The sequence below is a fragment of the Bradyrhizobium sp. Bra78 genome (assembly GCF_024519855.1).
Classification (GTDB): Bacteria; Pseudomonadota; Alphaproteobacteria; order Rhizobiales; family Xanthobacteraceae; genus Bradyrhizobium; species Bradyrhizobium japonicum_G.
The window spans coordinates 55247-109655 of record NZ_JALJRE010000013.1; the positions used below are offsets into that span (position 1 = coordinate 55247).

Genomic DNA, 54409 nt, shown 5'->3' on the forward strand with positions numbered 1-54409 from the left:
AAGGTCCAGGATCCGGCCGCGGCCATGGAGGCGCAGCAGGGAGCAATCCGCACCGTCGCGCTCCTGCTCGTCGCCATCGCCTCGGTCTCGCTGCTGGTCGGCGGCATCAGCATCATGAATGTCATGATCGTGTCGGTCACCGAGCGCACCCGCGAAATCGGCATCCGCCGCGCGCTTGGCGGGCGGATGCGCGACATCCGCCTCCAGTTTCTCTGCGAGGCGCTCGTCCTCTGCCTTCTCGGCGGCATCATCGGCGTCGCCGGTGGCGTCACGCTCTCGATGACGGTCGCACGCATGGCCGGCTGGATCACCTCGATCGACGGCGAAGCGATTGGCCTCGCCCTGGTCTTCTCGATCGCGACCGGCCTCACCTTCGGTTTCTATCCCGCGCACAAGGCGTCCAAGCTCAGTCCGATCGAGGCACTGAAGACGGAGTGAGAACATGCTGGGGTGTTCGCATCAACCAAAAGGCCACGGAGGAGCTAGTCATGAGCCCGGATCCAAAAGATTCGATCACACCAACTCCACGCGAGCGCGAGCTGATGATGCTGATCGCGCGGGGGATGCAGAACAAGAACATCGCCTACGAGCTCAAGATCTCGGAAAACACGGTGCGGGCCCATATCGGCAACATCATGCGCAAGTACCGCCTCCATAACCGGACCCAGATCGCGATCATTTTTGCGCTGCAGGCAGCGCCGCCATCGCTGTGGCTCGATCCGGGCAGCGCAGAAGGCTACCCGCCGGCGGCGAAACCTGCGCAGGTGCTCGCACAAAATCCCCGGGTGCTGACGGCGCCGGAGTGACGGCCGGCTCATCCCACCCTCCCTGTCCCTCTTGCATGCCTCGCCGCTCTTGTAACAAAACTGTCATGCAGCAAAACTAAACGATGGCGGGGGGCCGCGGTCGGCCGCCAAGCCGCCTCATCGCAGGCAGGGAGAAATTTGATGCGCCGCTCACTGGTGTTGCTGTCCGCCGGACTGACAGTGCTGTCCACCGGACTTTCAAGTGGACCTGCCTCCGCCCAGAACAACACGCCCCGTAACCTGATCCTGTTCATCCCCGACGGCCTGCGCGCGCTGAAGGTCACGCCCGAGACCGCACCGGCAATGGCCGAGGTCCGCGACAAGGGCGTCAATTTCAAGAACCCGCACTCGCTCTTCCCGACCTTCACCATGGCCAACGGCTCGGCTATGTCGACCGGCCATTATCTCGGCGATACCGGCGTGTTCTCCAACACGATCTGGACGAATTACACCTCCGTGCCTGCCGGCGACACCGTAGTACCCTTCATCGAGAACGATGCCGTGCTCGGCGACATCGACGAGCATTTCAAGGGCGACTATCTCAACGAAGAGACCATTCTGAAGATGGCCCGCGACAAGGGCCTCAGCACGGCGGCGATCGGCAAGGTCGGTCCGACCTACCAGTTCGACCACACGGACAAGCCCGAAAAGGCCGGCCTGCATTCGGTCGTGTTCGACGATTCCACCGGCGGCAAGAACGGTGTGGCGCTGTCGGACGAGGTGAAGGACGCGCTGACCAAGGCGGGCCTGCCCCTCGCCACCCCGCCGCGCGGCGACAACAGCAAGGCCGGCGACGCCAAGACGCCCGGCACCACAGTGGCCAACGTCGCGCAGCAGGCCTATTTCGCCGACGTCGCCGCCAAGGTGGTGCTGCCGATGTTCAAGGCGCGCAACAAGCCGTTCGTGCTGGTGTTCTGGTCGCGCGACCCTGATGGCAGCCAGCACAACACCGGCGACAGCCTCAACCAGATCAAGCCCGGCATCAACGGCCCGACCTCGATGGCCGGCATCAGGAACGCCGACAACAACCTCGCCCAGATCCGCAAGGCGCTGGACGAGCTCGGGCTCGCCGCCAACACCAACATCATGGTCCAGGCCGACCATGGCTTTTCGACCATCTCCAAGGAAAGCAAGACCAGCCCCTCGGCCAAGCTCAGCTACGACGACACGCCGAAGGACTTCTTGCCGATGGGCTTCCTGGCGCTCGACCTCGCCAAGGCGCTCGAGCTGCCGCTGTTCGACCCCAACGACAAGAACGCAAAGATCGAGGGCAACAAGCATCCGAAGGCCGGCAACGGCGTGCTCGGAAAGGATCCGACCAAGCCCGACCTCGTCGTTGCCACCAATGGCGGCTCCGACCTGATCTATCTGCCGAACAAGGACAAGAAGCTCGCGGCAAAGACCGTCAAGGCGCTGCTCGAGCAGGACTACGTCTCCGGCCTGTTCGTCGACGATTCGCTCGGCCGCATCCCCGGCACGCTGCCGCTGTCGAGCATCAATCTGCGCGGCAAGTCGGCGACGCCGACACCCGCGATCGTTGTCAACTTCCGCTCCTATGCCAGCGATTGCGGCGAGGCGCCGACCAACTGCTCGGTGCAGGTCGCCGACACCGTCTTGCGACAGGGCCAGGGCATGCATGGCAGCTTCAGCCGCGGCGACACCATGAACTTCATGGCCGCCATCGGCCCGGACTTCAAAGCCGGCTATGTCAGCGCGATCCCGGTCAGTAATGCCGATGTCGGCATGACGGCCGCCCGGCTGATGGGGCTGCGCGCCTCGGAGAAGGGAGACCTGGTCGGCCGCGTGATATCGGAGGCCATGCCCAACGGCACCGTGCCGAAAGCCTATGCCGGCACGATGAAATCCAAGCCCGCCGAGGGCGGCCTGACCACCGTGCTGAATTTCCAGCGCGTCGGCAGCCAGCGCTATTTCGACGCCGCCGGCTTCCCGGGCCGCACACTCGGGCTCGAGGCGGATGCCGGCAAACAAAAAACGGCGGGGAAATAACCCCGCCGCTCAAAATGCTCCTCGCGAGAGGCGCAGAATCTCACATGCCGATGTCGAACACGTTCGGCAATTGGCCCGCCAAAGGCAGCGCGGTGGCGCCGAGGAAGGTCGCCACCATCGCCATCAGGCGACGGTTGTTCTGGCGCTTGCCGCGCATCTGGCCGGCGATCCACTCCAGCATCTCGCTGTTGACCTTGGAGGCGTAGGTCGGCGCCCAGCTCTCGATGTCGGCCGACAGCGCGACGCTGCGCGGCGGCACCTTCAGCCCCGAGGCGCTTGCGGCGTAGTGAGCGACGGCCTTGGCGAGCAGGTCGTCGAACCGGCCGCCATCGGAGCGCTCGGTTGCGGCTTCATTGATCTCGAACAGCGCTTCGGCTTCGGCGCGGCTGATCGGCTGGTCGTTGACGGCCGTGGCGGTCAGGATACGCGTGCACCAGGCGGTGTCATCGGCATCGAGCGAGCGGGAAAAGTGGACCCGCCCCCTGGTGGTCGGGCCTTCGCCCGTGATCACACCATCGCGCACGATGGTCAGGGCATGGGCCGCGGTATCGCGGCAGGACGGTTCGAGGGACGGCGACTCAACGGACTTCGGCACTGCGGCAGACATAGTTCACTTCCAGATTTCTTCTGATCGACCAGCATTTTCATGCGGACGTAAAGGGGTGGTTAACGATTCGATACGGGGATCGCGACTTTTCTCAATGGTTGCCAATTGGTCGCTGTCAGGTCCGCTTTGGTTTTATCGAACGTCGGGCGAGCGTGATGCGGGTCATAAAAGGCTTTATCGGGGCAATCGAGACCGTGCGGCTCCGGTGGAGGTGTTTCGCCGCAGGCGCCGCTGTAACAGAAAGGTGCTAGGAAATGGGCCCTTCAGGGAATGAATTCACATTTTACTTGAAGCGGTTCACTTGAGCGCGACGACCCCCTATACTGCCCGTGACGAAAAAGGTTAATTCCCAAGTAAATTCAATGCGATGAGGTAGAACCATGACACTTCCGATTGGCGCCACCGCGCCCGACTTCGAAGCCGAAACCACCGAGGGGAAGATCAAGTTCCACGACTGGATCGGCAACAGCTGGGCCCTGCTGTTCTCGCACCCCAAGGACTTCACGCCGGTTTGTACGACCGAGCTCGGCGCTCTCGCCAAGCTGAAGCCGGAATTCGACAAGCGCGGAGTCAAGCTGATGGGCCTCTCGGTCGACCCAGTCGACCGCCATTCCAAATGGTCCGAAGACATCAAGGAGACGCAAGGCGCGGCTCCGAACTATCCGATGATCGGCGACACCGACTTCAACGTCTCGAAGCTGTACGGCATGCTGCCGGCTTCGACCTCGGGCGATCCCCTCACCCGCACGCCGGCCGACAACCAGACCGTCCGCAACGTCTTCATCATCGGACCGGACAAGAAAATCAAGCTGGTGCTGGTCTACCCGATGACGACCGGCCGGAATTTTCAGGAGATCCTGCGCGTCATCGACTCGCTCCAGCTCACCGCCAAGCATCGCGTCGCGACGCCGGCCGACTGGTCGCAGGGTGACGACGTCATCATCGCGGGCTCGGTCTCCAACGACGAGGCCAAGACGATCTACCCGCAGGGCTGGAAGGAACCCAAGCCCTACATCCGGATCGTGCCGCAGCCGAAATAACCCACGATCATTTCGGGGCGGTGCATCGGCATCGCCCCGATAAGCTTACGCCGCGTGCACGCGCTCGAGGAAACCCTCGACCTCGGCCTTCAGGTGCAGGCTCTCGCCCGACAGTGCCTGGGCGGAGGCAAACATCCGGCTGGAAGTCTCGCCCGTCTCGTTCGCGCCCTCGGCGGCGTGACGGACGTTGACGGCGACATCGGCGGTGCCCGATACGGCCGCACGAACGCTGGCCACGATGTTGTGGGTCGCGCTCTTCTGCTGTTCCACCGCAGCCGAGATCGAGCCGGCGATGCCGCTGATGCGCTCGATGGTCTGGCTGATCGCCCTGATGGCGGCGACAGACTCCTCGGTCGCAAGCTGCATGCTGGCGATCTGGTTCGAGATCTCGTCGGTCGCCTTGGCGGTCTGGCCGGCGAGCGTCTTGACCTCCTGTGCCACCACCGCAAAACCGCGGCCCGCATCGCCCGCGCGCGCGGCCTCGATGGTGGCGTTCAGCGCCAGGAGATTGGTCTGCTCGGCGATCGAGGTGATCAGCTTGACGACGTCGCCGATGCGCGCCCCGGCCTCGGAAAGCTGCGCGATACGCTGATCGGTCGCCTCGGCCTGCCGCACCGCCTCGGCGGAAATCTCGTTCGATTCCTGCACCCGGCGGGTGATCTCGGAGATGGATTGAGACAGCTCGTCGGAGGCCGACGCCGCTGAACGCACGTGCCCGGAGGCAGTTTCGGAAGCTCCGGCCGACCGCGCCGACAGATCGGCGGTGGAGCGTGCGGTGTCGGTGAGTTGCCGCGCCGTCCGTTCGAATTCGCCTGACGATGTCAGCACCTTGTCGAGGATGCCGCCGACGCTGCCGCGGAACTGCTCGACGAAATTGCGCAGGTCGGATTTGCGCTGCTCGATTGCTGCAGCCGAAGCCGCCGCGTGCTCGCTGCGCAAGCGCGACCGCTCCAGCGAATTGCTCTTGAACACCGCGACCGTGCGCGCGATCTCGCCGATCTCGTCGGCGCGATCCTCGCAATCAATCGTGACGTCGCTCTGGCCTTCGGCGAGCGCCGTCAGCGACCGCGTGACCGAGATGAGCGGCTTGGTGACACGGCGGACGACCAGCAAGGTGAGGATCAGCACCAGCAGCGCGGCGAGCCCGGCGGCGATCGCCATGCTCTCGATCGCCTGGGTCAGCATGCTCTCGAACTGGGCCATCGGGATGCCGACGTAGAGAATGCCGACGACCTTGCCGGTCGCATCTGCGACCGGGAAATAGGCGGTCATGAAGGATTTGCCGAACAGCGTGGCCGGGCCCTTGTAGGCCTCCCCACGGCGCAGGACGGCTTGCGCCGGATGGTCGGCGGCAAGCTGGGTGCCGACGGCGCGGTCGCCGTTTTCCTTCTTCACGTTGGTCGAACGGCGGACGAACTGCCCGCTCGCATCGTCATAAACGAACAGGGTGGCGTTGCCTCCGACATAGGACACCGCGCGATCGACGATGGCGTGATCCCTGAACTCGGGCATCTTGGCAATCTCGGCGCGCGCGACCGCGCCATCCCGCATCGTGATCTTGGCGTCGGGAACGACCTCGGCAAAGGCCAGCGCCAGCGTGCGCAAACTCACCTCGATGTCGCGGAGCGCACGATCGTTGACAGCGGAGGTGAGCGACCAATAGCCGGCGCCGACCACGAGCGCTGTATTCACAGCGATCAGCAACGCGGCGCATAGGACCGCTTTGGTGCCAAGCTTGAATTGCGGCAAGAACTTCGCCGTCGGACGGTTTGACATGAATGGAACTACCCCTGGAATTCCTGCATATTGATGCAATCGGCTTACGGCCGCATTAACGACGGTTCACACCGCCCCGCGCGGAATGCTTTCCAGATTGTAAACGAGGTCGCCCCTGACCACCCCAAGCCCGCCGCCCATCATCGTCTGGTTCCGCGATGATCTCCGCCTGTCCGACCACCCCGCCCTCCACGCCGCCGCCAACACCGGCGCGCCGGTCATTTGCCTTTGTGTGCTGGATGACGCCGCCGGTCGCGCACCGGGCGGCGCGGCACGCTGGTGGCTGGCGCAGTCGCTGCGGGCACTTGGCGCCGATATCGGCGCGCGCGGCGGATCGCTGATCCTGCGCAAGGGGCCGGCGGCCAGGGTGATCATGGAGGTGGTCCGCGAGAGCGGAGCCGGCGCCGTCTACTGGAACGGGATCGCGCAGAGGCCGCATCAGGCCATCGAGAAACAGCTCGAAGCGACGCTGGCAAAGCTCGGCCTGGACTCGCAAAGTTTCCCCGGCGACTTGCTCGTCCCGCCCGCGGCGATCCGCAACAATGAAGGCCGCGGCCTTCGCGTATTCACGCCGTTCTGGCGGCGCGTGCTGTCGCTCGGCGACCCGCCAAAACCCCTGCCGGCACCGAAGGCGCTTCGCGCGGTGCCCAAGCTCGCCAGCGACGCACTGGAGAGCTGGAAGCTCGAGCCGACCGAGCCCGACTGGTCCGGCGGCCTGCGCGAGACCTGGACCCCGGGCGAAGCCTCCGCCCGCGCCCGCCTGCGCGACTTCCTCAAGCGCACCGCAGTCGGCTATATCGGCGATCGCGACCGCCCGGATCGCGAAGGCACCTCGAGCCTGTCGCCGCATCTGAGGTTCGGCGAGCTCAGCCCGCGCCAAGTCTGGCACGCCGCGCGCTTCGCCGCCGCGGAAAATCCTGCCATCGGATCCGGCGTCGACAAGTTCCTGAGCGAGCTCGGCTGGCGCGAATTCTGCCGCCACCTGCTTCACGATCACCCCGACCTTGCGACCGAAAACCTGCAATCGAACTTCGACGGCTTCCCATGGAAAGGCGACAAGAAGGCGCTCGCGGCCTGGCAGCGCGGGCGCACCGGCTATCCCATCGTCGACGCCGGCCTGCGCCAGCTCTGGCACACCGGGGTGATGCACAACCGGGTTCGGATGGTGGTCGCCTCGTTGCTGGTCAAGCACCTCCTGATCGACTGGCGCGACGGCGAGAGCTGGTTCTGGGACACGCTTGTCGATGCGGATGCCGGCAGCAATCCCGCCAACTGGCAGTGGGTCGCCGGCTGCGGCGCGGATTCTGCACCCTATTTCCGCGTCTTCAACCCAACGCTCCAGGGCGAGAAGTTCGACCCTGACGGAACCTACGTTCGGCGCTGGGTGCCGGAGCTGAAAGACGTTCCGGCCAAGCTGATCCACCAGCCCTGGCAGGCAACGCCGATCGAGCTGGCAAGCGTCGGCGTCACGCTCGGCAAGACCTATCCGCAACCGATCGTCGATCATGCCAAGGGACGCGAGCGCGCGCTCGCCGCCTACGCAAAGATCCGCAAAGGTTGAGCGTTGCTTTGACACAATTTTGAAACCCGCTATCGTCGTCGCTCCATACAAACCGTGGGGGACGATATGGACGACGAGAAGCCGATCACCGAACAGGCGATGGAGACGATCACCACCGCCGTGGAAGCGACCAAGGAAGCCGCAGTCACCGCCGTCAAGAAGGTCAGGAAAGCCGCCAAGAAGGTCGCGAAGAAAGTAGTGCCGAAGAAGGCCGCCAAGAATACGTCGAAGAAGGCGGCAAAGAAGTCGTCGAAGAAAGCGGCCAAGAAAACCGCGAGGAAAACCACGAAGAAGGCCGCCAAGAAGGCTCCGAAGAAGGCTCCAAAGAAAGCCGCCAAGAAGAAAAAGGCCAAGAAGGCCAAGCGCTGATCCCGGCCCAGGGTTAGGCCAAGGAAAGGTCGAGGATAGGTCAAGGATAGACCAGAGCAAGCCTCCGGGTGCGGGCGCGCCCGGAGGCTTTGCGGCAAAGCGCCCTGCCCTCGCCGCCCCGATGCGCGCCTGCCCGGATGGCGGGCGTCTTGGGGATCGCAAAATTCGCTGCGACTGCTTGGGCGCGGCACGTCGGGGATGTGTTCCAGCGCTCCGGCCTTTCGGCCTAAAAGCGCCGATTGACCACGAACACCGCCGCCGCGCACATCGCCATGCCGGCAATCGCGAGCGCATCGAGCTTCTCGCCGAACAGAAGATAGGCCATCAGCGCCGTGACGGCTGGTACCAGGTAGAACAGGCTCGCAACCGAGGTCGCCGCGGCATGCCGGATCAGCCAGTACAATAGCCCGATCGATCCGATCGAGAGCGCGACGGCGAGCCAGGCGAGCGCGAGCACGAACTCCCGGGTCCAGTGCACTACGCGATCCTCGAACAGGAAGGCGCCGATCGCGAAGAAGATCGTGACGGACACGTACTGCACGAGATTGCCGGCGCGCCAGTCGATGTGGTTGCAGTAGCGGCGCTGATAGTGCGTGCCGAGCGTGATGCTGATCAGCGCGACAACCGAGGCAAGCCATCCGAGCCCGGCTTCGCCGGTCATGGGACGGCCGTGCAGGATCAGCATCACGCCGCCGAGGCCAAGCACGAGACCCGCCCATTGCACCGGCGTCACCTTCTCGCCGAGCCAGCGGTTGGCGATGGTCGAGGTCAGGATCGGCTGAAGGCCTGGAATCAGCGCGGAGAGCCCGGCCGGAATCGAGTGCGCGATCGCAATTGCGGTGCCGCCGAGATAGAAGCCATGGACGAGGATGCCGGCAACCGCGCTGTGCGCGATTCCGATCCGGTCCGGCCATTTCGGACGCGCGATCGCTGCGATGATCGCCATCAGACCGACCACGATCGCCATGCGGATGGCGAGATAGGTCAAGGGATCGGCGTTGTTGATGACGTATTTGGTGCCGATGAATCCGGTGCTCCAGAGCAGGACGAACAGGATCGGCGCGGCGCGGGCGGTCAGTGCTTCTTGATTATGGTTCATTACCGCCCTCATTGCCCCATGGGCGGTCTATGCGGCAATGCGAATTTCGGCGAATCTCGTCCGGATGATGCTGCGCTGCGACGCACGGGGACGGCTCAGCCGCTCACCATTCTTCCGGACAGGGGTCGATGATCTTCCAGAGATCGACACCGTTCTTGATCTTCTTCATGTCGGTGGTGAGCCCGCCATTGCGGCGGATCCAGTCCTTCACCGTGTCGGGGTAGTAGGACATCAGATCGGAGGTGCCTTCGGCGCTGGTGACCTTGATGCCGAAGGTGAAGGCCTTGTCGTAGTAGGCCTGGTGGAAGCCAAGGCTGGCGCGCGGCGTGACGCAGATCTTGTTCATCGGCACGATGCCGAGCACCAGTGTACAGGCCGAGTTGCAGATGCCGTCGATGATGACGCGCTCGCCCTTCTCGCGGACGTGCTTGTACTTGGCCTTGTACTCATCGACATAGCCGCCGTGGTCGCGGGTGATGTGCAGCACGGCGCGCGCCGGCGTGGCGGCAGCGAGGCAGAGCAACAGCAGGCTCAGAAGCGTGATGCGCATGGCGAGGTGACGACGAAAGCCTTCAGGAATGGGACCGGCCTCGAAGGACCCCCAAAGGGCCGGCGACAGGATTCTTAGCTGAATTCTCTTTGGTCATACTTGTGTGGGGAATTCGTTAAGCATCCCGAAAAGGCCAAAAATGGGCAGCCTGAACCGCTTGTCCGGCAATTCTGTCACACCCACCCGGGAATCTGCGGGACCGGCCTCGATTTCCGGGCGTCCGACGGGTGTTCTGGCCGGCCGAAATGGCTATAAACAGCTGACCTATTCGCGCGGGTTCCGGAGAATCGAGATGAGCAAGTTGACGCTTGTAGCCGCAGTTGCTGCCCTTTCGGCCGCAATCCTTGCCCCTGGCCTCGCGGAGGCGCGCGGACATCACCGGTACCACCGCTACTACGCGAACCCGCTGCCCTACCCGATCAGCTATCTGCACAATTACGGGCCCGGCATCACCCCGGGGACCTTTGCCTTTTACGACGGCCCATCGACCAACCATTGCTACCAGAGCGCGGCCGCCTATGTCGGCCAGGACCGCCGCCGGCACCCCTGCTACTGAGGAACGCTGGCGCATCCTCTGCGGGTGCCGCTATTTGGCGGCGCCCGACAGCAGCAATTGCTTCTCGATCTCGTGGACCGGCAGCTTGACGAGGTCCTTGCCGACCTCCCTCTGGAGCGCTTTGCGCACGACATCCGAATAATCGGCGCGAATCATCCCGAGCGCACGCGGCGAGGCCACCATGGTCAGGGCCGATGTCTCGCCCGAACTGACGGCGGCGTCGAGCCGGCCGGCCAGGCCCCGCAGGAAGGCGCGCTCGGCCTCATCGTGCCAATCCGTCTGCTCCACCGAGCTGCGCGCCCCGCCGGCCGCGCCATGCAGCCTGCCCGGCGCGTCGGTCCCTTGCGCGCTGGTCGAGGGATTGGGCTGCTCGTGCACCTCCCTGGTGTGGAGATTCGGAAACATCTCGTCGCCGAGGTTCTCCAATATGAGCGCCTTGCGTCCGTCGCACACGACCAGCCAGTCACCGTTGTCCAGTCTCATCTTGTCCATTGCCCAGCTCCAAGCAGTCTCGCGACCACTGCCCTTCGAATTCCTCGAAGGACTGGCCGCGACGACAAGCCTAGGAAGGAAGCCGCACCGATGAATTGCGCGGGATCAAGGATGCCGGTGAACCCAGGCACGGCGTTGGTCAGGGACCCGAACCTGGGATAGGCTGGCGGAGCCCAAAGGTCAGGCCTGCGGCGGACTGGCTGAAGATTTGTTCATCAGCATTACATTTCGGTTCCGCCACAATTTGATCAGAACAACTTCGATATCCTGTATTGCGTAAGCGGAGGAAGACATCATGAAGCTTAAGATTGGCCTCGTCGCCGCGTCCCTTTTCGGTGCCATCCTGGCATCACCGGCGGCGTTCGCCATGCCCATCGCGCCTGCTCCTGCGACCCCGCAGGTCTCGAACGTCGAGCAGGTTCGCATGGTCTGTGACGCCTGGGGACGCTGTTTCTGGCGCCCGAACTACTATGGATACTACGCGCCGCAGCCGTATTACGGCCCCAGGTATTATGCGCCGCGCTATTATGCCCCGCGTTACTATGGACCGCGCTATCGCCGCTGGTGATCTCTAAGGGGGCCTCCGGGCCCCTTCGTTTTTGCGCGATCGTGGATTGCGCGATCGCGGCCGGTCTGGAGTCATTCCAAAACTGATCCAGATCAAAGATAAACCCCGCCACGCCGTCATTCTGCGGTGATGGCCGATTTGATCGTTTTTCGATGCCCCCAGACGGGCATGAATGTGCAGACGCATCTCGAGAAGCAGCAGAGGCAGGAGGGACGGAGCGTTGCTTCCTTCGCCTGTCCCGCCTGCACGCGGCTGCATTTCATCGACCTCGCCACCGGCCAGCCGATGAGCCGGGACCATTGACCACGACATCGATCCGAGGCCTTGATGGCATGATGTCCGCAATACTACGGCCCTGAATCCGGTTTACTGGGGGGCGATGTTTCGCCATTGATGGCGATGTACTGACGTTCATTTGATTGTCACATTGCAGAAGCCGGCTAGACGCATGTTGTTCAACGCCCTCGCCCCTTCCTCCGCGCTTCAACTGATCGGCTTTGCCGACGTCGATGCGTTTCGGCCGATCGAGTCGATGGAGGATGCGAGAAGCATTCCGCTCGACGTCCCGAACTTCGCGGCGGCCCGCGCCGTGGTCTCCCTGCCGGCATGCCGCATCATCATGATGCGCTCGTTCGCGCGCATCCTCGACACCGCCTATCGCATGCCCGGCGGGATGGTGATCCTGCCCATGACGGACGACCTTCGGGTCAATTCCAAGGGAATGGATCTCGACGCGCGCTTCTTCGTTGCGCTTCGCGGCAACGATGAAGGCCATTTCGTCGAGCCTCAGACCAATCATCATGCGATGATCGTCTTCTCGCCCCATCTGAGGGACCGGGGCTGGTTCGATCAGGCCGACGACCTGAGGGCCTGCGTCGCGAACAGGCCCGCCCTGCTCCATACACGGCAACTCCTGCTCGACATACTGCGAACCGCATCGGTGCAGCCGCTTTTGTTCGAAGCCACCGAGGTCGCCGCCCATCTGCAGGAAGGCCTGCTGCTCGCGCTCGACGATCTGTTCCGAATCGATCCGCTCTCGGACCGGAGCGCCTCGGTCCAAGGCGAACGGTCGGCCAAGCTCGTGCAGCGGATCGACGATTACGTCGCAACTCATCCGACTGCTTCGATCTACACAGCCGATCTCGCCGACGAGTTTGGCGTCTCGATCCGGACGCTCGGCGGCGCAGTCAGCAAGGTGCGCGGCATGAGCCTGCACCAATACATTCGCCTGAAAAAATTGTGGGCGACCCGGGCTCGCCTCCTCAAAGGCGGCACCACCGTCGCCACATGCGCGCGCGCTCAGGGTTTCCATCATCTCGGCGAGTTTGCCGCAGCCTACCGCGCGACATTCCGCGAAACGCCCTCGGACACGCTGGCACGGGGCCGGCAAGCCAGTCCAGAGGCAGGCTGACTGCGCGGACCGTTGCGGCGGTTAAGCGATACCAGCATCGCTTCGGAACATATCCGGAACTGGCGCGCTCGGAAGGATTCGAACCTCCGACCCTCGGAATCGAAATCCGATGCTCTATCCAGCTGAGCTACGAGCGCCCTGGCCCAGGCAGTGGGCCACAACCGAGATGCACCGGACCGCAGCTGGCGGACCAGCCGGCCGGATGACGTTCGGACGGGTTCGAATTAGCAGAGAGGCCGGCCAATAAAAAGCCCTTCCCGCCTCGATCGAGGCACCAAAGGCTCTCTCACCAGGTGGTGTCGAAAAGGCCAAAATGCGGCTGCTGTGCCACCAGCATCATCGGCCGTCCCGGCTGCGGCGCCGGATGGGTCCTGGCGACCTTGCGCTTGGACTGAACGGGTGCCTGAGGCAGCTGGGTCTGCGCCTGAACCTGCGGCTGAACCTGCGCCTTGGCTTCGGTCTTCTTGACCGCGGCGGTATCGGCTTTCCCAGCGGGTGTGAATTGGGCGAACGTTTCGCGGACCCGCGCCTTCGCCGACATCTCGGCCAAGGCCGGCGACACGCCGCTGTCCTGCGCCGTGGGCACGGGAGCTGCGACAGCGGCGACCTTCAATGCAGGCGCGGTTATCGTCGGCTGGCTGGTGTCGAGCACGACGCGGTCCGGCAGGTGCCGATCGGACCTGATCCGGATCAGCGGCTGTTCGTTGCTTGCGGTTGCGACAGCCTGCGTCACAGGCGAAGCCGGCAGAACATAGTTCGCCGCGAACAGCACTGCGAGCAAAGCTCCACCGACAAAGACGAAATACCGAAAGATGGGCATTGACCGCACTCCGCCCCCCGCATCCCCGCGTGGGCACTTCGCCTCAACAGGCGATTACTCAATTGGTTCCCGGCCCAGCCATTCGGTTCAAATGGCAACGCCAAAGTTTTTGGCCAGGACTTTGGGAGGTTTGGGAAGAGTAACTTTTCCGCTACCGGAGTGCCGCCTTCACGCCCGGCGTGCCGCAACCAGCGAACACTTCGCCTGATCGGCATTCACGTTGACGAAGCCGACCGGAATGCGCGCAAAAGTCTTGCGGCTCTTCATGCTGACCGGGTCCGCAAGCACGCGGCTGCGGTCGGTGAGATGACTGCCGTCGCGCCGCGCAAAAGCGCAGACGATCTCGAGATCCTTTACGGCATAGTCATTGTCGTTTCGCAGCGTGAACGTCACCAGCGCTTTCGAACCAAGCCCGCCGCGGCGCCAGGTCTGCGATGAAATCCTGAGGCGACCGAGTTCTGCCTTTGCCGGAGCCTGAGCTTCGGACACCGGCGACACCGCAGCTGCCGCATTGCCCGAAGGGGTCGGCTCGACAGCCGCCACGCCAGACGCCGCCGGCTCGGCACCATTGCCCCTGGACAGCGGCAGCAGCATCCAGACGCCGCAGCCGACGATGATGGCCGCCAGCAGCCACAGCAGGCTTCGGCCGAACGAGACGCTCGCGATCGTCACGGTCCGTGCCAGCCGCTCGCCGCTTTCGGCAAAACGTCCCAACCGGATCCGGTCAAACCTGACGTTCATGGGTATGTCACCGATGATGGCCGTAGCGCCTTCAACGACGGACTGGACCACTGCTTACCTCAATCCGGAAGACGAACTAAGGTTCCCGCGCAGTTGCGAATCGGCATGGGCGGTGGCGGTCTCCGGCCGGGGCCGCTAACATGCGCTGCAACATCGAAAGACCCGTCGGGAGAACATGAAATGCCAGTCGTCACTTGGGATCACGTCCATCTGCGCAGCCCCGATCCGGAGGCCACGGCGGCCTGGCTGCGGGACATCCTCGGTGGCGAGATCGTACACGCACCGGGACGGATCGATGTAAGTCTTGGCGGCGCGAAAATCTTCATCGCGCCGCTCGAGGGCGACAACGCGGTGAGCCCGCCGCCGCCGCACCCGCATCAGGGGCTCGACCATTTCGGTCTGACGGTGAAGGACATCGACGCCGTCGCGGCCGAGATCAAGGCAAAGGGCGTGACCTTCACGCGCGAACCGACCACGATCCGCCCCGGCGTGCGCATCTGCTTCATCCGCGGTCCCGAGGGCATCTCCATCGAGCTGCTCGAGCGCGACAAGAAGTATACCTGACACGGCGCGCCGCATCGGCTTCAGCCAGACCAGGCGAAGCCGCCTGGCCTGCCTAAGTCATGCTCCCGGGCATGAAGCATCGGATCGCGACGCCCATGTAGCCGTAGATCGGCCAGACCATGGTGCGCCCCACCCGGTTCGGCTCGGAGATCACGGCCTCCTCGGGGACGTCGACCCAGACGAGTTCCTGCAGCTGGCCTTCGCGCACGAAGCCGTAGCGCGGGACGCGGACCCGGTAATGCCCGTCCTTGCTGTCCCAGTCGGCGTCCGACAGCGCCGAGCCGTCGGCATCGGAACAGCAAGGCCCCTTGCCGCTTCGCAGGCCGTCGAACCAGGCCTTCAGGTCGGCATTGGTGTTGACGAACTGGCCGCGGTCGCGCGCGTGCCCGAATGGGGCAGCGAGTGCGATCAGAGCCAGAGCACAAGCGAGGCTCGCCACGCTTCGCCAGCGTGCCGTGTCGCCGTTCCGTCGCTGCTGTGTTTCGCAAATCGTGGGACGCACACTGTACTGACGCGGCTCATCGCCGCCGGAATCGATCCAGTTGCTCACGTTTGTCTTGCTCCAGCACCCCGCGGCCAGTGCAACAATGGTTATGCATTTCGCGGGCCAACTTGATTCGCAACGGCTGGCCTCGCGTCATGATCAGACCGTCATGAGGTCGTCACACGCAAGTCGGGACAACTACGGCTCGCAGCGGCCGGCTGCCGCGGCGGCCGGCAAACTGCCGCGTTGCGCGAGGGGACGCGCTTTGGCATAAAAGCCCTACCGGTTACGCCATTGGGCGATGGCGGCCGGCCTCGGGACGTTATGAAGAACGGCCTCTATTCGATTCACGTGAGCCTGCTCGATGGTCGGGCCGGCAAGGGCAGCGGCGTGATTCTTTTTCGCGACGGCAAGATCCTTGGCGGCGATGCCTACCTTTATTATACGGGCAGCTACGTGGTGAAGGACGACCACACCTTCAAAGGTGAGGTGCTGGTGCAACGGCACACCTCGCCGCGGGGCGATGACAATCCTCTGTTCGGTGGCCCGGCCCCGGTCGGCATCGGCGTCAGCGGCACCTACACGGACACCCGCGCAGAGATGACGGGCACAGCGCTCGTCGGCAAGGCGAGCCTGATTTTCAGCGCCACCCTGCACAAGCTCGCAGAAGCCGACTAACCAGGCGCGAACTATTCCGCGGCCTGCTCGAGCGGCGCCACGCGCGGCAGGATGATCTGGATGCGCGTACCGCTGCCCGGTTCGGAATCGAGGTCGAGCCGTCCGCCGAGCCGGTTGGTGACGATGCTGTAGACGATGTGCAGCCCGAGACCGGTGCCGCCCTGGTCGCGCCGCGTCGTGAAGAACGGATCGAAGGCGCGGCGGCGAACGTCGAGCGACATGCCGCAACCATTGTCGGAGAAGATGATCTCGACATTGTCCTTGCCCGACTCGCGCACCTGGATGTCGATGCTCCCCGGTCGGCCGTCCGGGAAGGCGTGCGCCACCGAATTGAGAAACAGATTGGTCAGCACCTGGCCGTACGGCCCGGGATAGCTGTTCATGGTCAGATCCGGCTGGCACTCGACATTGAGCGTCAGATTGTGCTTGCGCAGGCCCGGCCGCAAGCTCATCACCACCTGCTCGGTGAGGTCGCCGAGATCGAAGCTGCGCTGGTCGGAATAGTTGCGGTCGGCGGCGACCTGCTTGAACGACTGGATCAACTCGGCGGCGCGATTGAGGTTGGAGACGAGCTGCGAGGACGCGTCGCGGCTGGTGTTGAGGAAGTCGTTGAGCGCGGAGCGCCGGAGCTCGCCGCGCTCGACCTCGGCGGTGAACATCGCGGCCTTGCGCTCCAGCGCGGAGGCGACCGTGAGGCTGATGCCGACGGGATTGTTGACCTCATGCGCGACGCCGGCCACGAGCCGCCCGAGCGCGGCGAGCTTCTCCGCCTCGATCAGCGAAGCCTGGGTCTCGCGCAGATTGCGTAGCGCGGTCTCGGCGGATTCCTTGGCTTTGCGCATCTCCTGTTCGCCGCGCTTGCGCTCGCCGATGTCGAGCGCCACGGTGACGATCCGCTCGATCTCACCCTCGGCATCGAGCAGCGGCAGCTTGTTGACCAGCCATTGCCGCATGTTGCCGGAGGAATCCTTGTACTCCTCCTCGTAGAAGCCGAGTCCCCTGCGCAGATCCAGCACGCGCTTGTCGTTCTCGTCGGTCTTGGCCGCGCCGTAGCGCGACATCAGGTCGGCGGTGGTGCGGCCGAGCGCGTCACCGGGCTCAATGCCGAAGATGCCGGCCATGTAGCGGTTCATCAGCACGTAGCGCAGATCGCGGTCCTTGACGTTGATTACCGCCGGCACGGTGTCGATGACCTGCTGGAGCAGGCGCCGGCCTTCGGCGATGGCGTCTTCCGCCCGCTTCTGGTCGGTGATGTCGCGCAGCGTGCCCTCGTAGCGGACGATGGTGCCCGCCTCGTCCCGGACGCCGGTGGCGCTGTCGGACAGCCACAGGATGTTGCCGCTGCGCTGGCGCACCTGGTACTCGAATTCGCGCACCATGCCGTCGCGCGCCATCAGCCGCTGATACTCGACGCGTGCCTCGGGGTGGACGTAGATGGTGTGGGCGATATCGTTGATGCTTTCGATCAGGTCCTGCGGGCTGTCGTAGCCCATCATCCGCGCCAGCGCAGGATTGGCGTTGAGGAGGTCGCCGGCCGGCGTCGTCACATAGATGCCGTCGACCGAACCCTCGAACAGTTTCCGGTAGCTCTCTTCGGCGAGGCGCTGTTCGGTCAGCGCGCGCACCGCCGCCTCGCGCGCGGTGTCCGCTTCCTCCAGCGCGCGGCGGAACACTTCGGCTGCGCGCGCGATATCGCCGATCTCGTTGTCGAGATCGGCCGACGGGATCGACGTGTCTTTCTCGCCAGCCGCGAGCGCGCGAATCGATCTTGCGATCTTGGCAAGCGGCCGGACGGTCCGCCGCACCACAAAGGCTGCGGCGACCATGCCGATCAGCACGCCGATGGTGCCGAGCACGATGCTCTGCCACCGCGCCTCCGTCAGGGTGCGGGCAAAGTCGCGCGACAGCACATGGCCGCGCCGGGCCGAGACCTCGCGCAGCAATTCGGTGACGCGGCCGATCAACCGGCCTTCGGTTCCCAGCACCTCGCGGTCGATGTCGGCGATCTGACGTTCACGCACGGCGACCGCGATAATCGCCTCGGCGTAATCGTTGACGGCCGATCTCAGCCTGGTATCCGCGATGCCCATTGCCCGCATGCTCTGCGCCGCCTGCTCGGCCGCAGACGGGTTGCGCGCGAGCAGTCCGAGGGCGATCCGGCTCTGCGCCTCGGACAGGCGGGATGCCAGCTCGCGGTCCGCGGTGCCGGAGACGGCCACGTCGAACTGGTCACGAAGCGGCGGCAGACCAGCGAGCAGCTGGGCGCGGCGGTCGATCAGGGTCGAGATCCGCTCCAGGCCGCTGCGATAGGTCGCAAGCCGCTCGGTGACCCCGTCGATCATGTCCTGCTGCTCGGGCGCGAGCTCGATGCGGGTCTTCTTGAGGATGTCGCTGAGCGTCGAGGCCGCCTCGCCCACCTGCTTGAACTGGACGCCCGCACCGGGATCGGTGACGAAGTCGCGCGCGGCAAGGCGCAGCTCGTTCATGCGGCGGTCGATGTCCTCGGCGAGATCGCCGACGCTCTGGAGCCGCTGCAGCTCGGCGAAGGTGGTGTCGATGTGCCGGATCGCGATCACGCTCGCGGCCGAGGTGACGATGATCACGGCCAGCACCAGAAGGAAGCTGCCGAAGGTGAGCTGGCCGATGGAGAGCGAGAATGTTCGCTTTTTCTCAGGGGTCGGCGTCAATTCGGCGGACATTGGTGATTTGAGGACCGGGCTGCTGGGCCGCCCAATATACGACGTATTGCGCCCCCGGGGGAACATGCCTCTGGCCGCCGAATATCCTTAATATCGGGAGCCTGCCGCCCCTCCGGATTATGACGCTTCGACGCTGGCCGGCCGCCGGGCCGGAATGGTCATGGCGGCGACGCCGAGAACGACGCAGGCAAGCCCCAGCCAGGCGGTCCGGCTCAGGGTCTCGCCGAGGAAGGCGACGCTGATGGCAACCCCGATCGGCACGCGCAGGTAGGCCTGCGCGGTGGTGCCGACCGAGCCCAGGGTCTGGATCAGGCGGAAGTAGATCGCGAAGGCCGCGGCCGTCGAGAAGGTCGCCAGCGCGAGCAGCGCCAGTACGGAACTCAGCGAGGGCGACAGCGTCCAGGGCTGCTCGACGATCAGCGAGGCCGGGATCAGCGCCGCCGCGCCCGCCTGCAGCGAGCCCGCCGCGGGCGCCATGGGATCGAGGGCCTTGAAGCTGCGGCCGAAGATTGCGGCACAGGCGTAGCAGATCGTGGCAGCGACGATTGCCGCCTCGGCGAGCAGGCCGCTGCCGAGGTCATGAAAGGCATCGACGCCGACGATCAGCAGGATGCCGGCCATGCCGGCGACCACGCCGAACAGCTTTCGCGGCGTCGTCGTCTCGTGGCGGGTGACCACCGCCGTGAGCAGGAAGGTGAAGATCGGGCCGGCCGAATTGAGGATGGTGGCGAGCGCGGCATCGACATGACGTTCGCCCCAGGCGATCAGCGTCCAGGGGATGACGCTGTTGAGCACGGCCTGGAACGCGAAGCGCTGCCAGGTCGCACGGTCCGTCGGCATCCTGATGCCCCGCGCCCACATGACGACGAGCAGCAGGAGGCCCGCAATGGTGGTGCGCGCCGCAATCAGCGTGATCGGCGGAATGGTGGCGACGCCGAGCTTGATGAAGGTATAGGAGCCGCCCCAGAGCGTTGCGAGCACGACCAGCAGCGCGAGCTCGACGGCGATGTTGGTGTCCTGCCGATTGTCCATGTCGCGCTCCGTCCCGTTGTCACGAACGGAACCTAGCGCGCCTGCGGTCGTCAATACTTCGCTTTGTGTCGAAGTGTCCTAGCCGACCGCCCCGACCTCGAACACCTCGCCGTCATAGCCGGCTTCGCGGGGGATGCGGAGCTGGCGGCCGGTTTCGGTCTTGGTCATGACCGGCATCACCGTGACGATTGACATGCCGCGCGCATGCTCCAGCGCGGCGCCCACGCTGCCCTGCTTGGCGAGCCGGATCAAATTGCGCGTGGTCGGGAACGGCAGCTTGAAGCGGCCGCTTTCCCCGCCCTCCAGCGCCTCGCGCGGCGACACCCAGATCGAGTCCGTCGACTCCCTGCCATCATGGGCGCCGAGCTGATCGGGCGGCGCCGCGGCAAGAAAGAACCAGGTGTCGAAACGCTTCGGCATGCCCTCCGGCGTGATCCAGTGCGCGTAGGGCACGAGCGTGTCGAGCGCGAGCCGGAGGCCGTTGTCGGCGAGGATATCGAGGAAGCTGATCTTGTGCTCGTTGAGCGCGACGCGATGCGCATCGGCGATCTCGCCGGCGCGCCTGGCATCGATCGGCGCTCCCGAGTCCTTCGACCGCGCCAGCAGGATGCCGCTCTCCTCGAAGGTCTCGCGGATCGCGGCGATCCGGAAGCCCCGGTCGGATTCGCTGAGCCCCTCGCCGCCCGAATAGAGGTCGGACCGGGCGACAATCTCCTGGTCGCCGGCGTCGACGCTGCCGCCGGGAAACACCAGGGCGCCCGAGTTGAACTCGATCTGATGATGGCGAACCATCATGAAGACCTCGACCTCCTTCCCGCCGTCACGCAGCAGAAGGATCGTCGACGCCGGGCGTGATGCTGATGTCTCGGCCATCCACCTAACCTGCGGCGCTGGATTGCGGGCCAAGATTGGCCCGCTTGTCGAACCGGGCGACGCGGGACAGCAGATACTCGACCTCCGCCTTCGCCGCCGCCGTGATGGTCGCGCCCGGCTTGCGCTGCGCGCTCGAGGCGATGATGCCGCGCTTCTGGAGCACGTATTTGCGCACGGCGAGGCCCGCGCCCGGCTGCTGCTCGTAGCGGATCAGCGGCAGATGCGCGTCGAACAGGTCATGCGCGGCGTCGCGCTTGCCGGCCTTGGAGAGGTTCACGACATCGATCAGCAACTCGGGGAAAGCATAACCGGTCATGGCACCGTCGGCGCCGCGCTCCATCTCGAAATCGAGGAACGTGCCGCCGTTGCCGCAGAGGATCGAGAGCGGACGGAGCGAGCCGTCCTTCTGGAAGCCGCGCAGGGTCGTGATCTTCTCGAGGCCCGGCCAATCCTCGTGCTTGAGCATCACGCAATTCGGATTGTCCATGACGATCTTGCGGATCACGGCAGGGGTGAACACCACCTGCAAGGTCAGCGGATAATCCTGGAGCACCCAGGGCACGTCGGGCCCGATGGCCTCGGCCGCCTGCTTGAAATAGCCGACGATCTGGTCGTCGGTGCGCAAGCTCGGCGGCGGCGCGATCATCACGCCGGCCGCGCCCGCATCCATCGAGGCCTTCGCCAGCGAGCGCATGGTGGCAAAGCCCGGCGCGGAGACGCCGACGATCACCTGCATCTTCTTGGCGCGCTTGACGAAACGCACCGCGACCTGCTCGGCCTCTGCGGCGTCCAGCTTAGGCGCCTCGCCAAGGATGCCCAGCACCGTGACGCCATCACAGCCGACCTCCTCGTAGAAATCGGTCAGGCGGTCGATCGAGCGCTCGTCGATCCGGCCGTCATCGTGGAACGGCGTCGGCGCGATTGCGAAGGTGCCCTTGGCGTCGGCGGTCAGTTTCATCTAGTTCCTCATCTCTCTCTATTCGTCATTCCGGGATGGCCCGAAGGGACAGGCCCGGAATCCATAACCACACGCCGGGGTTATGGATTCCGGGCTCGCGACTTCGTCGCGCCCCGGAATGACAGTGTGGCTAAAACCGCCGCGCTCCCATCTTGATCTGCTCCTCGGAGAAGAAGATCTCCCCGGCATGATCGGCGATGTCCTGGGCCTTCCAGCCCGTGTGCGGCGGTTTCCAGCCTTCCATTTCCATCATCCGCATTTCGCGCACGCCGCGGGGCCCGGATACGCCCAGCACCTTGCCGGTCTGGTCGCCCGACAAGTCGCTGACCATGTATAGCACGGCCGGCGCGATGCCGTCCGGCCCAAGCGCCGCACCGGGGTTCTCCTTATAGCGGGGCAGGTCTGCGGTCATGCGGGTCAGCGCGCCCGGGGCCAGCGTCCAGATCCGGATGTTGTACTTGCGGCCCTCGATCGCCAGCACGTTGGACAGGCCCCAGATGCCGCCCTTGGCCGCGCCGTAATTGGTCTGGCCGAAATTGCCGATCAGGCCTGAGGTCGAGGAGGTGTTGACGATGACGCCGCCGCCGTTTTCCCGCATCCAGCGAAACACCGGCATGGTGCAACAAAAGGTGCCCTTCAGATGCACCTTGATGACCTTGTCCCAGTCGGACTCGGTCGCCTTGGCAAAGGTCTGGTCGCGCAGGATGCCGGCATTGTTGACGAGGATGTCGGCGCGGCCGAAATGCTTGATGGCGTCGTCGAACACCGACTGGCCGCCCTCCATGGTGGAGATGTCGGCGCCGTTGGCGACGGCCTTGCCGCCCTCGGCCGTGATGGCGTCCACCACGAGCTGCGCCATCGACTTGTCGGCGCCGGAGCCGTCACGAGGCCCGCCGAGGTCATTGACGACGACCGAGGCCCCTTCCCGCGCGAACAACTTTGCGTAGGCCTCACCGAGCCCCCCGCCCGCGCCGGTGATCAGCGCAACCTTGCCGTCGAGTAGTCCCATGGTGGCTTCTCCCTGGTTATTTTTGTTCTCTCGTGTCCGGGACGCGATGCAGCGTGAAACGCTGCGTCCGGGGCACGAGACCTTCCTAACCCAGCACCGTCTTGCCGTTCTTGATCACGGTGACGCCGCGCGACTTCACCTTGGCTTCGAACGAGATCGTGTTGCCGTCCTTCCAGAGATCCATGGTCACGGTCTCGCCGGGATAGACCGGCGAGGAGAACCGCGCGACGTGCTGCCGGAAGGCGGAGGCGTCGTAGTCGGCATAGGTCTGGAGCACGCCGCGGCAGGTGATGCCGTAGGTGCACATGCCGTGCAGGATCGGACGCGGGAAGCCGGCCTTCTTCGCAAACTCCGGATCGCTGTGGAGCGGGTTGCGGTCGCCGCAGAGCCGGTACACCAGCGCCTGGTCGGGACGCGTGACGATATCGACGGTCTTGTCGGGCGAGCGCGATGGGATCTTGTGCGGATCGGGCTGGGTCAGGTTCGGCCCGCCAAAACCGCCGTCGCCGCGGGCGAAGCGCGAGGCGACCAGCGTTGCCAGCTTCTCGCCCTTCTCGTTCTTCAGCACCGTCTGATGAGCGATGACCACACCCTTGTCCTTGCCCTTGTCGTACACCTCGACGACAGAGGAGTCGGCGGTGATGTGTGCGGCGACCGGGAGCGGCTGATGGAAAGTGATGTCGCGCTCACCGTCGACCACCATCACGCGGTTGAGGTTCATTTCGCCGGGCCCCGAGCCCCAGGCCGCGACGGAGGCGAAGGTCGGAACCACCTTGAGCGGCCGCGGCGTCAGCGTACCCTCGTTGACGAAGGCGAGCTCGTTCTCGTCCATGGGATCGGCGCCGAGGCCGATGCCGTAAGCGTAGAGCATCACTTCACGGTCGCCATAGGCGTATTTCTGGCCGAGGTTTTTGAGGGCTTTGAGCTCTTCGTATCTGGCGGACATTTTTCTGATTTCCTCCCGAATGTCTTCGACACCGCCAGTTAGAGTGCCCTCTCCCCTTGTGGGAGAGGGCAGCGAGGACAGTGCGACAAATTCAATTGGGTGAGGGGTTGTCTCCACACAAATAGTCTTTCCGCGGAGAGATACCCCTCATCCGGCGCTTCGCGCCACCTTCCCCCACAAGGGGGAAGGAAGAAAGCAATCAGGCCGGCGTGAAGAACGGCAATGGAGCGCCATCCGTCGGCTTGAACACCACCTTCACCTTCTGGCCGATCTTGAGCTTCTCGAGATCGCAGTCGACGATGTTGGTCTGCACCGACGGCCCTTCCTTCAGCGTGACGTAGCCGATCGCGTAAGGGCCGGTCGGCGACTTCCGCATCAGGCTCCAGGTGTAGATCGTGCCCTCGCCCGAGGCTTCCTCCCACACCGTCTTGTCGGAGTAGCAGAACGGGCAGATCGAGCGCGGGAAGTAATGGGCTTCGCCGCAGGCGGTGCAGCGCTTGATCATGAACTTGCCCTGTTTCGCGGCGTCCCAGAACGCGGCGGTTTCGGGGTTCGTCACGGGAGCCGGATATTTCTTTGCATCTACCATCACACGCGCTCCAGAATGGCAGTCGAGGCAGCGTGGCGAACACCCAAGAGGCCGCCGGTGCCGTGGGCGATGGCGAGATCGCAGTTCTTGACCTGCACCTTCGGATGCGCCTCGCCGCGCAGCTGCCGCACGGCCTCGAGGATCTTGGTCATGCCGCCGCGGTTGACGGGATGGTTGCTGCAGAGGCCGCCGCCATCGGTGTTGAACGGCAGCTTGCCGACACCCGAGATCAGATTGCCGTCGGCGACGAACTTGCCGCCCTCGCCCTTCCTACAGAAGCCGAGGTCTTCGAGCTGCATCAGTACGGTGATGGTGAAGCTGTCGTAGATCGAGGCGTATTTGATGTCCTTCGGCGTGATGCCGGCTTCCTCGAACGCGCGCGGACCGGACCAGATGCCGGCGGAATATGTGAGATCGAGATCCTTGCCGCCGCGCGGGCCCTTCATCGCCTCGCCATGGCCGATCAGCTTGACCAACGGCTTCTTCAGGCTCTTGGCGATCTCTGGCGTGGTCACGATCAGCGCGCCGCCGCCGTCGGAGACGACGCAGCAATCCATGCGATGCAGGGGATCGGAGATCATCGGCGAGTTCAGGACGTCCTCGACGGTGACGACGTCCTTGAGCATCGCATGCGGATTGTATTGCGCGTGATGCGAGGCCGCGACCTTGATCCAGGCGAGCTGCTCGCTGGTGGTGCCGTAGTCGTGCATATGACGCATGGCACACATGCCGTAGGCATTGTGCGTGGTCGCGCCATAAGCGGACTCGAAATCGGCTTCCGCGCCGGCCGCGCGCGGCGGCATCGCGCCGGTGCGCGGCTTGCCGGCCAGCGTGATCAGCGCGATCGAGCACTTGCCCGCTGCGATCGCTTCGGCGGCATGGCCGAGATGGATGATGTAGGAACAGCCGCCGGTCTCGGTGGAATCGACATGGCGGAGCTTTTTGGTGTTCAGGCCGAGATAGTCGACCATCGGCCAGGCGCCGCCGGGAGCGTCGCCCGCGCAGAAATAGCCGTCGACATCGTCCTTGGAGAGCCCGGCGTCCTCGATCGCGCCTTTGGCGACCTCGGCGTGAAGCTGGGCGGTGGATTTGTCCGGCGCATGCCGGGTCGGGTGTTCGTAGATCCCGGCAATGTAGGCCTTGCCCTTGATGGTCAAAACTTCAGGTCTCCGCTGGCGTTTCTTCTTGCTCCGTTTTTCTGAACCCCCACTGCAGCATTGGCAAGCGCGGAAATATTCCGTCGGGCGAGAGGGGGAGCGGTTTGGCGCAAGTGGCGACGGTCATGGAGCGCCCGCCTGCCTCCGCAGTCATTGCGAGCGGAGCGAAGCAATCCAGGAATCTTTCCGCGGATGCATTTCTGGATTGCTTCGCTCCGCTCGCAATGACGGGACCGACGGGCAAAATCCTAAAGGTGTTTTGCCCGACGGCACAAGCGATTTTCGATTTTTCGAAGACAACGCTTCGATCTCGCGAAACAACCCCATGCACAGTAAAGCAGTGGTTGATTTCAAAGAGGAATTTTTAGGCTGGGCAAAGCGTAGCTTGCCCGCCTCTTGGGGCTCAATCGCGGTGAGATGGTGGGCACGGCGCTTTGCGCCTGCGCCCACCCTACGAGACCTTCCTACTCCGCCGCGATCTGCCTTGGTGCGGGCGGCGGGTTCGCGAGATCGGCGGCGAGCTGGGCGTAGCGGGCCTTGGCGTCCGCGACCGCCTTCTCTTTCACCGGGCCGTAGCCACGGATGCGGTCCGGCAGCGACAGCAGCTCGACCGCGGTGTCGATTGTGAGCGGCGACAACAGGCCGAGCACGGTTGAGACGTCCTTCTCGTAGCCGGTAATCAGATCGCGTTCGAGCTTGCGGTCGGCACTTCGGCCGAAGATGTCGAACGGCGTGCCGCGCAGGAACTTGAATTTTGCCAGCACGCGGAAGACGCTCAGCATCCACGGACCGAAAGCGCGCTTCTTCGGACGGCCGAGCGCGTCGACGCCGCTGCTGAGGATCGGCGGCGCGAGGTTGAAGTTGAACTTGAAGTCGCCCTCGAACTGGTCGCGGAGCTGTTTTTCGAAGGCGCCGTCGGTGAAGAGCCGCGCGACCTCGTATTCGTCCTTGTAGGCGAGTAGCTTGGCATAGTTGATTGCGACCGCACGCGTCAGCGCCTCGTCATAGCCGCCCTTCACCACGGCGTCGCTGACCTGATCGACCAGCCTGCGGTAGCGTTTGGCGAGCCGGCCGTTCTGATACGCGGTGAGATGCCTGGCGCGATGGGCGATGAGCTCGTCCAGCGTCATCGCGTCCAGGGTCTTGGGCGCCACGACCTCGTCCGTTCCCTTCAGCATGTCGGCAAGACGCTTGGGATCGACCACCGCAAGACGGCCGAGCCTGAACGCTTCCTTGTTCATCTTGATCGAGACGCCGTTGACCTCGATCGCCTGCTCGATCGCTTCAGCCGACAGCGGGAACAGCCCCTTCTGATAGGCGTAGCCCATCATCATCATGTTAGTGGCGATGCTGTCGCCGAGCAGCTGCTCGGCCGGCTTGGTGAAATCGAAGAACACGGAGTCCTTGTGCAGCGCGGTCTCCAGCAATCCGTTCAGCTTGCGGGTCTGGAAGTTGAAGTCGCGGTTGAGGACGAAGTCGGCGGTGGGAATGACGTGGCTGTTGATGATGCCGCGGGTGCGGCTGGTGTCGCAGAGCGAGATCGTGTCCTTCGCGACGGCGACCACCTCGTCGGCGGCCAGCACGAGATCGGCCGTGCCGGTAACGATGCGCGAGCAGGTCACTTCCGCCGGATGATCCGACAGGCGGACATGGCTCAGCACCGCGCCGCCCTTCTGCGCGAGACCCGACATGTCGAGGATCATCGAGGCCTTGCCCTCGATGTGGGCGGCCATGCCGAGCAGCGCGCCGATCGTGAGCACGCCGGTGCCGCCGACGCCGCCGACGGCGATGTTGTAGGGCTTGTCCAGCGTCGGGCGCGAGGCCGGCTCCGGCAGCGCGCCGATGTCACCGAGATCGGCCGGCGCGCGGTGGCGCGGCTTGCCGCCGTCGACGGTGACGAAGGACGGGCAAAAACCCTTCACGCAGGAATAGTCCTTGTTGCAGGACGACTGGTTGATGGCGCGCTTGCGGCCGAACTCGGTCTCCAGCGGCTCGACCGAGATGCAGTTCGACTGCACCGAGCAGTCGCCGCAGCCCTCGCAGACGGCCGGATTGATCATGACGCGGCGCGCCGGATCTTCCATCAGGCCGCGCTTGCGGCGGCGGCGCTTCTCGGCGGCGCAGGTCTGCACGAACACGATGGCCGAGGTACCCTTGTGCTCGCGGCACATCTTCATGACGCTGTCGAGCTCGTCGCGGTGATACAGCTTCACGCCGGGCGCGATGGTGTCGGCCGGATAGGAATCGGGCGCTTCGGAGACCAGATAGATCTCGCGAATGCCCTCGGCATGGAGCTGGAAGGTGATCTGCTGCGGCGAGAGATCGCCGTCATGGCGCTGGCCACCGGTCATGGCCACCGCGTCGTTGTAGAGGATCTTGTAGGTGATGTTGGTCTTGGAGGCGACCGCCTGACGGATTGCGAGCAGGCCGGAGTGGAAATAGGTGCCGTCGCCGAGATTCGCGAAGATGTGGTTCTCGTTGGTGAAGGGCGCGATGCCGACCCACGGCACGCCCTCGCCGCCCATATGCGTAAACGTTTCGGTCGAGCGGTCCATCCACAGCGCCATGAAATGGCAGCCGATGCCGGCGAGCGCGCGGCTGCCTTCGGGGACTTTTGTCGAGGTGTTGTGGGGGCAACCGGAGCAGAAGTAGGGAGTGCGGGAGACGGGTGCGACCGCCTGCATCTGGGTCGCCTGGCGGCCGTTGAACCAGTCGGCCTTGACGCGGAGCATCTCCGCAATCTCGGGGTTCAGATTAAGTCGAAGCAGACGTTCGGTGAGCGAGGTGGCGAGCGAGGCGACGCTGAGCTCGGCGGAGAAAGTCAGGAAGCGCTTGTCGTGCTCGTCCATCTTGCCGACGATGCGCGGGCGAACGTCGTCGCGCCAGTTGAACAGCTCCTGCTTGACCTGGTTCTCGACGATCTCGCGCCGTTCCTCGATGATGAAGATCTCCTCCAGCCCGACCGCGAACTGGCGTACGCCTTCCGGCTCCAAGGGCCAGGGCATGCCGATCTTGTAGAGGCGCAGCCCGATTTTCGCGGCGACCTCCTCGGTGATCCCGAGCTCGCGCAATGCCTGGCGAACGTCCTCATAGCTCTTGCCGGACGCCATGATGCCGAAGCGCGCATTCGGCGAATCCATGGTGATGCGGTTGACCTTGTTGGCGCGCGCAAAAGCGATCGCGGCAAAGCCCTTGTAATCCTGCAGGCGGCGGTCCTGCTCGAAGCGGTCGTCGGGCCAGCGCAGATTGAGGCCGCCGGGCGGCAGCTCGAAATCCGGGGGGATGATGAAAGGCTTCATCTCGTCGGTGAGGTCGATCTCGGCGGTGGTCTCCACCGTCTCGGTGATCACCTTCATGCCGACCCAGCAGCCCGAGTAGCGCGACATCGCGATGCCGAGCAGGCCCATCTCGATCATCTCGTGGATGCTGGACGGGTAGAGATAGGGCATCAGCGCCGACATGAAGGCATGGTCGGACTGATGCGGGACGGTCGAGGATTTCGCGCCGTGGTCGTCGCCGGCCAGACACAAGACGCCGCCGTTCTTGGCGGAGCCGGCTGCATTGCCGTGGCGGAACACATCGCCGCAGCGGTCGACGCCGGGGCCCTTGCCGTACCAGATGCCGACGACGCCGTCGTACTTGGCGCCGGGCGAGAGGTTGAGCTGCTGCGAGCCCCAGACCGCGGTCGCCGCCAGGTCCTCGTTCACGCCAGGCTGGAACTTGATGTTGTACTGCTCGAGATGTTTTCGCGCGGCGAAGAGCTGCTGGTCGTAGCCGCCGAGCGGCGAGCCGCGGTAGCCGGAGATGAAGCCCGCGGTGTTGAGGCCGTTGGCGCGGTCGCGCCGGATCTGGGCCATCGGCAACCGAACCAGGGCCTGGATGCCCGTGGTGAAGACGTGACCGGTGTCCTGGGTGTATTTCTGGTCGAGACTGATCGGACCCTGGTTGATGCCCATTTTGTCCTCTTCCGCCCTTTTGGGCGTTTGGCCACTTAAGCCGTTGCCTGCCCGTTGTTTTTAGCTAGGGCGCGCCGACCGTCTCCGCCACTCTATGTCGGATATTTCACGCTCCGCATCACAAATCTGGACCAAAGGAGGCGCCGGGTAAAAATCGCAATTTCGTGGCTGCAAAGGCATCGGGCATTTTCAATTTGTGTCACCATACCCCCGCCGTCGCGAAATGAATCGACGCCCTATCCAGCGGGACGACGTCGATTGGTCGCAGGAGAGGCGTTCGATGCGGACGATTCTGGTTGGTCTTGCGTTGTGCAGTGCGGTTGCGAATGCGGCCATCGCCGCCGAGCCGTCGCCGGAGCTGGTCGCCTACGGCAAGGCGCTGGTCGAGGCCGGCGGGTGCGCGGGCTGCCACACCGCCGATCCGGCGAAACCGTTCGCCGGTGGAAAGCGCATCGACACGCCCTTCGGCGCGATCTATGCGCCGAACCTGACGCCGGACCGCACCACCGGCATCGGCGGCTGGAGTGACGCCGATTTCACGCGCGCGGTGCGCACCGGCGTCGCGCCTGACGGCTCGAACTATTACCCGGCCTTCCCCTACCCCTATTTCACGCGGATGACGAAGGACGACACGCTGGCGATCCGGGCCTATCTCGGAACGCTGGCGCCCGTCGTGAACCGCAACAAGCCGCCGGAACTGCGCTGGCCGTTCGGTTATCGCGGCCTGATGCGGATCTGGAACTCCCTGTTCTTCAAGCCCGGCCTGTTCGAGCCGGACCAGAGCCAGAGCGCGGCGTGGAATCGTGGCGGTTATCTCGTCACCGGGCTCGGCCATTGCGGCGCCTGCCACACCCCGAAGAACTATTTTGGCGCGGACAAGCAGACACAGGCGCTGGCAGGCGGCGAGGTCGGCGGCTGGTTCGCGCCGCGGCTCGACGGCGCTGCCCGCACCGGGCTGAAGTCGTGGAGCGCCGAGGACATCACCGAATATCTTCAGAGCGGGCGCAACGCCAAGAGTCATGCCGGCGGGCTGATGGCGGAGGTCGTCGTCAACTCGACCTCGAAGATGAGCGATGCCGATGTCCGCGCGATCGCGGTCTATCTGAAGAGCCTGCCGCCGGCGCGGCGCGAGACCATCGTGACGCCGCCTGACGATGCCGAAATGAAGGCCGGACAGGCCGTCTACGCCAAGCTCTGCATCGCCTGCCATGAGGCGGACGGCTCCGGAGCGCCGCGCATCTATCCGCCGCTACCCGGCAACGCCCTGCTGCAATCTGTCAATCCGTCCTCGACCTTGCGCATCATCCTCGACGGCGCCCACACCGTGACCACGCCGCGCGCGCCCAACGCCGGCGAGATGCCCGGTTATAGCAAGCAATTGTCCGACGAGCAGATCGCGGCGGTGACGAACTACATCCGCAATTCCTGGGGCAATGCGGCGCCACTGGTGACGCCGGCGCAGGTGGCGAAGGCGCGAACGCAGGAGCCGTAGTCAGGGCTTTCGTTCCTCGTCTTCCGTGAAGACGAATTTGGGCATCTCCCATTTGTAGCGAACCGCCAGCAGGCGGAAGCTGATGCCGAGGACGAAGGTCAAAATGGTCCAGAGCTCGGCGTTGAGCTTGAGACCGAAGGCGGTCGCATAGAACAGGCCGGTGACGACCGAGACGCTGGCGTAGAGCTCGGAGCGGAACAGCAGCGGCACGTCGTTGCAAAGCACGTCGCGCAATACGCCGCCGGCACATCCGGTCACCATGCCCGAGACGATGACGATTGGCAGCGTGGCATCCATCTGCCAGGCGATGTCGCAGCCGGTCATGGTGAAGACGACGAGGCCGATGGCATCGAGCACGATGAAGGCCACCTTCAGCCGGTGCACCAGGCGCGCGGTCAGGATGGTGAGGAAGGCGGCGCCGCCGGCCAGCGCGAGGTAGATGGGGTTTTGCACCCAGGCGAGCGGATAATGCCCGAGGAAGAGGTCGCGCAGGGTGCCGCCGCCGAGCGCCGTGATGCAGCCGAGGAAGCAGACGCCGAGCCAGTCCATGCTACGGCGGCCGGCCGCGAGCGCGGCGGTCATGCCTTGCGCTGCGACCGCGACCAGCGACAGCAGGTGCAGCACCGTATCGCCCGGCGGCAAGCTCCACATCGTCTTGTTCCCTTCCCACCGGCGGAACTTACGCTTCGGGTTCCCTCGCGAACAGGTTCCCGATTCCCGGGGCGGGCGCAACATGCGACGAAAGCATTAGGGAGGGCGGAACAGAATCTAGCATCTGAGGGTTGTCCAGCCGCAATAATCGAGGAGACCCAATCGATGGCTGACGACCGTTTTCCCAACGATCCGTATCGCCCGAATCTCGCCGATGATGAGTATGTCCGTGCGGCGCGACGGGATGCCGAGCTTCAGGTCGATCCCGAGCTTGGCGAAGGCCCCGCCTCCAGTGGCAAGGTAGCGCTGTTCGCCGTTGCCATTGCGCTGGTGCTTGGTGCCGTGTTCTACGGCCTGAACAACACGACCACCGGCAACCAGGCGAGCAACACGCCGACGACGCAGACCGCGCAGCAGGCGCCGCCTGCCAATCCGGCCGCACCTCCCGGCATGCGCGACGTGACGCCGCGCAGCAACACCGCGCCGGGTGTGACCACGGGCGCCGCGCCGAGCAAGCCGGCCCCGGATACGCAGAAGCCGTCTGACGGCGCGAAGTAACGATTTGCAACATTATGCGACAGCGGCGGGACCTCACATCCCGCCGCTTTCGTTTGGCTAAAGCGCGATGAGATTGGATTGTGAATGAATCGTCATCGCGCTTCAGGTTCTTGTTTGAGCATGATCCTTTCGGAAAACCGCCCTAGCCGAACATCTTGTTGAGCTCGCCGCCGGGATAGCCGCCGCCGAGCTCCGTAAAGGTCCCCTTCTCCGCCATCTCCTTCGCCGCGCGCATGAAACCGCCCCAGGCCGCACGCGCGAGCGAGCCGCCGACACTGATCCGGCGCACGCCGAGATCCTCCGCCTCCTGCCGCGACAGGCCGGAGCCGCCGATCAGCAGGTTGAACGGCTTTGGATGCACCGCTTTCACCACCGCCGCGATATCCTCGCGGCTCTTCAGGCCCGGCGCATACAGGCAATCGGCGCCGGCATCCGCGTAAGCGGTGAGCCGGTCGATGACGAGCTTAAGGTCGGTCACGCCCCAGAGGAACGCCTCGCAGCGCCCGACCAGCAGGGTGCCGCTGTCGCCGATCGCCTTGCGTGAGGCTTTGATGCGCTCGACCGCGAGCGCGCGCTCGTAGATCGGCTTGTCCTTGTCGCCGGTGGAATCCTCGATCGACAGTCCGGCCACGCCGGTCCGTACGCACCGCTCGACATTGTCCGCGACCTTGTCCGGCTCGACCGCGAAGCCGCCCTCGAAATCGGCGTTCACGGGGATGTCGACCGCCGAGCTCAATGCTGCCAGATGCTGACAGACGTCCTCGACGGACACGCGGTTGTCGGCCTTGCCGATGGTCCAGGCAAAGCCTGCGCTCGACGAGGCCAGCGCCTTGAAACCGAGATGCTGCAACGCTTTCGCGCTGCCGACGTCGACCGGATTGGGCAGGATGAAGCAGCCGCTCTCGTGCATCTTCCTGAAGGTCGCGCGCTTGTCAGCAGTCGTCACATGCATGTTTCTCTCCCTTGTTGGCCGCGCAGAGATGGGGTCGACCCGCCGCATGCGCTAGTGCGTATCGTGCACCGCGCGGCTGTCCTTCGGCGCCTGTTCGCGATCGTTCATGCCGTAGTCACGGATGACGCTGGCGATACGCAGATGATAATCGGCGAAGATCTTTGCGCGGCCCTTCGCTTGCGTGCGGCGATGCTCCATCGTGTTGCGCCAGGCCTGCACCGCGGCCTCATCCCGCCAGAACGACAGCGACAGGATCTTGCCCTTTTCGGTCAGGCTTTCGAAACGCTCGACCGAGATGAAGCCGTCGATGGTCTGCAGCAGCGGCTTCAGGTCGGCCGCAAGATCGAAATAATCCTGGCGGTGTTCCGGCTTGGGCCAGACCTCGAAGATCACAGCGATCATGGGCGTCTCCTCATCGTTGGTGCCCTACAATACCACTTACAGCACCACTTGGCGCAGGAAGGTGCGCTCTTCGGCGAGGATGAATTTGTGTTCCTCGGCGAAGTGGAAGTTCGCCATGCCTTCGGAATCCTGGCGCAGGCGGGCCCGATAGGCCTCGTAGGCCGCGAGGCTCTCGAAGCCGATCAGCGCGAAGGCGATGTTGTTGGTGCCCTCATGCGGCATGAAATAGCCGATCAGGTCGCCGCCGCATTTCGGGATGATGCTGAGCCAGCGCTTCGAATACTCCTCGAACTGCGCCCGCTTGAAGGGATCGAGCTGGTAGCGGATGAAGACGGTGACGGACATGACGGGCTCCTGTGAGTTCGCCGTCATTGCGAAGGGCGCAAGCGACACCGTCGCCGCGGAAGCAGTCTGGATTGCTTCGTTTCGCTCGCAATGACGAGTTTGTAGCGACAACCTACGCGCTTGCCCGACCGCGATGCTTCGGCTACCATCGAAGCATGAAATCAGGTCCCGACATCGCCATGGTCGCCTCGCTGGTCGGCGATCCCGCCCGCGCCAACATGCTCACGGCGCTGATGAACGGCCGCGCGCTGACCGCGAGCGAGCTGGCGCAGGAAGCCGGCATCACGCCGCAGACCGCGAGCTCGCATCTTTCGAAGCTCGAGGCCGGCGGACTGGTCGAGCCGGAGAAGCAGGGCCGGCACCGCTACTATCGCCTCACCGACGACGACGTCGCCGGCGTGCTCGAAGGGCTTGCGGGCCTCGCCGCGCGCACCGGCCACATGCGCGTGCGCACCGGGCCGAAGGATCCGGCGCTGCGGCGCGCGCGGATCTGCTACGACCACCTTGCCGGCGATCTCGGCGTGCAGATGCTCGACAGCCTGCGCGAGCGGAATCTGGTCAGGCAGAAGAAGCAGGACATCGAGCTGACCGCCGAGGGCGAGCGCTTCCTTGCCAGGCATCTGCAGATCTCGCCCGCGATGCTCTCCCATCCACGCCGTCCGGTCTGCAAGGCCTGCCTCGACTGGAGCGAGCGGCGCCACCACCTCGCCGGCACGCTGGGCGCCGCCATGATGCAGCGTTTTGCCGAGCTGAAATGGGCCGCGCGCGACGCCACGCCCGGCAGCCGCGTGGTGAATTTTACGCGCACCGGCGAGAAGCAGTTTGCGGCGCTGTTCGGCAACGAGCAGACTTGATCACGCAAGTCGTGTGAGATTGACCAATTACGCGATCAAGCTGCCGCCGGATGCGATCACGCCGTTCATCGACGCCCGCTTCAACAAGGGCAGTCCGGACTACCCGCGCTGGCTGCGCGCCTTCGTCAGCTCCGGCCAGATGATCTACCGCGAGCCGGTGGCACACGAAATCCCGCTCATCACCGAGCCCACGCTGTTCATCATGGGCGCCGACGACCACAACGCGCCGGGCCGGCCGAATGCGCCCGAGGCACTGCGCCCGAAAATGGGGCAGAACGCCGAACTGGCCAAGGCGCTCGCCGCGAAGATGCCGAATGCGCGGGCCGAAGTGATCCCGGACACCGGCCACCTCGTCTTCCCTGGAGTCGCCGGAGAAGTACAAGGAGCTGGTGCTGGGCTTTCTTGGCCGGTAACGCCATTGCTGTCGCGTGAGGCAGGATGAGGGGAACGTTCATGCCGCATTCAGGTCATGATTGGCAGGTTTGGATCGCGACGTGTCGGCACGTTTCTCCCCAGATTTAACGTGTCGAATCGTGTCTTTTGATTCATTGTGCGCCGCAAGCGCCAGTCCTCTAAGACTCTGCCCCCAAAACCTGCCCCAAGGACGAGGAAGAAAAATGAAATATCTGTTCGCCGCCGTGATGCTCGCCAGCGCGGTCGTTGGTTTCAGCGAGGCGGCCAGTGCCGCCGAGGGTTGCGGCCCGGGCTTCTATCGCGGTCGCTATGGCCACTGCCGCCCGATGGCCGGACGCGGACCGGTCGTGGTCGTGGCGCCCCGCCCCGCACCCGTCGTCGTGGTGCGTCCGCGCGTCTGTCCGTATGGCTTCCACTGGTACGCCGGCCGCTGCCGCCCGTTCTGATCTCGTTTTTCGCATGTGAAATGGCCGCGCGGCATCAGCCTGCGCGGCCATTTTTTTGAGAGCCTGACGTCGTGTGGGCCGAACGACTTCGAATCAAAACGGGGACCGCAATCGCGGTCCCCGTTCGAGTCTGGCTTGCGCGAAGCTTACCAATGGCGGCGGTGCCAGCGCCGGCGATGCCAGCCCCAGTGGCGACGGCGCCAGCCCCAATGGCGGTGGTGGCCGTGCCAGTGCACCTGCTCGGGCTTGAGCTGCGCGGCCTCTTCGCTGCTGGTGAGGGCGGGATGAGCGTCCGGATTGCCTTGCGGCATGCGGGGATCGCCGAGCGGCTGCGGCGCCAGCGGCGCAGCCTGTGCGGCGGTCGTGAACGCGGCGGCTCCGGCCGCGACACCGATTGCAAGTTTCAAAAAGTTCCGGCGCTCCATGACATGTCCCTCTGGGCTATCGAGCAAGTGATGCAGAGGAAGTGTCGCGGTCGGGACATGAACCAAAGCTGAATCGCGCATTCAGGTTCATTGCCACGGCGGCAGGGACGCGCACCTACTTCACGAGCTCCTGCGCCAGCACCAGCGTCTCGCGCGAGCGCTTCACGTCGGGCCAGTCGCGGTTGAAATCGGAGACAAGCTGGCTCAACGCATCGCCCTTCAGCATCGCCGCGAGCCCCGCCTCGTCGTCGAACTGGTACATGGCCTGATGCAGCGAGGGATCGTCGAGGCTCCAGAACCGCCAGGCCTTGGTCACACCGAACGCCTTCACCGCGTCGGGCAGATGTTCCGTCTCGTACCATCTGTCGAAGGCGGCACGCTCGCTGGCATCGGCGACGATCGCGCGGACGACGAAGAAGGCGGCGGGCATTCTGGTTTCCTCCTGTTGTTTGGCGCCAGTCTAGCCGGTTATAGTGCCGGCAACAAAAAGCCCGCGCGACGGATTTTGCCGCAGCGCCGATAAGGGAAGGAACGGCCATGCGCAGGATCGTCACCGGCCTCATTGCAATGACCTGGCTGTGGCCCACAGCCTCGCTCGCCGAAATCATCCGTTTCGACATCATGGAGCGCGTGCCGGCTTTCGCCGGACGCAGCTTCGGCACGATCGGCACCTATGAGCGCATCACGGCGCGCGCGACCTTCGCGCTCCACCCGGCCGACGACCGCAACGCCGTCATCACCGATCTCGCGCTCGCGCCGCGCAACAGCGAAGGCAAGGTCGAAGCCACCGCTGATGTCGTGATCCTCCGGCCGAGCGATCCCACGCACGGCAACGGCACGCTGCTGCTGGACGTGCCCAACCGCGGCCGCAAGCTCGCGCCGCAACTGTTCGACGACTCATCGCAACCCGGCGCGAACACTGCGGACAAGGCCGAGGATGCCGGCATCGGCTTCCTGCACCGCCAGGGTTTTACGATGGTCTGGGTCGGCTGGCAGGGCAACATCCCTTCCAAGCCGGGACAGCTCGCACTGACCGCGCCGGTGCTCGGAAGCGTCACCGGACCGGCGCGCGAAGAGGTGATCTTCGACAACACAGCGAACCCCGCGCGCGCGACACTGACCTGGCCGGCGGCTGATGCCGCCGACCTCAAGGTCACCGTGCGCGCCGCCTGGGCCGATGCGCGGCAGACGCCTCCCGGTCTCTCGGCAAAACTCGTCGACCCCGTGACGGTAGAGATCAGCCGCCCCGACGGTTTTGACGCCGGCGCGCTTTATGAGATCACCTACACCGCGCGCGATCCTGTCATTCTCGGCATGGGCTATGCCGCCGTGCGCGACGTCGTCAGTTTCCTCCGCCACGACGAGACGCAAGCGAACCCGCTGCTGAACGGCCTGCATCCGTCGGTCAGCCGCGCCATCGGCTTCGGCGTCTCGCAATCCGGCCGCTTCCTGCGCGACTTCCTCTATCTCGGCTTCAACGAGGACCTTGCCGGCCGCACGGTGTTCGACGGATTGATGCCGCATGTCGCCGGCACGCGGCGGATGGCGACCAATGTCCGCTTCGGCCAACCCGGCCGCAACCCGCGCCATCCGCAGGATCCGGCGTGGCAGGCCGATCTTTTCCCCTTCACCTATGCGAGCCTCAGCGATCCCTACTCCGGCAAGACCGACGGCCTGCTCCGCCGTTGTTCGCTCTCGACCACCTGCCCCAAGGTGATGCAGACCGACAGCGAGCACGAATGGTGGGCCTCGCACGCCTCACTGCTGTTGACTGATTTGGCCGGCAACCACCTCGACCTGCCCGACAACGTTCGCGCCTACATGATCGCGGGCACGCCGCATTTCGCGGAAGCTGCCGACATGATGCGCAAGGGCGTGCCCGCGATGTCGCTGCCGCAGAATCCGATGCATGCTGGCATGCCGATGCGCGCGCTGCTGACCGACCTCAACACCTGGATCAGCGACGGCATCAAACCGCCCGCCAGCCGCGTTCCCATGCGCGCCCACGGTACGCTCGTGTCGGCGCAAGGCGCGGTGCCGACCGACATCCCCGGCCTGCCCTACGCCGGCATCCACACGCTCGCCGCCTTCTCCGACCAGAGCGTGCTGCCGCCGAAGGAGATCGGCCGCTATCCCGTGTTCGTGCCGAAGGCGGACGATGACGGCATGGCCATCGCTGGGGTCCGACAGCTCGCGCTCGCCGTCCCGCGCGCGACCTACACGGCCTGGAATCCGCGCGCGCAGGGTTTTGGGCCGACCGCGCTCTATCCGTTGCAAGGCGCGGTGGTGCCGTTCGCGCCGACCGAGGCCGCGCGGAAGGAAGTGCATGATCCCCGGCCGTCGATCGCGGAGCGCTATGCGGATGACGGCGCGTATGTGGCCGCGGTGCGCCGCGAGGCGGCACGGCAGGTCGCGGAGCGGTTGCTGCTGCCGGAGGATGCGGAGCGCGCGGTCGAGGCGGCCAAGCAAGGCAGGCTGGCGAAGCTCGGGCAGTGAGGGCGCAATCGCGCATTCTCACCGTGTCGAAAAAAGCTTCTCCCCGCTGTCGGAACGCGCGCGCCTCATCCGTCCTCTGCCCAGACAGCACGGAGACACCGCATGGCCGACCTCACCCTGACCACCTTCAATTGGGTTCCCGAACTGCCGCGCGGCTTCGTCCGCGACCTTCGCGTGCGCTGGGCCCTCGAGGAGGCCAGCTTGCCCTACCTCGTCGCCAGCGTGCCGTTCGACGACCGCGGCGCCGCGCATCTGGCGCACCAGCCGTTCGGCCAGGTGCCATGGCTGACCGACGGCGGCATTTCCATTTTCGAGAGCGGCGCGATCCTGCTGCATCTCGGCGAACTCAGCGACAAGCTGATGCCATCAGATCCGCGCGGCCGCAATGAAGCGACGGAATGGGTATTCTCCGCACTCAACTCCGTGGAGATGGCGAGCCTGCCCTGGGCGCTTTTCAGGTTCACCGGGACGAACGACGGCTCACCATCCGTGAAGTTTTTCGACGACTTCCTCAAGCTCCGCCTCAAGCACATGGAGCCGGTACTTGCGATGCGCGAATGGCTGGCGGGCTCCTTCTCCGTCGCCGACATCCTGATGTCGGACGTGCTGCGCCTCGTCGATCATTTCGACGGGCTCACGGAGCATCCGGCCTGCCGCGCCTACGTCGCGCGCGCCACCGCCCGCCCGGCCTTCGCCAAGGCCCACGCCGACCAGATGGCGCATTTCGCCGCGGCGGATGCCGCCCGCTAGCGCGGCGTCCGCGTGGCATGTGACGTGCCTCACATAATGAATCGGGTTTCGGCCGTAGGCTCACCGCCATCAAATGACCCCTGCGGAAGGTGACACATGGCACGCATCGCATATCTCAGAGAGCAGCTTGCCCGCGCCGAAAGGCTGGCAAAGGCGATCCTCGACCGGCAAACCGCGGAACGACTCCAAGCGTTCGCAGCCGAATGCCGCGAGGAGCTGCATAACCTGACGCACAGGGCCGCGGCGTGACGTTCGCGCCCGCCAAGCACCGCGTCACACCAGCTTCATCGGCGCATCCGCGACCACGCGAAGGTCGATCCGGCCGATCAACGCCGAGCGCCGCGCCTCGGCGGCACTGATCGCATCATCCGTCTGCCGCAGCGTGCTGATGTTCGAACCGAGCGAGACGATGCCGCCGAGCACCAGAGCGATCGAGCCAAGCGCGGCGGTCTGACCGAAGGCAAACAGTCCGAGGATTGTGATCAACAACAGTGCGGCCCCGCCCCCGATAGCGATCTTGGATGCCAGAATGTACTTGCGGCACCGCTCGGCGATCTCGGCCAACGCCTCGATCCGCGCTTCGATGTCTGCAATCGCGTCGGTCGGATTGTCTTCGGTCATCGGACTCCAGTCCACTTAAGCGCGTTTGAACGCCGCGTAACCAGCGTCGCCGCTCTCCCGAAGTAAGTGACGTCCTTTTCCCAATCTGTTCTATGTGTCACGTGGAGCTATTCGGGCTGCGGCCAGTACGTCTTGAATTCCGGGTAGAGTGGGTCGCCCTGTCTTGGACGATCTACCGACTGCACGATCGACAGCATCATGCTCAAGCCCTTCGTAATATTTTCGTCCATATCTGTCTTCTTGCGTGCACCCTCGGTCTTGTAGAGCGCGGCCTCAGGCCCCAACCAAAGAAGGCCGTACTCAAAAACCCGCAATAAGATCAGATGGATTGTAAATTTCGACATGGGAGAAATTGTACCCATAGCGTTCTCTACAATGCTATCCGACTCTCGATCCATAAAGGTCGCAAAGGATGGGCCAAAACTGGGATGCGCCGACATACCCATCATATCCAGATAGCCCTCACGCAATCCGTGAAAGGCCACTGCAGGGTCTTCATTGCCATCGAAGAACCAAAGCCATCGCGCTTTAGCCAGCTTGTGTATTCTTCCTTTTGAGCAATGGAGATGCCAAAATTTAGATGCCTCAGAATTCTGCGTTATTTGTTGAAACTCAGTTGCTAGCTCCTGCTGACTGTTCAGCAGATGCATTACGTCAATTGCCTCGATCAGTGTTCGCGTAACGACGTTGGACTGTAGAAAGAATCCGCCCTCTATCAATCCGCGAACGCAAATCATGTCCTGAAAAACACGCCCAGCGAGGGCCATCAAGCATATCTGCCGCTTGTCCGAGGGCCCATCCACCTTTGTTCGGTAGAAGGCCCAAGTAATCAGCCAAAAGGCGATGGCTTCGTCCAAGAACGCAAGCCAGATCAAAACATCCGAGGGAATGACCTTCAGAGCCTTTCGTCGATATTTCTGAACCGTCTTCCGCAGATCTTCGCCAGGCGAGATTTTGCTTTTCCCGCGTGCTGCCTCTCCGCGATAAGCTCTCCGAATGAGCTTTCGGGTCTCCTTCAAGTACGCATCTAAATCGAGTTTGCTCACAACGGCAAATTGTCGTGCTTCTTCGCCGGCGTTTCCACCTTCTTGTCTTTCAGCATCGACAGCGCGCGTGCGATCCGCTTCCGCGTCGAGTGCGGCATGATGACGTCGTCGATGTAGCCGCGCTCGGCGGCGATGAAGGGGGACAGAAAGCGGTCTTCGTATTCCTTGGTTCTTGCCGCGATCTTGTCGGGGTCGCCGATGTCAGAGCGGAAGATGATCTCGACCGCGCCCTTGGCGCCCATCACGGCGATCTGGGCGGTCGGCCACGCGTAGTTCATGTCGGCGCCGATTTCCTTGGAGGCCATGACGTCGAAGGCGCCGCCATAGGCCTTGCGGGTGATGATGGTGACCAACGGCACGGTGCATTGCGAGTAGGCGAACAGGAGCTTTGCGCCGTGCTTGATCAGGCCGCCATATTCCTGCGCGGTACCCGGCAGAAAGCCCGGCACGTCGACGAAGGTGACGATCGGGATGTTGAAGGCGTCGCAGAAGCGCACGAAGCGCGCAGCCTTGCGCGAGGCGTCGCTGTCGAGCACGCCGGCCAGCACCATCGGCTGGTTGGCGACGAAGCCGACGGTGCGGCCGGCGATGCGGCCGAAGCCGGTGACGATGTTCTTGGCAAACAAATCCGCGATCTCGAAGAAGTCGCCCTCGTCCACGACCTTCAGGATCAGCTCCTTCATGTCGTAGGGCTTGTTCGGATTGTCGGGGATCAGCGTGTCGAGCGACATGTCGACGCGGCCGATGTCGTCGAAGCTCGGCCATTCCGGCACGCCGTCGGTGTTGTTCGACGGCAGGAAGTCGATCAGGCGGCGCATTTGCAGAAGCGTCTCGACGTCGTTCTCGAAGGCGCCGTCGGCGATCGACGAGCGCGTGGCGTGCACGCTAGCGCCGCCGAGCTCTTCGGCGGTGACGACCTCGTTGGTGACGGTCTTCACCACGTCGGGGCCGGTGACGAACATGTAGCTGGTGTTCTTCACCATGAAGATGAAGTCGGTCATCGCCGGCGAATAGACGTCGCCGCCGGCGCAGGGGCCCATGATGACGGAGATCTGCGGGATCACGCCCGAGGCGAGCACGTTGCGGCGGAAAACATAGGAATAGCCGGCGAGCGCGGCGACACCCTCCTGGATGCGGGCGCCGCCCGCGTCATAGAGGCCGATGATGGGCGCCCTCGCCTTCATCGCCATGTCCTGAAGCTTGGTGATCTTCAGCGCGTGGGTCTCGGACAGCGAGCCGCCGAACACGGTGAAATCCTTCGCGAACACGAAGGTCTTGCGGCCGTTGACGGTGCCCCAGCCGGTGACGACGCCGTCGCCGGGAATCTTGTTCTTCTCCATGCCGAACTCGGTGGAGCGGTGCTCGACGAACATGTCGAACTCCTCGAACGATCCCTTGTCGAGCAAGAGCTCGATGCGCTCGCGCGCGGTCAGCTTGCCGCGGGCGTGCTGCGCCTCGATGCGCTTCTCCCCGCCGCCGAGCTTTGCGCCGGCACGACGGTCTTCAAGGGCGTCCAGGATATTCTTCATTTGCTCCCGCCAGTTCTTAGCCTAAATGCGATTGCCGGGGGTTCTAACACGGCATTTTGCGGGCCGGGAAGCCGCTTTCGGCGTCGCAGGGCTGCCTTGCCGCAGCGCCAAAGCACAAGGAATTACAAAGTTTTGCCTGGGAGGCGACGATGGACGAGCGAGTGGCCGAGACCGGCTCTGCAACCGGCGGCGTCAACATCCTGCTGCGGCTGGAGGGCCTGACGCTGTTCGCCGGCATGGTGATGCTCTATGCGGCCTGGGATGGGTCATGGCTGGTGTTCGCCCTGCTCTTCTTCGTCCCCGATCTGAGCTTCCTGGCCTACCTCTCGGACGCCCGGTTCGGCGCGCTGGTCTACAATGCCGCCCACAGCTACATGGCGCCGGTCGCGCTCCTGACGCTCGGCTTCGGCCTCGCCTCGCCGCTCACTCTGTCCATCGCCTTGATCTGGCTCGCCCATATCGGCATCGACCGGGCCCTGGGCTATGGCCTGAAATATGCGGCCGGGTTCGGCTTCACCCATCTGGGGCGGATCGGCCGGCAGAAGAACCCCTGACGCAGTCGCAAATCTGGCGCAGCCCGGTTGACCCGGCCGGGCGATTCAGGCTTGCTCGGAGCTCAGCGATCAGGCGCCGAATGTTGCGTGAGCCCAGTCGGTACGGCGGCGGTCATCATTTCTGGCTGCAAGCATCACCTCATGTCCGCGACGGTCGTCCCGCTGCCGCCGAGTTCATCGTCCGAAACCACCGACTTCCTGCGGCGCATGGCCAGCATGGTGTCGGGTAGGAACGGCGAGATGCTGCTGCGCGCGGCCGCACTGATCGAGTCGCTGGCGCAACGGGCGATGTCGGCGGAACGGCTCTATCACCGGGAGCACGAAGAGAACACGCGCAACACCGAGCTGCGGGTGGCCGGTGAGATGGCCTCCGATGCCTTGGCCAAGCAAATTGACGGATTGCGCACCCAGCTGGCCGAACTGTCCACGGCTGCAGCGGCCGAGCGCGCGGCGTTCGATGCCGAGCGCGGCAAGCTGCTCGGCTTGATGCAGCATGCGGAGAGCCATATCGGCAAGCTCACGGGCGAGCTGGATACGCTTCGCGCCTCGGTCGACGCCTTCAACGAGACCGTGGTCTCCGTGCCGATCGAGGTGCTGCGGCTGGCGCGCACGCAGTTCGATTTCCTCTCCGACGGCTTTGCCCGCAAGGGCGACGTGATCTCGCAGGCGATGAGCGAAATCGGCGGCTTTGCGATCGACCAGGCGCTGACGGTGAAGAAGACGGACACCGCCTGAGGCGAGCCGCCGCGCGAGTGCTCATGAACGGCACTACCGAAGCGCCCTTCACCTACAAGGACGCCTATGTCGAGCTCAACCCGCATGTCGGCGGCAATCCCACCACTGCTGCGGAGTCGCGCAAAGCCGTGGAGGAGTTCTTGCAGGCGCTGTTCAAGCTGGGCTGAGACTGCCCGGTCCGATGCCGTAGAGTGGGCAAAGCGAAGCGTGCCCACCATTTGCAGATCACGATATGGAGAGATGGTGGGCACGGCGCTGCGCACCTTGGCCCACCCAACTGCGGCTCACCATGGGATGCACATGGAGCCTGCGTTGGCGCGACATCCTCCGTCATTGCGAGCGGAGCGAAGCAATCCAGGCTGCCTCAAAGGAAAGACTCTGGATTGCTTCGTCGCAAGTGACTCCTCGCAATGACGTTGGAGAGCGACGTTGGCGCGGCAGCGCTAGATTGCGCCGATCTCGGCAAGGCAGGCTTGCGTCAGCGGCATGCGCTCGCCGACCAGACGCGGCTCCTTGCAATCCATGTTGAGCGCGAACACGGTGTGGGCCTCGCCCTTCTCGGCCCAGCCCACCATCCAGCCGAGCGAGGGCTCGCCGCGCTCGGCGCCCAGGAGGCCGGACTTGGCGCGGATGACGCTGTCGCCGACCTTGGTCACTGGCAGGATGTCGGCGACGAGATCCTGGCTGCGCTTGCTGATCGGCAGCGCGCGGCGGCGCAGCCGGTCGACGAAATCGACCTGCTCGACCGGATCGATGCGCAAATTCCCCGTGAGCCAGAACTGGTCGATGCCGCCGCCGATGTCGCGATTGCCGTAGTCGAACAGATCGACGTACTTTTGCATGCGCTCCTGACCAATGCGCCGCGCGATCTCCTGATAGACCGGCACCGCGCTCACGAGAATCGCACTGCGCAGTGTGTGATCCTTGTTCCACGCTTCGATCGGCCGCTTCACGCCATCCCACGGGAACACGTCCTTGTCGGGGTCAGTAACCACGCCGGTCTCGATAGCGATCAGCGAGTTCGGGATCTTGTAGGTCGAGGCCGGCAGCTTTGCTTCGCCCGAGCGTTCCTTGTCGCTGGCGACGACCAGATAGTCCTCGACCTTGTAGCCGACGAAGGTGCCCGATGTGCCAAGGTCGGTGAAGCGTTTTGCCAGGCTGTCGCGGATCTCGTTGCGCGGCGGTGCGACATGGGCGAACGTACGCGATGGCACGATTGCAGTTGCGGCGAGGAGGCCGAGGGTGGAACGGCGGGTGATCAAGAGAGATGTCCGTGAACCATGAAAGTGGCCACGACCATGCAGCCGCCATCGTGGTAAAACGATGACAGGTTATTTCTTGAGCATGATCTGTTCGGAAAACCGCTGCACACTTCGCGCTAACGCTGCCCTTCGAGTCCGGATCATGCTCTACCGCCCGCGGCCCGACAGCCGCAGCACGAACACCAGCACTTCGGCGACCGCCTTGTAGAGGTCGGGCGGGATCTCCTCGCCGAGTTCGACCTTGGACAGCGCGCCGGCCAGAATCTCGTTCTCCTCGATCGGGATGTCGTTGGCCTTGGCGATCTCGACGATCTTTTCACCGATCGTACCCTTGCCCTTGGCGACGACGACCGGCGCGTTGCTGCCCTTCTCGTAATGCAGCGCGATCGCAAGCTTGGACGGATCGCTCATGTGGCCCGGTCCAGGAAGTGGCCGGCGCGGGCCGGTGCGGGCTGCGGCGGGGTGCCGTCGCGCACCAGGATATCGCCGGGTTTGAGCTCGGCCCTCGTCAGGGCCAGGTTCAGCTCCCCGATGCCGGCGCGAAGCTGCTGCGCGGTCGCCGGCCGCTCCGCCCACATCCGCACGAAGGTCTTGTCGCCGTTCAGGGTAATCAGCGCGTGCACCGGGCCGGCCGGCTCGACATTGAGCGTGAAGCGCGCGCGCCAGGCGCGCTTGGCGGGATCGGCGGTTTCATTGCCGCCATCGCGCGAGATCTCGAACTGCGCCATCGCCGTGCCCTGCGGAGTTGCGAAGGGAATCTCGAAATTCCACTGCGGCACGGTCGGATCGATGCGGTGGCCGCCGGCGTCGGTCCGGTCAGGAAGCGAGGCGACCTGCAGCAAGGTCTGCCGCGCGATCGCCGCATCGGTGTCGTCGAGCAGGCGATGCACGGTCGCAGCGAGCGGCGTATCGGGCGCGAGCGACGGCGAGGCGATCGCCTGCGGTGCCGGCAGCGCGCCGCGAACCGGCGGTGGCGTCGGCCGCGCGGCGGCTTCGAAGATGTGGCCGTCGGGCACGGCCTTGTTCGAGCCGGGCAAATTGCCGGTCAGGCGCGGCAGGTTTTGCGCGACCTCCTGCAGAAGGCTCGCGGCAAGGCCGGCGGACATGGTTCGCGGCATCGCGGCCTGCGCGGCATTGCCGGCAACGTCGACCAGCACCGCGGCCGCGGAATTGGCGCTGCGCGGCATTTGCGGCGGCTGTGCGATCTCGGATTCGGTTGACGGCAATGCGGCCTGCACGGCCTGACCTGCTGCAGCAGCCGACGCGGCGGCGGCCTGCGGTGTCCCCGTGGCGCTCAAAGGAATTGTGGCCCCCTGCGGCGCGGCAGTTTCCAGCGTGGCCAAGGTCTGCCGCAGCACCAGCAGTGCGGCCTTCAGGTCCGGCACCGTGCCGGAGGACGGTGTCGTGCCCGCGGCCAGCGAGGCCTCGAGGAACAGGCCGGACTTCTGGAAGGCGGATTCGATATCGCCGCCATCGAGCCGAGGGTTGAGCGGCGTCTGCTGCGCCAGCACGGCCAGCACCGCCTGCTTCAGCCCCGCCGGCAGATCGCTGCCGGTGACGACGGAGGCTAGATTGGCGAACAGCGGTGCCTGGCTGCCCTGTTTGGTCACGGCCTCGGCCGAAGCGGCGGTGACGGCGACCTGTTCCAATGGCGTCAGGGTGCTGCGCGCCGCGCTCGCTGACGGTGCAAGCGGCGGGCTCTCGACGAGCGAGGCCGCGCGCGCTGTCAGCGTGACCTGATCGGCGGCAGCTTCCCCTGCCCCGCTCATGACGGCGAGCCGGATGGTGCCGTCGTTCTGCGACACCGCGAGCTGGAGATTTTGCCCTGGCGTCAGCGACACCTCCGACATCACGTCCATCGAAAGATTTGCGATCGCGATCCGCACCAGATTGTCGGCGAGCACGCTGACCACTCTGGCGTCGACGACGCTGCCGGCCTGAAGAACGAGATCGGGCGTCGCCGCATCAGCCACGGGGCTGGCAGCACTGACGGGAAGGATCGAGCTTATCGGCGTCGGCATCTCAGGGGTCCCGGAGCACGGGCCACCCTAACGCCGGCGTCGTAAACCTCTCGTTAAGGACCTTTGGCCGCGGGCGGCTTTACCGCCTCCAGGACCGCGACCGCAGCCTTGAAATCCCTCAGCCGGGCGGCGCGGCGGGCGGCCGCTTCTTCGTCGACCCCCCACTTCTCGGCGTTCCAGTCCTCATCGACATAGGCAGCCACCCAGACCTGGTCGGCGTCGCGCACCCCGTGGGCCAGCGCCAGCGCCAGCAGGGCCGAGCCTGTGAGGGACGTGACCACGTGGAGCGCCGCGATCGACCAGGGATCCCCGGGCAGCGCGGCGCGCGCGGCCTGGACCGCCTCATCGGGCTGCTTCACATGCATGACGCCCTCGGACAGGATGAAATGCGCGCCCAAGGTCTCCGCGGCCCAGAACAGTACGGGATCCCAATGCGCGGCCTCGCGGGCCACCAGCCCCTCCGGGTGACCGGCGCGATAGAACACCAGGTCGGACTGGAAGTATCTTGCGAGGTCGTCGGCCACGAGTTCGACGCGGTCGACCACGCCCTCGACCACGCTGTTGGCAATCCGCGTCAGCGGCATGGTCATGGGATTGATCGTCTCTTTCTGATCCGCCCATTCCGCGGCCACCGCATCGGCAAGGTCTTGCGAGGGGGTCACCACCTGGCGCCCGGAGGGCGTCCGGATCGGCTTGCCGTCGAGCGTGATGGCGAAACCGCCCTCGGCCTCAGCCACCCCCACCTCCTTGTAGAAGCGCTTGCGCAACGGCACGCGCGAGGCCTGGCGGACCGCCTCCTGCGGATCGAGCGGGGACTGCCCCGCGGCCTCATCAAACAATTCGCGCATCTTGAATTTCTGGTCTCCGCCGCTGAATGCTAGGCTTTTAAGATAGAACCGGCGGCCGATAAAGCGAGCAGCAGGCATGAAGGAACTTGCGGGCATTGTGGCCCTGCTCGCCGGGCTCTGGCTGGCCGCGGCGGACGCCGGTTTCCGCACCCCGGAATCGCTGGTGCGTAACGTCTACGCCCATTACGGCCAGGGCGTGCCGGAGCTGTCCAAAGGGCTGCCCCGCGACGCTGCCACCACCAGGCAATTCTTCGACCCCAGCCTGCGCAAGATGTGGTCCGCGCCGCGGGTCGAGCCTTACGATTTCCTGGTGCAGAGCCAGAGTTGGAAGCTCGGTCCGGTCGCGATCGCGGTCGTCCGCAGGCAATACGACAAGACCTATGTCGCGGCGAATTTCGACAATCGCGGCCGGCAGGTCACGCTGAACTTCATCCTCGTCAACGGTCCCGAGGGCTGGCTGATCACTGACATCGAGAGCCCGCATGACAGTCTGCGGATGTTTCTGGAGCAATTCCGGAATTGAGGGAGCTTCCGTCATTGCGAGCGCGGCGAAGCAATCCAGAAAAGCATCCGCGGCAACAACCTGGATTGCTTCGTCGCTTTGCTCCTCGCAATGACGCGCGTGGTACCTCGACCAGCTACTCCTCAGGCGCGTTCTCGATCGGATCAAATCGGCTCGCATCGAGCCCGAGCAAATTCCACGACTGCTGCATGTGCTGCGGCAGCGGCGCGGTGGCATCGATGAAGCCGCCGCGTGGATGCGGAATGACGATGCGGCGCGCGAGCAGATGCAGCCGGTTTTGCAGGCCGCCCGGCAACTGCCAGTTCTCGATGTTGAAATATTTGGGATCGCCCACGATGGGATGGCCGATATGCTCCATGTGGGCGCGGAGCTGGTGGGTGCGGCCCGTCACCGGCTTCAGTGACACCCAGGTCAGCTTGTTGCCGGCGGTCTCGACCACCGCATAATACGTCACCGCGTGGCTCGCGCCCTCATCGCCATGCTGGGCGATGCGCATGATGGTGTCGTCCTCGCTCTCCTCCTTCGCAAGGAAAGTCGAGATGCGGCCCTGCTTCGGCTTCGGCAGGCCCGGCACCAGCGCCCAATAGGTTTTCCGCGCCGACCGCGAGCGGAATGCACCGGTCAGATGCGAGGCGGCAAAGCGCGTCTTCGCGATGAGCAGGCAGCCGGACGTATCCTTGTCGATCCGATGCACAAGCCGCGGCTTCTGCCCTTTGGAGTCGCGCATCACCTCCAGCATCTGATCGATGTGTCGCGTCGTGCCAGAGCCGCCCTGCACCGCAAGCCCGAACGGCTTGTTCAGCACGAGGACGTCGTCGTCCTCGTAGATCGTCATCTCCTTCAGCGCGGCAAGCGTCTTTTGCGCGGCCTCGGACAGCGGGCTCGCCGCCTTCGGCGTGTCGAGCTTCAGAGGCGGTATGCGGACGCTCTGTCCTTCCTCCAGCCGGTCCTTGCTGTCGACGCGCTTGCCGTCGACGCGCAGCTCGCCTTTGCGCACGACGCGCTGGATGTGGGAGAACGACAGGCCGGGAAACCGCGCCTCCAGAAAGCGGTCGACCCGCATGTTGTTCTCGTCCGCCGTGACCTTGACGGTCTGCACCTTGGTCGGCAGCAGCGCCTCGACGGGCTTTTCCGGCGCGGGCGTTTCCGGCAGGGATTTGGGTGCGCGCCGCTCGACACGCTCGGCCGCAAAGCGCGGCGGCTTGCCACCCGGCTTGGCCCCGGGACGCGGCCCGGCCTTCTTGGCGCTGCGCGCCTTGAAGGGGCGCGCCTCCTTGCGCTCATCGCGCTCGCGGGGCTTCGGATTCATTCTCTTGATGCGGCGGCTCATGATGCCTGCCTAGCTCAAAAGTGCCCTTTCGTCACGACGAAACGGCAATTTAGCCTCCGCCGCCCCGTTCCTTCCGCAGCTTGGCCCAGTAATCCAGCCGCTTGCGGATTTCGCGCTCAAAACCGCGCTCCGGGGGGTCGTAGAAGGTCTGGCGGCCGAGGGCCTCCGGAAAGTAGTCCTGGCCGGAAAAGGCGTCGGGGGCGTCGTGGTCGTATTCGTAGGACGCGCCGTAGCCTTCCGACTTCATCAGCTTGGTCGGGGAATTGAGAATGTGCTTGGGCGGCAGCAGCGAGCCGGCCTGTTTCGCGACCTGCATCGCTGCGCCGAAGGCGGTGTAGACGGCATTCGATTTCGGCGCGGTAGCCAGATAGACCACGGCCTGCGCGATGGCGAGCTCGCCTTCGGGATGGCCGAGAAAGTCGAAGGCATCCTTGGCGGCATTGGCGATCACGAGCGCCTGCGGATCGGCAAGGCCGATGTCCTCGACCGCCATGCGCACGACGCGGCGGGCCAGGAACAGCGGGTCCTCGCCGGCATCGAGCATGCGCGCCAGATAGTACAGCGCGGCATCGGGATCGGAGCCGCGCACCGACTTATGCAGCGCCGAGATCAGGTTGTAGTGACCGTCGGCCGATTTGTCGTAGATCGGGGCGCGGCGCTGCAAAATCTCCTGCAACTGCGCGGCATCGAAAATCTCGTCCTTGCGCGCGGCGCGCCAGACTTCCTCGACCAGCGTCAGCGAGGCCCGCCCGTCCCCGTCGGCCATGCGCACCAGCACGGCGCGCGCCTCGGCATCGAGCGGCAGCTTGCGGCCCTCAACCTCCTCGGCATGCGCAAACAGCTTTTCGATCGCGGCCGCGTCGAGCGAGCGAAACACCAGCACGCGCGCCCGGGACAGAAGCGCCGCGTTGAGCTCGAAGGACGGGTTTTCGGTGGTGGCCCCTACCATCACCACGGTGCCATCTTCCATCACGGGCAGAAACGAATCCTGCTGGGCGCGGTTGAAACGATGCACCTCGTCGACGAACAGCAGCGTGCCCTTGCCCATCTCGCGGCGGGCACGAGCGGCCTCGAAGGCCTTCTTCAAATCGGCAACGCCGGAGAACACGGCCGATATTTGCTCGAAGTGCAGATCCGTCGCATCCGCCAGCAGCCGCGCCACCGTGGTCTTGCCGGTGCCGGGCGGCCCCCAGAACACCAGCGAGCCAAGCGTGCGCGTCTCCAGCATCCGCGTCAGCGCGCCGTCGGGACCCAGGATATGATCCTGCCCGACGACCTCCGAGAGCGCGCGCGGCCGCAGCCTGTCCGGCAGCGGATGCGGAGCCTCGTGGTCGAGCCCCGCCGCGGCGAAGAGAGTTGGCGTCTCCTGCGGTCGCTTCGGACTCATCCGCCCAGCGTGACGTTGATCTGCTGGCCACCGCGCACCAGCGTGATGCGCCAGATCCGCGGGCGCTCGCCTGCGGCCTTTTCGAGGTCGCCGCTCTTGCCGATCTTCTGGTTGTTGACGGCCAGGATGATGTCGCCCTTCTGGAAGCCGACATTTGCAGCCGCGCTGTCGCTGCCGAGATCGGTGATCACGACGCCTTCGGTGTCGGCGTCCAGATGCAGTTCGTCAGCAAGCGCCGGCGTGATGGTCGAGACCTTCGCGCCCTGGAACGGCGAGCGCGCGGTGACGACGAGTTCGTTGCGACCGACGTCGGGCGCCGTCTCCAGCGCGACCGTCAGCTTGACCGGCTTGCCGGCCCGCTGCACGTCGATCTGCGCCGTGCCGCCGAGCGGGCGCGTTGCGAAGCGATAGTCGAAAGCGTTGGGGTCATCCACGGTCTGGCCGTCGATGCCGGTGATGAGATCGGAGGATTTCAAGCCGGCCTTCGCCGCCGGGCCGTTCGACACCACGCTGGCGACCAGCGCACCGGTCGGCGAGCGCAGGCCGAGGCTCTCGGCGATCTCGGGCGTCACCGCCTGCAATTTCGCCCCTAACCAGGGCCGCTTCACCGCCTTGCCGCCGCTCCTGGCGGAGGCGACGACGACGCGCACCATATTGGCGGGGATCGCGAAGCCGATGCCTTGCGAGCCGCCGGAACGCGAATAGATCGCGGTGTTGATGCCGGCGAGCTTGCCGCTCATGTCCACCAGCGCGCCACCGGAATTGCCGGGATTGATCGCCGCATCCGTCTGGATGAAGAACTGGTAGTCGGTGATGCCGACCTGCGTGCGTGCCAGCGCCGAGATGATGCCGTGGGTCACGGTCTGGCCGACGCCGAAGGGATTGCCGATCGCGAGCACGACGTCACCGACCAGCAACTCGTCGGAATTGGTGAAGTCGAGGGTCGGGAATTTCTCCTTGGTGTCCTTCAGGCGCAGCACTGCGAGATCGGTGCGCGTGTCCTTCAGCAGGATCTCGGCCTCGAACTCGCGCTTGTCCGAAAGCGACACTTTCACCTGATCGGCGCCTTCGATGACATGGACATTGGTGACGACGAGGCCCGAGGCATCGACGATGACGCCGGAGCCGAGCGAGCGCTGCATCTGCTCGGGCTGCTGGCCCGGCACGCCGAAGAAGCGGCGGAAGATCGGGTCGTCGAGCAGCGGATTGCGGTTCTGCACCATCTTGGCGGCATAGACGTTGACGACCGCCGGCTGCACCCGCTGTACGATCGGCGCATAGGACAGCCGCAGTTCGGCCGGCGATGACGGGACCCGGCGGTCCTGCGCCGCGGCCGGATCGAAGCTGGCCGAAAAAGCTATGCACAATGCGGTGATGACGGCGGCGCGGATCGAACGAAACATTCCTACCTCTCGGAAAAGACGCCGGAATATAGGCGCGTTCGCCCCCCAATAGAAGGGCGCCGGACGGCAATATTCAGTCCCTTCCGGTGTCGCCCAAATGCAAGCCCGGCGTGCGAAATGGCAATTCGCCTGGGCGCCGGATTGGCATGATGCGCGTCATCTTGCATTCTGGCCGACGGTGGATTCGGTTGCAGCGAATTTGCATCATTGGGAACCGCGCAACCGGGCCGCGCCGTCGCGGGGCAGTCATCGATCGATCCTAGGCTCTCCGCCAGTGACTTGGGGAAGTTCATCAAATGATGGAGTCATGACGTGAGCAGGACAAGAATTGCAGCCACGGCGATTGGTCTCGCCGGCGCGCTGGCGGCCTCGCAGGCCCACGCCCAATCGACAAGCAGCAGCGATCAGGAGATCGCGCTTCTGAAGCAGCAGTTGAAGATGCTGGAGCAGAAGCTCGACAAGCTCCAGAGCCAGACCGCCGCGAACACCGCGGCCACGGCGAAGGCCAGGGTTGAAGCGAAGGCGGAGGCAAAAGCCGAAGCTCGATCCGAAGCGAAGGCCGTCGTCGCCAATGCCAACGCGGCGATCTCGCTCAAGGGACCGGCGCCAGCCTCGGGCGTCGGCGTGACGATGCCGAACAACCGTCCGACTATCTGCACCGCCGACCAGGCGAACTGCGTCGCGATCACCAGCCGCGTGCACTGGGATGTCGGCGGCTACGACTATCGTCCCAACACGGCGGCGACCGTTCCGCAAAAGCTCGACAGTGGCGAGAACGTCCGCCGCGCGCGCATCGGACTTACCGGCAAGTTCTTCAACGACTGGAACTTCGCACTGGTCTACGACTTCGGGGGCACTTCCGACGGATTCGGCGGCGCAGCGCCTGGCTCGCTGCCCGGCGGCGGCGTCTCCGGCGTCGAGAACGCCTATCTCAGCTACACCGGCCTGAAGCCGTTCGGTGGACGGATGGCGATCGAGGCCGGCGTCATGGACTTGCCATACACCATGGACGAGGCCACGAGCTCCAACGACATCATGTTCATGGAGCGCGCCTCGCCCGGCGTCATCGCGACCAACATCGCCGCCGGCGACTTCCGCTCGGCGGTCGGCACGCGCTGGTTCAACGACCAGCTGTGGATCGGCGGCTATGTCACGGGGCCCTCGACAGGTGCGATTCACTCCGCCTCGAGCGCGGCTCCGGCGGGCACGAGCGAGCAATACGGCGCGGTGGCGCGTATTGCCGGCAACCCGGTCAGCGGCAAGGACTACTCGGTGCATATCGGCGCCGATGCGCAATGGCTGATTCAGCCGCCGCGCAATCTGATCGCCAACACCCAGACGGTCACGCTGAGCGATCGTCCGGAATTGCGTCTCGATCCGACCACGCTGATCTCGACCGGCGCCATCGCCAATGCCTCGGGCGCGCAGGTCTATAGCGTCGAGGCAGCAGCGACCTATGGTCCCTTCATCGTTCAAGGCGAGTATTTCTGGTACAATGTGGACCGAACAGCCCACACCGGCGTGCCGCTGGTCGGTGCGCCGAGCCTGAAATTCCAGGGCGGTTACGCGCAGGCCGGCTACGTGCTGACCGGCGAAGGCCGGAGCTACAACGCGGCCAACGCGGCCTACAACGGCGTCAAGCCGGCACATCCGTTCTCGCTCGACGGCGGCGGCTGGGGCGCCTGGGAAATCGCGGGACGCTTCTCGACGATCGACCTCAACAACCAGTTGGGAACGGCGACCGGCATCGCCGGCGGCCGGCAGACCGTCTACACGGCGGCGCTGAACTGGTACGTCAACGGCAACGTCCGCTTCATGCTCGACTATCTGCACGGCACGGTGTCGCGGCAGGCCTCGCCGGTCTCGACCGCCGATGTCGGCTCGAAGTTCGACGCGGTCGCGATGCGCACGCAGTTCGCGTTCTGAAGCGAGATCTTCCGGGAGCGGCACGGTCCGCTCCCGGATACCTATGCGGCGCGCTTCGGCTTCTTCACGACCACCGGCGGCGGCGCGCAGG

General features: G+C 64.9%; 57 protein-coding genes, 1 tRNA gene and 2 pseudogenes (2 of these 60 cut by a window edge). 25 read left to right on the top strand and 35 right to left on the bottom strand.

From position 1 onward, the window contains the following. From OC450_RS26190 to OC450_RS26200, 3 genes are all read left to right on the top strand, one after another. Window positions 1-438 carry the final stretch of an ABC transporter permease gene (locus tag OC450_RS26190; RefSeq protein WP_211386563.1) on the top strand. 786 nt of this gene lie to the left of the window's left edge, so only the last 438 of its 1224 coding nucleotides appear in the window; its start codon lies beyond the left edge, outside the window; its stop codon occupies window positions 436-438. Window positions 439-488: 50 nt separating this feature from the next. Next, a complete protein-coding gene (locus OC450_RS26195; protein WP_262048931.1) occupies window positions 489-806 on the top strand; it encodes a response regulator transcription factor in 318 nt (105 codons plus the stop codon). 141 nt (window positions 807-947) lie between these two features. Beyond that, window positions 948-2813: an alkaline phosphatase family protein gene (locus tag OC450_RS26200; protein WP_211386573.1), complete on the top strand. Its 1866-nt coding sequence runs from the start codon at window positions 948-950 to the stop codon at window positions 2811-2813. 40 nt (window positions 2814-2853) lie between these two features. Here the strand turns inward: OC450_RS26200 and OC450_RS26205 are convergent, their stop codons facing one another. Beyond that, window positions 2854-3420 (bottom strand): hypothetical protein, encoded by a 567-nt coding sequence (locus tag OC450_RS26205; protein ID WP_211386575.1) that lies wholly within the window; start codon window positions 3418-3420, stop codon window positions 2854-2856. Window positions 3421-3800: 380 nt separating this feature from the next. Here OC450_RS26205 and OC450_RS26210 point away from each other — a divergent pair, with 380 nt between their 5' ends. Further along, window positions 3801-4460, top strand: coding sequence for a peroxiredoxin (locus tag OC450_RS26210; RefSeq protein ID WP_194482323.1), 660 nt, complete (start codon window positions 3801-3803; stop codon window positions 4458-4460). Between the two features lie 45 nt (window positions 4461-4505). Here the strand turns inward: OC450_RS26210 and OC450_RS26215 are convergent, their stop codons facing one another. Beyond that, window positions 4506-6236, bottom strand: coding sequence for a methyl-accepting chemotaxis protein (locus OC450_RS26215; protein ID WP_211386576.1), 1731 nt, complete (start codon window positions 6234-6236; stop codon window positions 4506-4508). A gap of 169 nt (window positions 6237-6405) precedes the next feature. On the opposite strand from OC450_RS26215, the gene OC450_RS26220 reads away from it, so the two are divergent. Together OC450_RS26220 and OC450_RS26225 are read left to right on the top strand one after the other, a co-directional pair. Beyond that, the gene (locus OC450_RS26220; protein ID WP_262048973.1) at window positions 6406-7797 is read left to right on the top strand and encodes a cryptochrome/photolyase family protein; all 1392 of its coding nucleotides are present in this window, start codon (window positions 6406-6408) and stop codon (window positions 7795-7797) included. Window positions 7798-7863: 66 nt separating this feature from the next. Further along, window positions 7864-8166, top strand: a complete 303-nt coding sequence (locus OC450_RS26225) for a histone (RefSeq protein ID WP_211386583.1) — start codon at window positions 7864-7866, stop codon at window positions 8164-8166. A gap of 226 nt (window positions 8167-8392) precedes the next feature. Here OC450_RS26225 and OC450_RS26230 read toward each other — a convergent pair whose 3' ends face one another. Both OC450_RS26230 and OC450_RS26235 read right to left on the bottom strand, forming a co-directional pair. After that, on the bottom strand, window positions 8393-9265 hold the full coding sequence (locus OC450_RS26230; RefSeq protein ID WP_262048932.1) for a DMT family transporter: 873 nt from the start codon (window positions 9263-9265) through the stop codon (window positions 8393-8395). A gap of 103 nt (window positions 9266-9368) precedes the next feature. Next, a complete protein-coding gene (locus OC450_RS26235; RefSeq protein ID WP_211386587.1) occupies window positions 9369-9815 on the bottom strand; it encodes a hypothetical protein in 447 nt (148 codons plus the stop codon). Window positions 9816-10107: 292 nt separating this feature from the next. Between OC450_RS26235 and OC450_RS26240 the strand changes: the two genes are divergently transcribed. Continuing rightward, the gene (locus OC450_RS26240; RefSeq protein WP_211386589.1) at window positions 10108-10371 is read left to right on the top strand and encodes a hypothetical protein; all 264 of its coding nucleotides are present in this window, start codon (window positions 10108-10110) and stop codon (window positions 10369-10371) included. Between the two features lie 30 nt (window positions 10372-10401). Here the strand turns inward: OC450_RS26240 and OC450_RS26245 are convergent, their stop codons facing one another. Continuing rightward, window positions 10402-10863, bottom strand: coding sequence for a host attachment protein (locus tag OC450_RS26245; RefSeq protein ID WP_262048933.1), 462 nt, complete (start codon window positions 10861-10863; stop codon window positions 10402-10404). Between the two features lie 295 nt (window positions 10864-11158). On the opposite strand from OC450_RS26245, the gene OC450_RS26250 reads away from it, so the two are divergent. The 3 genes from OC450_RS26250 to OC450_RS26260 all read left to right on the top strand — a co-directional run bounded on the left by OC450_RS26250 (window position 11159) and on the right by OC450_RS26260 (window position 12842). After that, window positions 11159-11431, top strand: coding sequence for a hypothetical protein (locus OC450_RS26250; RefSeq protein ID WP_262048934.1), 273 nt, complete (start codon window positions 11159-11161; stop codon window positions 11429-11431). A 168-nt stretch (window positions 11432-11599) separates the two neighbouring features. Further along, on the top strand, window positions 11600-11734 hold the full coding sequence (locus OC450_RS26255; RefSeq protein ID WP_262048975.1) for a hypothetical protein: 135 nt from the start codon (window positions 11600-11602) through the stop codon (window positions 11732-11734). A gap of 145 nt (window positions 11735-11879) precedes the next feature. Then, window positions 11880-12842 (top strand): AraC family transcriptional regulator, encoded by a 963-nt coding sequence (locus OC450_RS26260; RefSeq protein ID WP_262048935.1) that lies wholly within the window; start codon window positions 11880-11882, stop codon window positions 12840-12842. 60 nt (window positions 12843-12902) lie between these two features. Here the strand turns inward: OC450_RS26260 and OC450_RS26265 are convergent. From OC450_RS26265 to OC450_RS26275, 3 genes are all read right to left on the bottom strand, one after another. After that, window positions 12903-12979 (bottom strand) — tRNA-Arg (locus tag OC450_RS26265). Window positions 12980-13128: 149 nt separating this feature from the next. After that, a complete protein-coding gene (locus tag OC450_RS26270; protein WP_211386600.1) occupies window positions 13129-13662 on the bottom strand; it encodes a hypothetical protein in 534 nt (177 codons plus the stop codon). A 168-nt stretch (window positions 13663-13830) separates the two neighbouring features. Then, complete coding sequence (locus OC450_RS26275; protein WP_262048936.1) at window positions 13831-14403, bottom strand: hypothetical protein; 573 nt, start codon at window positions 14401-14403, stop codon at window positions 13831-13833. Window positions 14404-14583: 180 nt separating this feature from the next. On the opposite strand from OC450_RS26275, the gene OC450_RS26280 reads away from it, so the two are divergent. Beyond that, the gene (locus tag OC450_RS26280) at window positions 14584-14967 is read left to right on the top strand and encodes a VOC family protein (RefSeq protein ID WP_211386602.1); all 384 of its coding nucleotides are present in this window, start codon (window positions 14584-14586) and stop codon (window positions 14965-14967) included. 52 nt (window positions 14968-15019) lie between these two features. Here the strand turns inward: OC450_RS26280 and OC450_RS26285 are convergent, their stop codons facing one another. Then, window positions 15020-15517, bottom strand: a complete 498-nt coding sequence (locus tag OC450_RS26285; RefSeq protein WP_211386603.1) for a hypothetical protein — start codon at window positions 15515-15517, stop codon at window positions 15020-15022. 258 nt (window positions 15518-15775) lie between these two features. Between OC450_RS26285 and OC450_RS26290 the strand changes: the two genes are divergently transcribed. After that, window positions 15776-16129: a GrlR family regulatory protein gene (locus tag OC450_RS26290; RefSeq protein ID WP_211386604.1), complete on the top strand. Its 354-nt coding sequence runs from the start codon at window positions 15776-15778 to the stop codon at window positions 16127-16129. 11 nt (window positions 16130-16140) lie between these two features. Here OC450_RS26290 and OC450_RS26295 read toward each other — a convergent pair whose 3' ends face one another. The 9 genes from OC450_RS26295 to OC450_RS26335 form a co-directional block, all read right to left on the bottom strand. After that, a complete protein-coding gene (locus tag OC450_RS26295) occupies window positions 16141-18828 on the bottom strand; it encodes a PAS domain S-box protein (RefSeq protein WP_211386605.1) in 2688 nt (895 codons plus the stop codon). A gap of 117 nt (window positions 18829-18945) precedes the next feature. Continuing rightward, window positions 18946-19860: a DMT family transporter gene (locus tag OC450_RS26300; protein ID WP_262048937.1), complete on the bottom strand. Its 915-nt coding sequence runs from the start codon at window positions 19858-19860 to the stop codon at window positions 18946-18948. A 78-nt stretch (window positions 19861-19938) separates the two neighbouring features. Beyond that, complete coding sequence (locus tag OC450_RS26305) at window positions 19939-20733, bottom strand: NUDIX hydrolase (protein WP_211386607.1); 795 nt, start codon at window positions 20731-20733, stop codon at window positions 19939-19941. 4 nt (window positions 20734-20737) lie between these two features. Further along, entirely contained in the window at window positions 20738-21691 is a 954-nt protein-coding gene (locus OC450_RS26310; protein WP_256808329.1) for a dihydrodipicolinate synthase family protein, read from the bottom strand. Window positions 21692-21821: 130 nt separating this feature from the next. Beyond that, the gene (locus tag OC450_RS26315) at window positions 21822-22700 is read right to left on the bottom strand and encodes an SDR family oxidoreductase (protein ID WP_211386609.1); all 879 of its coding nucleotides are present in this window, start codon (window positions 22698-22700) and stop codon (window positions 21822-21824) included. Between the two features lie 85 nt (window positions 22701-22785). Beyond that, complete coding sequence (locus OC450_RS26320) at window positions 22786-23646, bottom strand: MaoC family dehydratase (RefSeq protein WP_256808330.1); 861 nt, start codon at window positions 23644-23646, stop codon at window positions 22786-22788. 199 nt (window positions 23647-23845) lie between these two features. Continuing rightward, window positions 23846-24235, bottom strand: coding sequence for a Zn-ribbon domain-containing OB-fold protein (locus OC450_RS26325; RefSeq protein ID WP_211386611.1), 390 nt, complete (start codon window positions 24233-24235; stop codon window positions 23846-23848). After that, entirely contained in the window at window positions 24235-25392 is a 1158-nt protein-coding gene (locus OC450_RS26330) for a thiolase domain-containing protein (RefSeq protein WP_262048938.1), read from the bottom strand. The genes OC450_RS26325 and OC450_RS26330 overlap by 1 nt, the downstream gene beginning before the upstream one ends. Window positions 25393-25856: 464 nt before the next feature. After that, window positions 25857-29348: an indolepyruvate ferredoxin oxidoreductase family protein gene (locus OC450_RS26335; protein ID WP_262048939.1), complete on the bottom strand. Its 3492-nt coding sequence runs from the start codon at window positions 29346-29348 to the stop codon at window positions 25857-25859. 280 nt (window positions 29349-29628) lie between these two features. Here OC450_RS26335 and OC450_RS26340 point away from each other — a divergent pair, with 280 nt between their 5' ends. Then, window positions 29629-30840, top strand: coding sequence for a c-type cytochrome (locus OC450_RS26340; RefSeq protein ID WP_262048940.1), 1212 nt, complete (start codon window positions 29629-29631; stop codon window positions 30838-30840). Here OC450_RS26340 and OC450_RS26345 read toward each other — a convergent pair whose 3' ends face one another. Next, entirely contained in the window at window positions 30841-31491 is a 651-nt protein-coding gene (locus tag OC450_RS26345) for a trimeric intracellular cation channel family protein (protein ID WP_211386616.1), read from the bottom strand. It abuts the gene before it with no gap. A gap of 165 nt (window positions 31492-31656) precedes the next feature. Here OC450_RS26345 and OC450_RS26350 point away from each other — a divergent pair, with 165 nt between their 5' ends. Next, entirely contained in the window at window positions 31657-32049 is a 393-nt protein-coding gene (locus OC450_RS26350) for a hypothetical protein (RefSeq protein ID WP_211386617.1), read from the top strand. A 142-nt stretch (window positions 32050-32191) separates the two neighbouring features. Here OC450_RS26350 and OC450_RS26355 read toward each other — a convergent pair whose 3' ends face one another. Genes OC450_RS26355 through OC450_RS26365 form a run of 3 tightly spaced genes read right to left on the bottom strand, consistent with a single transcriptional unit; the run spans window position 32192 to window position 33748 of the window. Continuing rightward, window positions 32192-33001 (bottom strand): oxaloacetate decarboxylase, encoded by an 810-nt coding sequence (locus OC450_RS26355; protein WP_256808333.1) that lies wholly within the window; start codon window positions 32999-33001, stop codon window positions 32192-32194. 51 nt (window positions 33002-33052) lie between these two features. Continuing rightward, window positions 33053-33403 (bottom strand): antibiotic biosynthesis monooxygenase family protein, encoded by a 351-nt coding sequence (locus OC450_RS26360; protein WP_211386619.1) that lies wholly within the window; start codon window positions 33401-33403, stop codon window positions 33053-33055. 36 nt (window positions 33404-33439) lie between these two features. Continuing rightward, entirely contained in the window at window positions 33440-33748 is a 309-nt protein-coding gene (locus tag OC450_RS26365; protein ID WP_211386620.1) for an NIPSNAP family protein, read from the bottom strand. A gap of 155 nt (window positions 33749-33903) precedes the next feature. On the opposite strand from OC450_RS26365, the gene OC450_RS26370 reads away from it, so the two are divergent. The 3 genes and pseudogenes from OC450_RS26370 to OC450_RS26380 all read left to right on the top strand — a co-directional run bounded on the left by OC450_RS26370 (window position 33904) and on the right by OC450_RS26380 (window position 35462). Beyond that, entirely contained in the window at window positions 33904-34602 is a 699-nt protein-coding gene (locus OC450_RS26370) for a winged helix-turn-helix domain-containing protein (protein ID WP_211386621.1), read from the top strand. Window positions 34603-34624: 22 nt separating this feature from the next. After that, window positions 34625-35015 (top strand): annotated as a pseudogene (locus OC450_RS26375) (alpha/beta fold hydrolase); the annotation flags it as partial. A gap of 204 nt (window positions 35016-35219) precedes the next feature. Beyond that, complete coding sequence (locus OC450_RS26380; protein ID WP_211386622.1) at window positions 35220-35462, top strand: GCG_CRPN prefix-to-repeats domain-containing protein; 243 nt, start codon at window positions 35220-35222, stop codon at window positions 35460-35462. A 146-nt stretch (window positions 35463-35608) separates the two neighbouring features. Here the strand turns inward: OC450_RS26380 and OC450_RS26385 are convergent, their stop codons facing one another. Beyond that, a complete protein-coding gene (locus OC450_RS26385) occupies window positions 35609-35887 on the bottom strand; it encodes a twin-arginine translocation signal domain-containing protein (RefSeq protein ID WP_262048941.1) in 279 nt (92 codons plus the stop codon). Window positions 35888-36002: 115 nt separating this feature from the next. Then, on the bottom strand, window positions 36003-36317 hold the full coding sequence (locus OC450_RS26390) for a hypothetical protein (RefSeq protein WP_211386624.1): 315 nt from the start codon (window positions 36315-36317) through the stop codon (window positions 36003-36005). A gap of 107 nt (window positions 36318-36424) precedes the next feature. On the opposite strand from OC450_RS26390, the gene OC450_RS26395 reads away from it, so the two are divergent. The 3 genes from OC450_RS26395 to OC450_RS26405 all read left to right on the top strand — a co-directional run bounded on the left by OC450_RS26395 (window position 36425) and on the right by OC450_RS26405 (window position 39382). Then, window positions 36425-38383, top strand: coding sequence for an alpha/beta hydrolase domain-containing protein (locus OC450_RS26395; protein WP_262048942.1), 1959 nt, complete (start codon window positions 36425-36427; stop codon window positions 38381-38383). A gap of 102 nt (window positions 38384-38485) precedes the next feature. Further along, window positions 38486-39133, top strand: a complete 648-nt coding sequence (locus OC450_RS26400; protein WP_262048943.1) for a glutathione S-transferase family protein — start codon at window positions 38486-38488, stop codon at window positions 39131-39133. Between the two features lie 96 nt (window positions 39134-39229). Further along, the gene (locus tag OC450_RS26405; RefSeq protein WP_211386627.1) at window positions 39230-39382 is read left to right on the top strand and encodes a hypothetical protein; all 153 of its coding nucleotides are present in this window, start codon (window positions 39230-39232) and stop codon (window positions 39380-39382) included. A gap of 24 nt (window positions 39383-39406) precedes the next feature. Here OC450_RS26405 and OC450_RS26410 read toward each other — a convergent pair whose 3' ends face one another. The 3 genes from OC450_RS26410 to OC450_RS26420 all read right to left on the bottom strand — a co-directional run bounded on the left by OC450_RS26410 (window position 39407) and on the right by OC450_RS26420 (window position 42329). Beyond that, window positions 39407-39754 carry a hypothetical protein gene (locus OC450_RS26410; RefSeq protein WP_262048944.1) on the bottom strand — a complete coding sequence of 116 codons (348 nt, stop codon included), beginning with the start codon at window positions 39752-39754 and terminating at the stop codon, window positions 39407-39409. Between the two features lie 107 nt (window positions 39755-39861). Next, window positions 39862-40800, bottom strand: a complete 939-nt coding sequence (locus tag OC450_RS26415; protein WP_262048945.1) for a hypothetical protein — start codon at window positions 40798-40800, stop codon at window positions 39862-39864. After that, window positions 40797-42329: an acyl-CoA carboxylase subunit beta gene (locus OC450_RS26420; RefSeq protein WP_211386629.1), complete on the bottom strand. Its 1533-nt coding sequence runs from the start codon at window positions 42327-42329 to the stop codon at window positions 40797-40799. Before OC450_RS26420 ends, OC450_RS26415 begins: the two co-directional genes overlap by 4 nt. Window positions 42330-42478: 149 nt before the next feature. Between OC450_RS26420 and OC450_RS26425 the strand changes: the two genes are divergently transcribed. The 3 genes and pseudogenes from OC450_RS26425 to OC450_RS26435 form a co-directional block, all read left to right on the top strand. Continuing rightward, window positions 42479-42883, top strand: a complete 405-nt coding sequence (locus OC450_RS26425) for a DUF4260 domain-containing protein (protein ID WP_211386630.1) — start codon at window positions 42479-42481, stop codon at window positions 42881-42883. A gap of 141 nt (window positions 42884-43024) precedes the next feature. Then, window positions 43025-43618, top strand: a complete 594-nt coding sequence (locus OC450_RS26430; protein ID WP_256808341.1) for a hypothetical protein — start codon at window positions 43025-43027, stop codon at window positions 43616-43618. A gap of 14 nt (window positions 43619-43632) precedes the next feature. After that, window positions 43633-43785: pseudogene (locus OC450_RS26435) on the top strand (carboxymethylenebutenolidase); the annotation flags it as partial. A gap of 276 nt (window positions 43786-44061) precedes the next feature. On the opposite strand, the gene OC450_RS26440 reads toward OC450_RS26435, so the two are convergent. The 4 genes from OC450_RS26440 to OC450_RS26455 all read right to left on the bottom strand — a co-directional run bounded on the left by OC450_RS26440 (window position 44062) and on the right by OC450_RS26455 (window position 47749). Next, the gene (locus tag OC450_RS26440) at window positions 44062-44880 is read right to left on the bottom strand and encodes a class D beta-lactamase (protein WP_211386632.1); all 819 of its coding nucleotides are present in this window, start codon (window positions 44878-44880) and stop codon (window positions 44062-44064) included. Window positions 44881-45027: 147 nt separating this feature from the next. Next, window positions 45028-45291 carry an EscU/YscU/HrcU family type III secretion system export apparatus switch protein gene (locus tag OC450_RS26445; RefSeq protein WP_028151179.1) on the bottom strand — a complete coding sequence of 88 codons (264 nt, stop codon included), beginning with the start codon at window positions 45289-45291 and terminating at the stop codon, window positions 45028-45030. Next, on the bottom strand, window positions 45288-46901 hold the full coding sequence (locus OC450_RS26450) for a flagellar hook-length control protein FliK (RefSeq protein WP_262048946.1): 1614 nt from the start codon (window positions 46899-46901) through the stop codon (window positions 45288-45290). Before OC450_RS26450 ends, OC450_RS26445 begins: the two co-directional genes overlap by 4 nt. A gap of 53 nt (window positions 46902-46954) precedes the next feature. Further along, window positions 46955-47749, bottom strand: a complete 795-nt coding sequence (locus OC450_RS26455) for an ATP12 family chaperone protein (protein ID WP_256808405.1) — start codon at window positions 47747-47749, stop codon at window positions 46955-46957. A 76-nt stretch (window positions 47750-47825) separates the two neighbouring features. On the opposite strand from OC450_RS26455, the gene OC450_RS26460 reads away from it, so the two are divergent. Continuing rightward, window positions 47826-48272 (top strand): hypothetical protein, encoded by a 447-nt coding sequence (locus OC450_RS26460; protein WP_262048947.1) that lies wholly within the window; start codon window positions 47826-47828, stop codon window positions 48270-48272. Between the two features lie 115 nt (window positions 48273-48387). Here OC450_RS26460 and OC450_RS26465 read toward each other — a convergent pair whose 3' ends face one another. From OC450_RS26465 to OC450_RS26475, 3 genes are read right to left on the bottom strand one after another with little or no spacing between them, the layout of a single operon-like run. Next, complete coding sequence (locus OC450_RS26465) at window positions 48388-49602, bottom strand: RluA family pseudouridine synthase (protein ID WP_256808343.1); 1215 nt, start codon at window positions 49600-49602, stop codon at window positions 48388-48390. A gap of 49 nt (window positions 49603-49651) precedes the next feature. Further along, window positions 49652-50989 carry a replication-associated recombination protein A gene (locus tag OC450_RS26470; RefSeq protein ID WP_262048948.1) on the bottom strand — a complete coding sequence of 446 codons (1338 nt, stop codon included), beginning with the start codon at window positions 50987-50989 and terminating at the stop codon, window positions 49652-49654. Then, window positions 50986-52392 carry a DegQ family serine endoprotease gene (locus OC450_RS26475; protein ID WP_211386637.1) on the bottom strand — a complete coding sequence of 469 codons (1407 nt, stop codon included), beginning with the start codon at window positions 52390-52392 and terminating at the stop codon, window positions 50986-50988. The genes OC450_RS26470 and OC450_RS26475 overlap by 4 nt, the downstream gene beginning before the upstream one ends. Before the next feature lie 312 nt (window positions 52393-52704). On the opposite strand from OC450_RS26475, the gene OC450_RS26480 reads away from it, so the two are divergent. Continuing rightward, the gene (locus OC450_RS26480) at window positions 52705-54318 is read left to right on the top strand and encodes an OprO/OprP family phosphate-selective porin (protein ID WP_262048949.1); all 1614 of its coding nucleotides are present in this window, start codon (window positions 52705-52707) and stop codon (window positions 54316-54318) included. Between the two features lie 41 nt (window positions 54319-54359). Here the strand turns inward: OC450_RS26480 and OC450_RS26485 are convergent, their stop codons facing one another. After that, window positions 54360-54409: the final stretch of a winged helix-turn-helix transcriptional regulator gene (locus OC450_RS26485; RefSeq protein WP_211386639.1), read on the bottom strand. The gene runs 328 nt beyond the window's last position; only the last 50 of its 378 coding nucleotides appear in the window; the start codon falls outside the window, past its right edge — the gene reads right to left on this strand; its stop codon occupies window positions 54360-54362.

Coding starts and splice junctions, on each gene's coding strand:
- OC450_RS26215 (WP_211386576.1), bottom strand. CDS start 6,236: ATGTCAAACCGTCCGACGGCGAAGTTCTTGCCGCAATTCAAGCTTGGC.
- OC450_RS26195 (WP_262048931.1), top strand. CDS start 489: ATGAGCCCGGATCCAAAAGATTCGATCACACCAACTCCACGCGAGCGC.
- OC450_RS26430 (WP_256808341.1), top strand. CDS start 43,025: ATGTCCGCGACGGTCGTCCCGCTGCCGCCGAGTTCATCGTCCGAAACC.
- OC450_RS26425 (WP_211386630.1), top strand. CDS start 42,479: ATGGACGAGCGAGTGGCCGAGACCGGCTCTGCAACCGGCGGCGTCAAC.
- OC450_RS26465 (WP_256808343.1), bottom strand. CDS start 49,602: ATGAGCCGCCGCATCAAGAGAATGAATCCGAAGCCCCGCGAGCGCGAT.
- OC450_RS26410 (WP_262048944.1), bottom strand. CDS start 39,754: ATGACCGAAGACAATCCGACCGACGCGATTGCAGACATCGAAGCGCGG.
- OC450_RS26255 (WP_262048975.1), top strand. CDS start 11,600: ATGAATGTGCAGACGCATCTCGAGAAGCAGCAGAGGCAGGAGGGACGG.
- OC450_RS26445 (WP_028151179.1), bottom strand. CDS start 45,291: ATGAGCGATCCGTCCAAGCTTGCGATCGCGCTGCATTACGAGAAGGGC.
- OC450_RS26225 (WP_211386583.1), top strand. CDS start 7,864: ATGGACGACGAGAAGCCGATCACCGAACAGGCGATGGAGACGATCACC.
- OC450_RS26305 (WP_211386607.1), bottom strand. CDS start 20,733: ATGGCCGAGACATCAGCATCACGCCCGGCGTCGACGATCCTTCTGCTG.
- OC450_RS26260 (WP_262048935.1), top strand. CDS start 11,880: ATGTTGTTCAACGCCCTCGCCCCTTCCTCCGCGCTTCAACTGATCGGC.
- OC450_RS26365 (WP_211386620.1), bottom strand. CDS start 33,748: ATGTCCGTCACCGTCTTCATCCGCTACCAGCTCGATCCCTTCAAGCGG.
- OC450_RS26390 (WP_211386624.1), bottom strand. CDS start 36,317: ATGCCCGCCGCCTTCTTCGTCGTCCGCGCGATCGTCGCCGATGCCAGC.
- OC450_RS26400 (WP_262048943.1), top strand. CDS start 38,486: ATGGCCGACCTCACCCTGACCACCTTCAATTGGGTTCCCGAACTGCCG.
- OC450_RS26395 (WP_262048942.1), top strand. CDS start 36,425: ATGCGCAGGATCGTCACCGGCCTCATTGCAATGACCTGGCTGTGGCCC.
- OC450_RS26295 (WP_211386605.1), bottom strand. CDS start 18,828: ATGTCCGCCGAATTGACGCCGACCCCTGAGAAAAAGCGAACATTCTCG.
- OC450_RS26370 (WP_211386621.1), top strand. CDS start 33,904: ATGAAATCAGGTCCCGACATCGCCATGGTCGCCTCGCTGGTCGGCGAT.
- OC450_RS26245 (WP_262048933.1), bottom strand. CDS start 10,863: ATGGACAAGATGAGACTGGACAACGGTGACTGGCTGGTCGTGTGCGAC.
- OC450_RS26380 (WP_211386622.1), top strand. CDS start 35,220: ATGAAATATCTGTTCGCCGCCGTGATGCTCGCCAGCGCGGTCGTTGGT.
- OC450_RS26250 (WP_262048934.1), top strand. CDS start 11,159: ATGAAGCTTAAGATTGGCCTCGTCGCCGCGTCCCTTTTCGGTGCCATC.
- OC450_RS26205 (WP_211386575.1), bottom strand. CDS start 3,420: ATGTCTGCCGCAGTGCCGAAGTCCGTTGAGTCGCCGTCCCTCGAACCG.
- OC450_RS26385 (WP_262048941.1), bottom strand. CDS start 35,887: ATGGAGCGCCGGAACTTTTTGAAACTTGCAATCGGTGTCGCGGCCGGA.
- OC450_RS26200 (WP_211386573.1), top strand. CDS start 948: ATGCGCCGCTCACTGGTGTTGCTGTCCGCCGGACTGACAGTGCTGTCC.
- OC450_RS26310 (WP_256808329.1), bottom strand. CDS start 21,691: ATGAAACTGACCGCCGACGCCAAGGGCACCTTCGCAATCGCGCCGACG.
- OC450_RS26300 (WP_262048937.1), bottom strand. CDS start 19,860: ATGGACAATCGGCAGGACACCAACATCGCCGTCGAGCTCGCGCTGCTG.
- OC450_RS26275 (WP_262048936.1), bottom strand. CDS start 14,403: ATGAACGTCAGGTTTGACCGGATCCGGTTGGGACGTTTTGCCGAAAGC.
- OC450_RS26360 (WP_211386619.1), bottom strand. CDS start 33,403: ATGATCGCTGTGATCTTCGAGGTCTGGCCCAAGCCGGAACACCGCCAG.
- OC450_RS26315 (WP_211386609.1), bottom strand. CDS start 22,700: ATGGGACTACTCGACGGCAAGGTTGCGCTGATCACCGGCGCGGGCGGG.
- OC450_RS26240 (WP_211386589.1), top strand. CDS start 10,108: ATGAGCAAGTTGACGCTTGTAGCCGCAGTTGCTGCCCTTTCGGCCGCA.
- OC450_RS26470 (WP_262048948.1), bottom strand. CDS start 50,989: ATGAGTCCGAAGCGACCGCAGGAGACGCCAACTCTCTTCGCCGCGGCG.
- OC450_RS26340 (WP_262048940.1), top strand. CDS start 29,629: ATGCGGACGATTCTGGTTGGTCTTGCGTTGTGCAGTGCGGTTGCGAAT.
- OC450_RS26345 (WP_211386616.1), bottom strand. CDS start 31,491: ATGTGGAGCTTGCCGCCGGGCGATACGGTGCTGCACCTGCTGTCGCTG.
- OC450_RS26355 (WP_256808333.1), bottom strand. CDS start 33,001: ATGCATGTGACGACTGCTGACAAGCGCGCGACCTTCAGGAAGATGCAC.
- OC450_RS26405 (WP_211386627.1), top strand. CDS start 39,230: ATGGCACGCATCGCATATCTCAGAGAGCAGCTTGCCCGCGCCGAAAGG.
- OC450_RS26335 (WP_262048939.1), bottom strand. CDS start 29,348: ATGGGCATCAACCAGGGTCCGATCAGTCTCGACCAGAAATACACCCAG.
- OC450_RS26350 (WP_211386617.1), top strand. CDS start 31,657: ATGGCTGACGACCGTTTTCCCAACGATCCGTATCGCCCGAATCTCGCC.
- OC450_RS26235 (WP_211386587.1), bottom strand. CDS start 9,815: ATGCGCATCACGCTTCTGAGCCTGCTGTTGCTCTGCCTCGCTGCCGCC.
- OC450_RS26475 (WP_211386637.1), bottom strand. CDS start 52,392: ATGTTTCGTTCGATCCGCGCCGCCGTCATCACCGCATTGTGCATAGCT.
- OC450_RS26230 (WP_262048932.1), bottom strand. CDS start 9,265: ATGAACCATAATCAAGAAGCACTGACCGCCCGCGCCGCGCCGATCCTG.
- OC450_RS26210 (WP_194482323.1), top strand. CDS start 3,801: ATGACACTTCCGATTGGCGCCACCGCGCCCGACTTCGAAGCCGAAACC.
- OC450_RS26280 (WP_211386602.1), top strand. CDS start 14,584: ATGCCAGTCGTCACTTGGGATCACGTCCATCTGCGCAGCCCCGATCCG.
- OC450_RS26325 (WP_211386611.1), bottom strand. CDS start 24,235: ATGGTAGATGCAAAGAAATATCCGGCTCCCGTGACGAACCCCGAAACC.
- OC450_RS26460 (WP_262048947.1), top strand. CDS start 47,826: ATGAAGGAACTTGCGGGCATTGTGGCCCTGCTCGCCGGGCTCTGGCTG.
- OC450_RS26455 (WP_256808405.1), bottom strand. CDS start 47,749: ATGCGCGAATTGTTTGATGAGGCCGCGGGGCAGTCCCCGCTCGATCCG.
- OC450_RS26320 (WP_256808330.1), bottom strand. CDS start 23,646: ATGTCCGCCAGATACGAAGAGCTCAAAGCCCTCAAAAACCTCGGCCAG.
- OC450_RS26420 (WP_211386629.1), bottom strand. CDS start 42,329: ATGAAGAATATCCTGGACGCCCTTGAAGACCGTCGTGCCGGCGCAAAG.
- OC450_RS26450 (WP_262048946.1), bottom strand. CDS start 46,901: ATGCCGACGCCGATAAGCTCGATCCTTCCCGTCAGTGCTGCCAGCCCC.
- OC450_RS26290 (WP_211386604.1), top strand. CDS start 15,776: ATGAAGAACGGCCTCTATTCGATTCACGTGAGCCTGCTCGATGGTCGG.
- OC450_RS26270 (WP_211386600.1), bottom strand. CDS start 13,662: ATGCCCATCTTTCGGTATTTCGTCTTTGTCGGTGGAGCTTTGCTCGCA.